Annotated in this window: 34 protein-coding genes, 1 tRNA gene and 2 pseudogenes; 22 read left to right on the forward strand and 15 right to left on the reverse strand. The window is 69.0% G+C overall.

Features of this window, described 5'->3' with window-relative positions; all coding sequences use genetic code 11:
* The first annotated feature begins 241 nt into the window (after positions 1-241).
* From GAS53_RS39060 to GAS53_RS39080, 5 genes are all read left to right on the forward strand, one after another.
* The gene (locus GAS53_RS39060) at positions 242-2,584 is read left to right on the forward strand and encodes an ATP-binding protein (protein ID WP_151482512.1); all 2,343 of its coding nucleotides are present in this window, start codon (positions 242-244) and stop codon (positions 2,582-2,584) included.
* 65 nt (positions 2,585-2,649) lie between these two features.
* Complete coding sequence (locus tag GAS53_RS39065; protein WP_151482513.1) at positions 2,650-3,084, forward strand: roadblock/LC7 domain-containing protein; 435 nt, start codon at positions 2,650-2,652, stop codon at positions 3,082-3,084.
* Between the two features lie 2 nt (positions 3,085-3,086).
* Positions 3,087-3,458 carry a DUF742 domain-containing protein gene (locus GAS53_RS39070; RefSeq protein WP_151482514.1) on the forward strand — a complete coding sequence of 124 codons (372 nt, stop codon included), beginning with the start codon at positions 3,087-3,089 and terminating at the stop codon, positions 3,456-3,458.
* Positions 3,436-4,035: a GTP-binding protein gene (locus GAS53_RS39075; protein WP_151482515.1), complete on the forward strand. Its 600-nt coding sequence runs from the start codon at positions 3,436-3,438 to the stop codon at positions 4,033-4,035. Before GAS53_RS39070 ends, GAS53_RS39075 begins: the two co-directional genes overlap by 23 nt.
* Positions 4,032-4,625: a GAF domain-containing protein gene (locus GAS53_RS39080; RefSeq protein ID WP_151482516.1), complete on the forward strand. Its 594-nt coding sequence runs from the start codon at positions 4,032-4,034 to the stop codon at positions 4,623-4,625. The genes GAS53_RS39075 and GAS53_RS39080 overlap by 4 nt, the downstream gene beginning before the upstream one ends.
* Positions 4,626-4,671: 46 nt before the next feature.
* Here GAS53_RS39080 and GAS53_RS39085 read toward each other — a convergent pair whose 3' ends face one another.
* Entirely contained in the window at positions 4,672-6,555 is a 1,884-nt protein-coding gene (locus GAS53_RS39085) for a DUF2264 domain-containing protein (protein ID WP_151482517.1), read from the reverse strand.
* A 309-nt stretch (positions 6,556-6,864) separates the two neighbouring features.
* Between GAS53_RS39085 and GAS53_RS39090 the strand changes: the two genes are divergently transcribed.
* From GAS53_RS39090 to GAS53_RS39125, 8 genes are all read left to right on the forward strand, one after another.
* Complete coding sequence (locus tag GAS53_RS39090; RefSeq protein WP_151482518.1) at positions 6,865-8,049, forward strand: Gfo/Idh/MocA family protein; 1,185 nt, start codon at positions 6,865-6,867, stop codon at positions 8,047-8,049.
* A gap of 240 nt (positions 8,050-8,289) precedes the next feature.
* Positions 8,290-9,318 carry an L-threonine 3-dehydrogenase gene (tdh, locus tag GAS53_RS39095; RefSeq protein ID WP_151482519.1) on the forward strand — a complete coding sequence of 343 codons (1,029 nt, stop codon included), beginning with the start codon at positions 8,290-8,292 and terminating at the stop codon, positions 9,316-9,318.
* Between the two features lie 76 nt (positions 9,319-9,394).
* Positions 9,395-10,588, forward strand: coding sequence for a glycine C-acetyltransferase (locus GAS53_RS39100; protein ID WP_151482520.1), 1,194 nt, complete (start codon positions 9,395-9,397; stop codon positions 10,586-10,588).
* A gap of 61 nt (positions 10,589-10,649) precedes the next feature.
* Positions 10,650-11,555: a LysR family transcriptional regulator gene (locus GAS53_RS39105; protein ID WP_151482521.1), complete on the forward strand. Its 906-nt coding sequence runs from the start codon at positions 10,650-10,652 to the stop codon at positions 11,553-11,555.
* Positions 11,556-11,633: 78 nt separating this feature from the next.
* Positions 11,634-12,230: a helix-turn-helix domain-containing protein gene (locus GAS53_RS39110; RefSeq protein ID WP_151482522.1), complete on the forward strand. Its 597-nt coding sequence runs from the start codon at positions 11,634-11,636 to the stop codon at positions 12,228-12,230.
* Positions 12,227-12,775, forward strand: coding sequence for a GNAT family N-acetyltransferase (locus tag GAS53_RS39115; protein WP_151482523.1), 549 nt, complete (start codon positions 12,227-12,229; stop codon positions 12,773-12,775). Before GAS53_RS39110 ends, GAS53_RS39115 begins: the two co-directional genes overlap by 4 nt.
* Before the next feature lie 30 nt (positions 12,776-12,805).
* Entirely contained in the window at positions 12,806-13,165 is a 360-nt protein-coding gene (locus tag GAS53_RS39120; protein ID WP_151482524.1) for an MmcQ/YjbR family DNA-binding protein, read from the forward strand.
* Between the two features lie 306 nt (positions 13,166-13,471).
* A complete protein-coding gene (locus GAS53_RS39125; RefSeq protein ID WP_151482525.1) occupies positions 13,472-14,752 on the forward strand; it encodes an MFS transporter in 1,281 nt (426 codons plus the stop codon).
* A 61-nt stretch (positions 14,753-14,813) separates the two neighbouring features.
* Here the strand turns inward: GAS53_RS39125 and GAS53_RS39130 are convergent, their stop codons facing one another.
* Positions 14,814-15,731 carry a transketolase family protein gene (locus GAS53_RS39130; RefSeq protein WP_151482526.1) on the reverse strand — a complete coding sequence of 306 codons (918 nt, stop codon included), beginning with the start codon at positions 15,729-15,731 and terminating at the stop codon, positions 14,814-14,816.
* Positions 15,732-15,776: 45 nt separating this feature from the next.
* Entirely contained in the window at positions 15,777-16,490 is a 714-nt protein-coding gene (locus GAS53_RS39135; RefSeq protein WP_151482527.1) for a thiamine pyrophosphate-dependent enzyme, read from the reverse strand.
* Positions 16,491-16,643: 153 nt separating this feature from the next.
* On the opposite strand from GAS53_RS39135, the gene GAS53_RS39140 reads away from it, so the two are divergent.
* The 4 genes from GAS53_RS39140 (at position 16,644) to GAS53_RS39150 (ending at position 18,087) form a co-directional block, all read left to right on the forward strand.
* A tRNA-Pro gene (locus tag GAS53_RS39140) sits at positions 16,644-16,717 on the forward strand.
* A 359-nt stretch (positions 16,718-17,076) separates the two neighbouring features.
* Positions 17,077-17,574 carry a tyrosine-type recombinase/integrase gene (locus GAS53_RS57800; RefSeq protein WP_263974209.1) on the forward strand — a complete coding sequence of 166 codons (498 nt, stop codon included), beginning with the start codon at positions 17,077-17,079 and terminating at the stop codon, positions 17,572-17,574.
* A complete protein-coding gene (locus tag GAS53_RS57805) occupies positions 17,568-17,792 on the forward strand; it encodes a tyrosine-type recombinase/integrase (protein ID WP_263974210.1) in 225 nt (74 codons plus the stop codon). Before GAS53_RS57800 ends, GAS53_RS57805 begins: the two co-directional genes overlap by 7 nt.
* Positions 17,785-18,087 carry a hypothetical protein gene (locus tag GAS53_RS39150; RefSeq protein ID WP_225859378.1) on the forward strand — a complete coding sequence of 101 codons (303 nt, stop codon included), beginning with the start codon at positions 17,785-17,787 and terminating at the stop codon, positions 18,085-18,087. Before GAS53_RS57805 ends, GAS53_RS39150 begins: the two co-directional genes overlap by 8 nt.
* 657 nt (positions 18,088-18,744) lie before the next feature.
* Here the strand turns inward: GAS53_RS39150 and GAS53_RS39155 are convergent.
* The 6 genes from GAS53_RS39155 to GAS53_RS39180 form a co-directional block, all read right to left on the reverse strand.
* The gene (locus GAS53_RS39155) at positions 18,745-18,939 is read right to left on the reverse strand and encodes a hypothetical protein (protein WP_151482528.1); all 195 of its coding nucleotides are present in this window, start codon (positions 18,937-18,939) and stop codon (positions 18,745-18,747) included.
* 23 nt (positions 18,940-18,962) lie between these two features.
* Positions 18,963-22,190 carry a glycoside hydrolase family 38 N-terminal domain-containing protein gene (locus GAS53_RS39160; RefSeq protein ID WP_151482529.1) on the reverse strand — a complete coding sequence of 1,076 codons (3,228 nt, stop codon included), beginning with the start codon at positions 22,188-22,190 and terminating at the stop codon, positions 18,963-18,965.
* 106 nt (positions 22,191-22,296) lie between these two features.
* Positions 22,297-23,490 carry a glycoside hydrolase family 76 protein gene (locus tag GAS53_RS39165; RefSeq protein ID WP_151482530.1) on the reverse strand — a complete coding sequence of 398 codons (1,194 nt, stop codon included), beginning with the start codon at positions 23,488-23,490 and terminating at the stop codon, positions 22,297-22,299.
* A gap of 36 nt (positions 23,491-23,526) precedes the next feature.
* Positions 23,527-24,342: a carbohydrate ABC transporter permease gene (locus tag GAS53_RS39170; RefSeq protein WP_151482531.1), complete on the reverse strand. Its 816-nt coding sequence runs from the start codon at positions 24,340-24,342 to the stop codon at positions 23,527-23,529.
* A gap of 3 nt (positions 24,343-24,345) precedes the next feature.
* Positions 24,346-25,311: a carbohydrate ABC transporter permease gene (locus GAS53_RS39175; RefSeq protein ID WP_151482532.1), complete on the reverse strand. Its 966-nt coding sequence runs from the start codon at positions 25,309-25,311 to the stop codon at positions 24,346-24,348.
* Positions 25,308-26,555, reverse strand: a complete 1,248-nt coding sequence (locus tag GAS53_RS39180) for an ABC transporter substrate-binding protein (RefSeq protein WP_225859380.1) — start codon at positions 26,553-26,555, stop codon at positions 25,308-25,310. The genes GAS53_RS39175 and GAS53_RS39180 overlap by 4 nt, the downstream gene beginning before the upstream one ends.
* A 307-nt stretch (positions 26,556-26,862) precedes the next feature.
* On the opposite strand from GAS53_RS39180, the gene GAS53_RS39185 reads away from it, so the two are divergent.
* The 4 genes from GAS53_RS39185 (at position 26,863) to GAS53_RS57000 (ending at position 31,125) form a co-directional block, all read left to right on the forward strand.
* Entirely contained in the window at positions 26,863-28,584 is a 1,722-nt protein-coding gene (locus tag GAS53_RS39185; RefSeq protein WP_151482534.1) for a class I mannose-6-phosphate isomerase, read from the forward strand.
* Positions 28,581-29,516, forward strand: a complete 936-nt coding sequence (locus GAS53_RS39190) for an ROK family protein (protein ID WP_151482535.1) — start codon at positions 28,581-28,583, stop codon at positions 29,514-29,516. The genes GAS53_RS39185 and GAS53_RS39190 overlap by 4 nt, the downstream gene beginning before the upstream one ends.
* Positions 29,517-29,568: 52 nt before the next feature.
* Complete coding sequence (locus tag GAS53_RS39195; RefSeq protein ID WP_151482536.1) at positions 29,569-30,612, forward strand: LacI family DNA-binding transcriptional regulator; 1,044 nt, start codon at positions 29,569-29,571, stop codon at positions 30,610-30,612.
* A gap of 129 nt (positions 30,613-30,741) precedes the next feature.
* Positions 30,742-31,125 carry a glycoside hydrolase family 125 protein gene (locus GAS53_RS57000; protein WP_225859381.1) on the forward strand — a complete coding sequence of 128 codons (384 nt, stop codon included), beginning with the start codon at positions 30,742-30,744 and terminating at the stop codon, positions 31,123-31,125.
* Positions 31,126-31,176: 51 nt separating this feature from the next.
* Here GAS53_RS57000 and GAS53_RS39205 read toward each other — a convergent pair whose 3' ends face one another.
* The 6 genes and pseudogenes from GAS53_RS39205 to GAS53_RS39230 form a co-directional block, all read right to left on the reverse strand.
* Complete coding sequence (locus GAS53_RS39205; protein WP_151482537.1) at positions 31,177-32,679, reverse strand: glycoside hydrolase family 43 protein; 1,503 nt, start codon at positions 32,677-32,679, stop codon at positions 31,177-31,179.
* Positions 32,680-32,758: 79 nt separating this feature from the next.
* Positions 32,759-34,516: a lectin gene (locus tag GAS53_RS39210; protein ID WP_151482538.1), complete on the reverse strand. Its 1,758-nt coding sequence runs from the start codon at positions 34,514-34,516 to the stop codon at positions 32,759-32,761.
* Between the two features lie 17 nt (positions 34,517-34,533).
* Positions 34,534-37,401: a PQQ-dependent sugar dehydrogenase gene (locus tag GAS53_RS39215; protein WP_192583474.1), complete on the reverse strand. Its 2,868-nt coding sequence runs from the start codon at positions 37,399-37,401 to the stop codon at positions 34,534-34,536.
* 907 nt (positions 37,402-38,308) lie between these two features.
* A pseudogene (locus tag GAS53_RS39220) lies at positions 38,309-39,061 on the reverse strand (phosphotransferase); the annotation flags it as partial.
* Between the two features lie 52 nt (positions 39,062-39,113).
* Complete coding sequence (locus GAS53_RS39225; RefSeq protein WP_151482541.1) at positions 39,114-40,655, reverse strand: alanine/glycine:cation symporter family protein; 1,542 nt, start codon at positions 40,653-40,655, stop codon at positions 39,114-39,116.
* A 294-nt stretch (positions 40,656-40,949) separates the two neighbouring features.
* A pseudogene (locus GAS53_RS39230) lies at positions 40,950-41,150 on the reverse strand (DUF2017 family protein); the annotation flags it as partial.
* Between the two features lie 377 nt (positions 41,151-41,527).
* Here GAS53_RS39230 and GAS53_RS57005 point away from each other — a divergent pair.
* The coding region (locus GAS53_RS57005; protein ID WP_404829392.1) for an NfeD family protein at positions 41,528-41,681 on the forward strand (154 nt) is incomplete at its 3' end.

The raw sequence follows: 41,681 nt of genomic DNA on the forward strand, positions 1-41,681 counted from the left end.
ACGTGCGTGCGAGGGGCTTATCGGTCTGTCGTACGAACCCTCATACCAGAGCGGGACGTCGGCCGCCGGACTTTGTCAACTGCCCACCGCGCATGATGCGGTGGCGACTACTGTGAGTGGCCGCTGAGCGACACAGGGCCGAATTCGTCGGCCCTCTCGACCGGCGCAGCGATGGCGCATGCCCTAGTCGCAGACCCGCGGGAGCCCCACGCCCGACACCCCAGCCAGTACGAGGACGTCGATGTCTCACCTTCGCGCACCGGCCGCACGCGCAGACCGCCGCGAGGGCGGGCGCCACGGGCGACCGGTCGCCCACACCGCCCCCACGCTGCCCGAGACGCACATACGACCCCAGCTCCTCCGTCTCGCGATCCTGCCGCCCATCGCGGTGGCCCTCAGCGCCAGCGCCGCCGTGCTCTTCATCGTCCGCACCACCGCCGCACGGCCGGGCCCCACCCTGTGGATCGTGCTCGGCGGAGCCGTCGCGGTGGCCCTCTCGGGCATCGTGATCGCCGCCGTGGCCGCCAACCGGGCAGCCAGGTCCGTACGCGAGCGCATCGGCACGCTGCGCCGCACCAGCGCCCGCGGCCAGGCCGATCTGCGCACCCTCGTCGAGACCCTGCGCCGGGGCGACGGGCCGCCCGCGCGCCGCCCGCGCAGCCAACCCGCCCCGGACGCCGACGACTTCGACCTGCTCGCCGACGATCTGGCGCGCGCCCACGACGGCGCCGTCAGCGCGGTCGTCCAGGCCTCCCAGCTCTCCAGCCACGCGGGCAGCGAGCAGAAGGTCGAGGTCTTCGTCAATCTGGCCCGGCGGCTGCAGTCCCTCGTGCACCGCGAGATCTCGATCCTCGACGAGCTGGAGAACGAGATCGAGGACCCGGACCTGCTCAAGGGCCTCTTCCACGTCGACCACCTCGCCACCCGCATCCGGCGTCACGCCGAGAACCTCGCCGTGCTCGGCGGCGCCGTCTCGCGCCGGCAGTGGAGCAACCCGGTCTCCATGACCGAGGTGCTGCGCTCCGCCATCGCCGAGGTCGAGCAGTACTCGCGGGTCAAACTCGTACCCCCGGTCGACGGCACGGTGCGCGGGCACGCCGTCGCCGACGTGATCCATCTGCTGGCCGAACTCGTCGAGAACGCCACGGTGTTCTCGGCGCCGCACACCCAAGTGCTGCTGCGGGCCAACGTCGTGACCTCGGGGCTCGCCGTCGAGGTCGAGGATCGCGGGCTCGGTATGCCGCTGGCCGAGCAGCACAAGATGAACGCGCTGCTCGCCGATCCGGACCAGGTGAACGTGGCGAGTCTGTTGCAGGACGGCCGTATCGGGCTGTTCGTGGTCTCGCAGCTCGCGCGGCGGCACGGGATCGCGGTTCGGCTGCAGACCAATATCTACGGCGGCGTGCAGGCGGTGCTCGTTGTGCCGCAGGCGTTGCTCGGGGCCGAGGAGGAACAGCAGACACGGGCCGGGACGGGAACCGCGCGGTCGCGGAGTGGGGCGTCGGAAGGGGGTCCTTCGACGACGGGCGGAGCGTTGGGCCTGGGTGCCCCGGCCCGTGGGACGGCAGGGCAGGGCGCTCCGGGCCATGGGGCTGTGGCTCATGGGGTTCCGGCACATGGTGCTTCGGCACATGGCGCTCTGACACATGGTGTTCCGGGGAATGGGACTGCGGTTTCTCACGTCATGGCTGCACATGGCGGGCCTCTGCATGGCACGCCGCTGGACGCGACGCCAGGGCAGGACACTCCTGGGCATGGCACGCCGGCACATGGCACCCCGGCACATGGCACTCCCGCGCACGGCACGCCCCCGCAGGGGACCCCGGCACACGGCACCCCTGCACATGGCATGCCGGCGCAGGGGACCCCGGCTCGCGGGACGCCGATCCCCGGGCGGGGCGTCGTGCCGGGCGCCTCCATCGACGTACCGCATGTGCCGCGTCAGGAGAACACGGCGCATCCCTCCCGTGGCGCGAGGACCGCCGTGCCGGAGCGACCGCAGCGGGACAGCGCGCCGGTCGGGTGGTCGGTCGTGGACGGCGGTGGTCCGGTGCCGCTTCCGGTACGTGGTGCCGAGGTGCGGCCCAATCCGGCGGAGGCCGTGCCCGGCATCCGCCCCGACGATCGGCGGCTCGTCACGGAGAACACGACCAAGCCCCCGACCCCGCGCAACGGCACGGTGCGCGGCACCATGGGCAAGCCTCAACTGCCCAGACGGCGCGCCCAGGAACACATCGTGCCCGAGCTGCGCGACGGCCCCGCACCCCGGCAGGACACCGAGTTCCTCGTCGGTCACGACCCCGGTCTGATGGCGGCGTTCCAGCGCGGCATCGGGCTCGCCGAGGCCCAGTACAGGGACGCGGCACAGCGGGACGTCGGGCACCTGCGTTCGGCCCATATGGAGTCGGCCCACGTGGAGTCGGTCCACATGGAGTCGGTCCACATGGACGGAACGTCCGTGGACGAAGCGCACACAGCGCACCCCGCGCACGAACAACCCGAGGCGCACGCCGGGCGCGACACGGCGCCCGCGCCCGGTCATGACCTCACCGCCCGGCACGACGGGAGCACACCAGCCGGATGAACCACGCCACCCCCACCCACACTTCCGCTCCCGCAGACCTTCGTATTTCAAGGAGTCGATCCCCCATGGCGAGCGATGTGCCGACCGGCCATGCATCCGATCTCGACTGGCTGATGAGCGGCCTGGTGCAGCGCGTACCGCACACCAGAAGCGCGGTGCTGCTCTCCTGCGACGGCCTGGTGAAGTCCGTGCACGGCCTCGACCCCGACAGCGCCGACCACATGGCGGCCCTGGCCTCCGGGCTCTACTCCCTGGGGCGCAGCGCGGGCGTCCGCTTCGGGGACGGCGGTGACGTGCGCCAGGTCGTCGTCGAACTGGACTCCACGCTGCTGTTCGTGTCCACCGCGGGCTCCGGCACCTGCCTGGCCGTGCTCGCCGGACGCGACGCCGACGCGGCCGTGCTCGGCTACGAGATGGCGATGCTGGTCAAGAGCGTTCGCCCGTACCTGATGACCGCCCCGAGGCAGGCCACCGTCGAACCGTCGGCGATGAGGCCTTGAACGTGGCCGCGGCCGGCGACGGGCCTTGGCTCGATGATGCGGCCGGACGTCTTGTACGCCCCTACCAGGTCAGCAATGGCCGCACCCGGCCGAGTACCGCGCTCGACCTCCTGTCGCAGGTGATGGCCACCGGAGCCACCCCCCTTGGTTACCTCGGCCCCGAGCACACCCAGGCACTCGAACTGTGCCGGGACCCCGTCTCGGTCGCCGAGGTCGCCGCGCATCTGAAGCTGCCCGTGGCGGTGACGAAGGTGCTGCTGTCCGACCTCGTCGACTGCGGGGCGCTGTCCACGAAGCCCCCGACGTTCCACCACAACCCCACTGACCGGTCTCTTCTGGAGGCAGTGCTCGATGGACTACGACGACAGCTCTGACCCCTTTCCCACCGCGCTGAAGATCCTGGTGGCGGGAGGTTTCGGGGTAGGCAAGACCACCTTCGTCGGCGCGGTGAGCGAGATCGCGCCGCTCAGCACGGAGGAGCTCCTGACCACGGTCAGCGCCGCGACCGACAATCTCGACGGCATCGAGAACAAGGTCGAGACGACCGTCGCGATGGACTTCGGGCGCATCACCCTCGATCCGGAACACGTCCTGTACCTGTTCGGCACACCCGGGCAGGAACGCTTCTGGTTCATGTGGGACGAGCTCTGCGAAGGCGCGCTCGGCGCGGTCATCCTCGCCGACACCCGCCGACTGGAGGACTGCTTCGCCGCCGTCGACTTCTTCGAACAGCGAGGCCTGGGGTTCATCGTCGCCGTCAACGAATTCGACGGCGCCTTCCGCTACGACCCGGAAGAGGTGCGGTCTGCCATCGACCTCGACCCGGAGATCCCCGTCGTGTGCTGCGACGCCCGGATCTCCAGCTCGGGTGTCCAGACGCTGCTGACCCTCGTCCGGCACCTGCTCGCCCACGCGCCCTCCCACGCCCCCAGCCACGGAGCCCACACATGAGGTACGACCCGCCGCGTCCGGCCGGTCGGCTGCTGCTCACCCCCGAGGACAAGGAGGCCCCCGCCAGAACGCGGAGGTTGCGCGTGCTCGGTCTCGGAGAGCACGCCGAACCGGCCCTCGACGCCTTCGCCCACCGGCTCGCCGAGATCGCCGGAGCGCCGTACGCGATGGTCAACTTCATCGGCGAGGAGCGGCAGTTCTTCGCCGGCCTGCACACCCCGTACGGCGGTGTCCCGGCCGACCTGCCGACCGATGTCCGTACGGACCATGGGGAAACCGTAGAACACAGGATCGGCCGCTATATGGCCCGGGACTACGGCTTCTGCCCCCATGTGGTGGTCCGGCGCAAGGCGCTGGTCCTGGAGGACGTCCGCGACTACCCCCGCTTCGCCGGCAACCCGGTCGTCGACGAGTTCGGCATCCGCTCCTACCTCGGCGCTCCGCTCATCGACCGCACGGGCATCGCGCTCGGCACGGTGTGTGTCTCCGACATCGAGCCCCGGCCGTGGGGACGGGCGGGCCTGGACACCATCAAGGCGATGGCGGCGGAGCTGGTCGAGCAGATCGAGCTGCGGGAGGGCGGATTCTGATGCGAGTTCTGATGCGAGTCCCTCAGACCGACACGATGGGGGTCCGTCAGACCGAGACTGTGTCCCCTTCGGGGAACGTGATCCGGACCTCGTGCCCCTCGACCTCGCAGGACACCGACTCCCGCAACGCCTGGGGGTGCACGGAATCCCGCGTCAGCGCGAGCAGCGTGACGTACACACCGCTGCCGGCCGGACGGCCCGCCGCGCACCGCAGGTACGGCGTCGCCGAGTGGGGGCCGAAGGCGTTGGCCTCGACCTCGCGCGCGATGCCCGTGTCCTCGTCCCAGCCGTGCAGCGCGACCACCACGCTGGTCAGCCCGTTGTCGGTACGGGCCAGCGCCCAGCCGTGGCCCCGCTCCGCGCTGGGCCGGCTCTCGGCCGCGACCGCGTAACCGCCCTCCCGGACCGTCACGCCGGACGGCGCGAGTACCCGGTGCACCCGTATCTCCCAGGGGCCGCGCAGCACACTCGTCGTCTCGATCGGGAACTCCTCTTCGCTGCCGGGCAGTTGGGCGGCATAGCGGGAGGCCGCCGTTCGCCCGGAGCAGCTCAGCGGAACGATCCTGCGGCGGCGTGACGTGGTGCCGTCCGGGGCGACCAGCGCGATGTGCCCATCGATGGTCCGCTCCCAGGCGTGCGCTCCCGCCTCGGGGGCGGTCGCCGTGGAGTAGCCGAACTTCGCGTAGTGGGGGTCGTCCTCGGCGGGCCCGGACGGGGCGATGTGGTCGCTGCCGTGGTTGACCAGGCGGACGATGCCGTCGTGCTTCGTACCGTGCAGCAGCCAGCCCGGGGCCGGGAGCGCGGTGTACTGGTCCGACTCCTCGACGGGAAGCGGCAGTTCGCGTGCCGCCCACACCGGATGCTCCGGAGGCAGCAGCAGCCCGAGGAAGCCCATGCTCGCCCAGTACGGTGACGCGGGCCCCGAGTACGGCTGGGTCATCGGCAGGAACGTGCCGTACCAGCCGAGCGGCAGCAGCCCCCGCTCGTCCGGCACCCCGCGCTCCACGAAGTGCCGCACCGTGCCGGACGCCAGCCGCCGGGTGAGGCCCGGCGCCAGCGGCGTACAGCCGGTGAGGGCGCCCAGCCACACCGGGGCCGTGGTGGCGAAACGGTACGTCAGGGAGCGGCCGTGGTGGACCGGCGCGCCGTCCGCGGCGAAGAACCGCGGGTACACGGCGAGGAATTGGGCGAGCCGCTCCCGGTAGACCCGGCCGCGGCCGCCGCCCTCGCCACCGGTCATCCGGCACCACAGCAGCGGGTACAGGTGCATGGCCCAGCCGTTGTAGTAGTCGAAGTTCCGGCCCTCGCCGTCGCTGTACCAGCCGTCGCCGGCGTACCAGTCCTCGATGCGGTCGAGCCCGGCGTCGATGTCGTCCTGCCGGTAGGGCGCGCCGACCGAGGCCAGGAACTGCTCGGCCACCACCTGGTAGAGGCGGCAGTGGTTGTCCGGGGTGCGGCGGCCCACGAAGCCCCACAGCCAGTCCACGATCCGCTCGCGCACCTCGCCGTCCAGACGGTCCCAGATCCAGGGGCGGGTCTCGTGCAGGCCGACGGCGATCGAGGCAGCCTCCGCCATCTGCTGGGAGCAGTCGGTGAGTTCGGGCCAGGCCTCGCCGCTGTCCCGGTCGGTGCCCGTTGTCAGACCCCGCGCGTAGCGTTCAAGGAGACGGGGATCGACGTCGCCCCGCGCACCGGCGATCCGGAAGGAGGCCAGCAGAAATGACCGAGCGAACCCTTCGAGGCCGTCCGACACCACACCCGACCAGGAGGTCCGGCCGGGCAGCCGGTACTGCGCGAGGCCCGGCGTCGCGTACGGGACCAGGGCTTCCAACTGCCGGTCGGCGAGGGCCTCCCAGTGCGCCCGCGTCCAGCCGGTGCGCGGCGACAGGACGTGGTCGGTGGGTGGCAGGGCCAGGTGGGGTGCGGGCATGGCAGGGTTCCGACTCCTCGGTTGCCGGGTGCGATTCCAGGTTTCTTAGGAGGGATACGGCTGGTTGCCGCCGATAGATCAATTGAGCCGGATTCGTGCGCCGAGAAACCCGTTCGTTCGTACGTGGCGGGACGTGTGCGTACGCGCGGAGCCTGTTCGTACGTGCCGGGTCCTCGGCGCCCTCGCGATACCCGTCGCCCGATGGGAAGTTGACCCCGGCAGAGGTCAGCCCCGCCCCGGCTGCCCCTGGCGGAGTGCCAACGGCCCGGCCCCTGCTCGATTCCTCGTCACCGAACGGGAAGGCAGCTCATGACCGACCTGCGTCTCGGCGCCCTCGGCCACGGCCTGCGCGGCTCGCTCGCGCGCATCGCCCACCGGCCCGGCCAGGGCTCCCGCGTGACCGTCGTCGCCGACCACGACCCGGCGCTGCGGGACCGCGCCGCCGACCACATCCCCGGCGCCCGTACCGTCGACGACCACCGCAAGGTCATAGACGACCCGGACGTCGACGCAGTGCTCGTCCTCACTCCCGACCACACCCACGCCGACATCGCCTGCGAGGCCCTGCGCGCGGGCAAGGCCGTCTTCGTCGAGAAGCCCCTCGACATCACCATCGAGCGGTGCGATCTCATCCTGCGCACGGCCTTCGAGACGGGCACCCGGCTGTACGTCGGGCACAACATGCGCCACATGCCGGTGATCCGGCTGATGCGTGACCTCGTCCGGAGCGGCGACATAGGCACGGTCAAAACGGTGTGGGTACGGCACTTCGTCGGCTACGGAGGCGACTGGTACTTCAAGGACTGGCACGCCGAACGCCGTTACACCACAGGCCTGTTGCTGCAGAAAGGCGCCCACGACATCGACGTAATGCACTGGCTGGCGGGCGGATACACACGGCAGGTGCAGGCGTTCGGCGAGTTGATGGTGTACGGCGGCAGTCCGCACCGCCGGGCGCCGGGCGAGCCGAAGACCGACGACTGGTACACGGAGGACGGCCACTGGCCGCCGCACACCCAGCGGGCCCTTAACCCCGTCATCGACGTCGAGGACGTGTCGGTCGTCAACCTGCGCCTGGACAACGGGGTGTTGGCCGCCTACCAGCAGTGCCACTTCACCCCCGACTACTGGCGCAACTACACCGTCATCGGCGACGCCGGCCGCCTGGAGAACTTCGGGGACGGGCCCGGCGGAGTGGTGAAGGTGTGGAACGCCCGCCGCTCCGGATACCGCGCCGAGGCCGACGCCGAGTATCCGGTGCCGGACGTGGCGCAGGACGCCGAGCACGGGGGCGCGGATCCGCTGCTGATCGACGAGTTCGTGCGGTTCGTACGGGAGGGAGGGCGCACCGACACGTCTCCGGTGGCCGCGCGGATGGCGGTGGCGGCGGGGTTCCGGGCCACCGAGTCGCTGCGTGGCGGAGGCGTTCCGTTCGAGGTGCCGCCGCTGGACGCGGAGCTGGTCGCGTACTTCGAGAGGGGGCAGACACGCTGACGGTTCTGGGAGAGCGGAGCGGGGTGTGAAGGAAAGCTGCGGCGGAGCTTAAGAAAACCTCGATGGACCGGGGCTGCGCCGTAGGGCAGATTGCTCTGCGTCGGCAGAGGGCGCCGCAGCCGCTGAGAGGCGCTCCCGCATGGCCCACCCGCCATGCCCTGCCACGACGCCACCCCTCACCCCGGGCCGGGGCTTCCTTCGGTATGCCCTGGCCCGGGACCCTCGTACCCGGGAGCCCTGTTGAAGGCGCTGGTCAAGGAGAAGGCGGAGCCTGGGCTCCGGCTCATGGACGTACCGGAGCCGGTCGTCGGCCCCGGCGATGTGCTGATCAAGGTCCTCAGGACCGGGATCTGCGGCACCGACCTGCACATCCGCAACTGGGACGGCTGGGCGCAGCAGGCGATCAGGACCCCGCTCGTGGTCGGCCACGAGTTCGTCGGCGAGGTCGTCGAAACGGGCCGTGACGCCGGCGACATCGCCGTGGGCGACCGGGTCAGCGGCGAGGGCCACCTCGTCTGCGGAAAGTGCCGCAACTGCCAGGCCGGACGGCGTCACCTCTGCCGCGCCACGGTGGGGCTCGGCGTCGGCCGCGACGGCGCGTTCGCCGAGTACGTCGCCCTGCCCGCGTCCAACGTGTGGGTGCACCGCGTTCCCGTCGACCTCGACGTCGCCGCGATCTTCGACCCGTTCGGCAACGCGGTCCACACGGCACTCTCGTTCCCGCTGGTCGGCGAGGACGTACTGATCACCGGTGCGGGCCCGATCGGTCTGATGGCCGCCGCCGTCGCCAAGCACGCCGGCGCCCGGCACGTGGTGGTGACGGACGTCAGCGAGGACCGCCTGGAACTGGCCCGCAAGGTCGGCGTCAGCCTCGCGCTCAATGTCGCCGAGTCGACCATCGCCGAGGGGCAGCGGGCGCTCGGCCTGCGCGAGGGATTCGACGTCGGCCTGGAGATGTCCGGCAACCCCGTCGCGATGCGCGACATGCTCGCCAACATGACGCACGGCGGAAAGATCGCCATGCTCGGCCTGCCGTCCGACGAGTTCGCCGTCGACTGGTCCCGGATCGTCACCTCCATGATCACGATCAAGGGCATCTACGGCCGTGAGATGTTCGAGACCTGGTACGCGATGTCGGTCCTCCTCGAAGGCGGCCTCGACCTCGCGCCCGTGATCACCGGCCGTTACGACCACCGCGACTACGAGGCGGCGTTCGCCGACGCGGCGAGCGGCCGCGGCGGAAAAGTGATCCTCGACTGGAATGCGTAAGCCCCCTGGGCTGCGTATGCCCCTCAGCGCTCAAGCACCCCTCCCGTACTGCGTGAGCACCTTCTAGGAGCCCTTCATGTTCGACTCCGTACGCGACGACCTCCGCACCACCCTCGACGAGATCCGCGCCGCCGGACTGCACAAGCCCGAGCGGGTCATCGGCACCCCGCAGTCCGCGACGGTGAGCGTCACCGCGGGCGGCCGCCCCGGCGAGGTCCTCAACTTCTGCGCGAACAACTACCTCGGCCTCGCCGACCACCCCGAGGTCATCGCCGCCGCGCACGACGCCCTCGACCGCTGGGGCTACGGCATGGCCTCCGTGCGCTTCATCTGCGGTACGCAGGAGGTGCACAAGGAGCTGGAACAGCGCCTGTCCGCGTTCCTCGGCCAGGAGGACACGATCCTCTACTCCTCCTGCTTCGACGCCAACGGCGGAGTCTTCGAGACCCTCCTCGGCGAGGAGGACGCGGTGATCTCCGACGCCCTCAACCACGCTTCGATCATCGACGGCATCCGCCTCTCGAAGGCCCGCCGATTCCGCTACGCCAACCGCGATCTCGCGGACCTGGAGCGGCAGTTGAAGGAGGCGGCGGGTGCCCGCCGCAGGCTGATCGTCACCGACGGCGTCTTCTCCATGGACGGATACGTGGCCCCGCTGCGCGAGATCTGCGACCTCGCCGACCGCTACGACGCGATGGTCATGGTCGACGACTCGCACGCCGTCGGCTTCGTCGGCCCCGGCGGCCGCGGCACCCCCGAACTGCACGGCGTCATGGACCGCGTCGACATCATCACCGGCACGCTCGGCAAGGCGCTCGGCGGTGCGTCCGGCGGTTACGTCGCCGCCCGTGCCGAGATCGTCGCGCTGCTGCGCCAGCGCTCGCGCCCGTACCTTTTCTCGAACACCCTCGCCCCGGTGATCGCCGCCGCCTCGCTCAAGGTCCTGGACCTGCTGGAGTCGGCGGGCGACCTGCGCGAGCGGCTCGCCGCGAACACCGCGCTGTTCCGCTCCCGGATGACCGAGGAGGGCTTCGACATCCTTCCGGGAGACCACTCGATCGCCCCCGTCATGATCGGTGACGCGACCGTCGCAGGCCGCATGGCTGAGCTGCTCCTGGAGCGCGGCGTGTACGTGATCGGCTTCTCCTACCCGGTGGTCCCGCAGGGCCAGGCCCGGATCCGCGTCCAGCTGTCCGCCGCGCACTCGACCGAGGACGTGAACCGGGCCGTGGACGCCTTCGTGGCGGCCCGTGCGGAGCTGGAGGCCTGAGCACGCGGTGAAGCCGTAGCCCTGAGCAGGACGAAGGCGAACCTTTGAGAGAATCGGTCACATGATCGAAGCGCGGCGGCTCCACATCCTCCGTGCGGTGGCGGACCACCGTACGGTGACAGCCGCGGCCGCCGCGCTCTACCTCACGCCCTCCGCGGTCTCCCAGCAGCTGACGGCCCTGGAACAGGAGACGGGCCACCGGCTGGTCGAGCGCGGTGCCCGGGGCGTACGGCTGACTCCCGCCGGCGAGATCCTGCTCAGCCACACCAACGCGGTACTCGCCCAGCTGGAACGGGCCGAGGCCGAGCTCGCCGCATACAGCTCGGGCTCGGCAGGCACGGTCACCGTCGCCTCCTTCGCGACCGGCATCGGCCTGGTCGTCGCCCCCGCCGTGGCCCGGCTCGCCCGGACGGCGCCCGGCATCCGCATCCGGGTCCAGGACGCCGAGGGCGACGCCAGCCTGCCGATGGTGCTCGACCGGCAGGTCGACGTGGCGGTCGCCGTCGAGTATCGGGGCGCCCCGGACGCGGACGACCCCCGCCTCGCGCACATCCCGCTGTACGCCGAACCGTTCGATGCCGTCGTCCCGGTGACCCATCGCCTCGCCGACCGTACGGAGGTGCCGCTCGCCGAGCTGGCCAAGGACCCGTGGATCGGCCCGTACCCCGGAAACCCCTGCCACGACGTGGTGGTCCTGGCCTGCGAGCATGCCGGATTCCAGCCCCGGCTCGAGCACTCCTCGGACGACTTCCGCGCGGTCGTCGCGCTCGCGTCGGCCGACGCGGGGGTCGCTCTGGTGCCGCGCTCGGCCCTGCGCGGCATGGATCTCGCGGGCGTGGTCGTACGCCCCGTCGACGGCGTCGCGCCCACGCGCCGGGTCTTCGCTGCCGTACGCCGAGGCGCCGAGGGGCACCCGCTGATCCGGCCGGTGCTGGAGGCGCTGGGGGAGGCTGCGCCGGTGACGTGAAGTCTCACGCTAGGCACGTCTCGCCTTCGGCACGTCCCGGCTCCCAGTGCGTCTCTGATTTGGGATAGCATCCCGGATATGAAACGCGATGGAGACGCTGACCCGGATGGCACCGGACCGGACCCCGTCGATACCCGGCTCGGCGCGCGGCTGGCCGAACTGCGGGCCGAACGGGGATGGTCCCTGGGCGAGTTGGCGGAGCGCAGCGGAGTGAGCCGCTCGACCCTCTCCCGGGCCGAGCGTGCGGAGATCAGCCCCACGGCCTCGCTCCTGAACCGCCTGTGCGCTGTATACGGCCGCACCATGTCGCAGCTGCTCAGCGAGGTCGAGGCGGAGCCCGCCCTGCTGGTACGGGTCGCCGAACAGGCCGTATGGGAGGACAGGACCTCCGGATTCGTACGCCGGTCGGTGTCCCCGCCGCACGCCGGACTGCGCGGCGAACTCGTCGAGGGACAGCTCGCGGCCGGCGCCGACATCGCCTACGACCGGCCTCCCGTGCCCGGCCTCGAACAGCACATCTGGGTGCTCGACGGACGGCTGGAGGTCACCGCCCAGGACGCCGAGCACCGGCTCGACACGGGTGACTGTCTGCGGTTGCGGGTGTGGGGGTCGACGCGGTTCCGATGCCCCGGCCCGCAGGACGCGCGCTACGCGCTGGTGGTGGTGCTGCCATGACTGTCATACGACTGACGGCCGATCAACTCCTCGAATTCATCGAGGAGTTGGCCGATCTGCTGACAGACACCGTCAATGGGGGAGCGTCGGTCGGATTTCTCAGCCCGCTCGACCGCGACGCCGCCGTCGGCTGGTGGCGGGGTCGGGCGGCCGCGCTCTCGGAGGGTGGCCTCGCGGTGTGGGTCGCGTACGCGGAGGGCCGGATCGTCGGCACCGTGAGTCTGGCTTTCCCGGACAAGCCCAACAGCCGTCACCGCGCCGAGGTGGTGAAGCTGATGGTGCACAGGGAGGGGCGAGGACGGGGCCTAGGGCGTGCGCTGCTCGCCACGGCCGAACACGCGGCCGCCGAGGCGGGCGTGACTCTGCTCAACCTCGACACCGAGACGGACAGCCCGGCCGAGTCCCTCTACCGGTCGGCGGGTTGGACGCGGGCAGGCGTCATCCCCGACTACGCGAGGACGCCTTCGGGTGTGCTGCGGCCGACGACGATCTTCTACAAGTACGTGGCGGTGGGCGAGGCTTCGGAACCGGCTCTCAGCAGGTGATTGTCAGTGGGACTGGCTACGGTTCGTTCTATGCAGGATGCCGAAGACGTACGCCGAATCTGTCTCTCTCTGCCGGACACGACGGAGAAGATCGCCTGGAGCATGCCCACCTTTCGCGTCGCGGGGAAGATGTTCGCCACGCTGCCCGAGGACGAGACCTCCATCGCTGTCCGCTGCCCGAAGGAGGAGCGCGACGAACTGGTCCTGGCGGAGCCCGAGAAGTTCTGGATCGCCGACCATGAGGCGGGTTTCGCCTGGGTCCGCGTGCGGCTCGCGGTGATCGAGGACGGGGACGAGCTGCGTGACATCCTCGCGGACTCCTGGCGGCAGGCGGCTCCGACCCGACTGCTGGAGTCCTACCCGGAGTTGGGGCTTCCGGCAGCCGACTGAGGGGCGTTGTCAGTGCCGGGTGACATGATCCGAATGCGGGTGGGGAGCGCGGTGCGGGAGGGTGCCGTGGTCCTGTTGGGGATTGCTGAAGGATCTTCGAGAGGCCGGTAGGGGAGGGGTGGGGCCGGGATGTCCGGGGAGTCGTCGCGCGGGGTGCCGCCGTCGGAGGAGGGGGCGGGTGCGGGGGCCGCTGGCCGCCACCGAGGTGCTGCCGGCGGTGCCAGTGCCAGTACCAGTGGTCTGGGCGCCGGTGCCGGTCGTCCCGGGGTGGACGGCGAAGCCGGTGATGGTGGTGATGGCGGTGGCATGAGCGCCGGGGCCGGTTCCCGACGGGTCTGGTCGCGTGACTTCGGGCTGTTCTTCGCCGCGCGGGCCGTCGCCAAGCTGGGCGACACGATGTTGCCGGTGGCGCTGGCGGCGGGACTGCTGCAGCACGGTTACGGGGTGGGGGCGGTAGGCCTGGCCATGGCCGCGTCAGCCGCCTGCTTCGCGGGCCTGGTGATCTTCGGCGGGGTCTTCGCCGACCGGTTCAATACCCGTCTGCTGATGATCGGTGCCGATGTGGTGCGGCTCGGCACCCAGTCCGTGGCCGCCGTGTTGTTCTTCAGCGGCCATGTGGTGCTCTGGCAGATCTGCGTGATCGGCGCGGTCAACGGCGCGGCGGCCGCGATCTTCCAGCCCGGCGTCGCCAGTACGGTGCCTCGACTCGCCACCGACGTCCAGGCGGCGAACGGCGCGATACGGGTCGCTGAGTCCACGGCCCAGCTCGCAGGCCCCGCGCTCGCCGGCCTGCTGGTCGCCTTCGCCTCACCCGGCGGCGTCTTCGCGGCCCACGCGGCGACGTACGCCCTGAGCGCCCTGTGCCTCCTCCTGCTCCGACTGCCTCCGGTCCATCCCGACAGCCGGGCCCGCAGCAACGGCTTCGGGGCCGATCTCGCCCAGGGCTGGCGGGAGTTCAGATCCAGGACATGGCTGTGGAGCGTCATCGCCATCTGGTGCGTCTGGATGATCGCCGTGTCGGGCCCGGTCGTCCCGCTGGTCGCGACTGAGGCCATCCAAGAGCACGGCCCGCGCGCCTACGGCCTGATCAACTCCGCCCTCGGCGCGGGCACCGTCATAGGCGGCCTGATCGCACTGCGGCTGCGCCCCCGCCGCATGCTCCGCGCGGGTTCGCTCGCACTCTTCGCCTTCGCCTGCTTCCCGGCAGCCGTCGGAGCGGGCTTCGGCGTGGCGGCGATGGCGGCCGGTTCGGCGATAGCGGGCGCAGGCATGTCCTTCTGGGGCGTCATGTGGGCGACCAGCGTGCAGACCCAGGTCCCGCCCGATGTCCTCAACCGCATCCACGCCTACGACGTCGCCGGCTCCCTCGCGATGATGCCGGTCGGCCAGGCTCTCGCCGGCCCGGCCGCGGCGGCCCTGGGCGCGGACCACGTCCTCCTCGCGGCGGGCGTCATGACGCTCGTCGTGGCGACGGCGCTGCTGTCGGTGCCGGCGATACGGGGGCTGGTGCGGGCCGACGCACCCGCGTCGCTGCCGCACGGGACGGCGGGGACACGTCGGCCGACGCGCGCCGGAGGAAAGAGCTGAAGCTCAGGTCAAGGAGCCCGAAGAGCCCTCTGCCTCGCCGGTCCGAAGGCGCGACGACGACTCACACCCGCACCCGTGCCCGCTGTCCCAGGAACTCACCGATCCGCGCCCTCAACGCCCCCGCGTCCAGGCCGTGCGCGGTCACGTGCTCCTCGATCAGGCCATAACGGCGCAGTTCGCGGCGGCCGACACCCAGGCCGAGTACGCGATGGGGGAGGTCCGCGAGGGCGTCGTTCGCGACGGCCGTCGACGTGCCTGCCAGATACGGCTCGACGAGGACGACATCGGTACCGGCCGCCTCCGTGGCCCGGCGCAGGGCGGCCGAGTCGAAGGGGCGCACGGTCGTCGCGTACAGCACGGTGACGCCGAGCCCCTCGGTGGCATCGAGCACCTCGTCGAGCATCGGCCCGACCGCCACGACCACACCGGCCCGCCCCTCGCGGACGGTGAGGAACCGTGTGCCGTCGACGGCGAGGGCCTCGGCGTTGGACTGCTCGGACAGGCGTACGTACACCTTGTCGTCGCCGGCCGCGACGGCGTGCCGCAGCAGGGTCTCGGCCTCGTCCGGGTGGCCCGGGACGTGCACGGTCCAGCCGTCGAGCGTGTCGAGCAGGGCGACATCGCCGGGTGCCATGTGGGTGTAGCCGCCCGCGGGCCAGTCGAACGACGCGGAGGCGCTGACCAGCACCGCGCCCACGTCCTGGTGCCCGAGGTCGAGCTTGACCTGCTCGAAGGGCCGCTCGACCAGGAAGCTGGCGAAGGTGTGCACCACGGGCCGCAGCCCGGTCAGCGCCAGACCCGCGCCCGCCCCGATGAGTAGTTGCTCGCGGATGCCGACGTTGATCACGCGGTCCGGATGCCGGTGCTGGGCCTCTTCGAAACCGGCCAGACCGATCTCGGCGAGGACGACCGCGACGCGCGGATCCTCCTCGAGCAGCCGCGACACGACGGGGGCGAAGCGGTCACGCATGGTGTCCATGTGGATAAACCCTTCGGGAGATGGGAGAGAGTGGACTGACGCGCCTCAGGCGTCCTTCGGCTCGACCCGGGCGACGACCACACGCGGACGCCCCGGATGAGGCGCGGTGAACGCGGCGTACAGGGCCTCGTGGTCCCGCCCGTCGACGGTCTCGGCGGACCAGCCGGCGGCCTCGAATCGCGCGGCGATCCCTCCGGGCAGCGCGTAACTGGCGGAGGAGTTGTCGATCACGACGGTGTGCAGTCGGTCCAGGCCGGCGGGACCGGCGTACGCGATCGCCTCGTGGTTGCTGCCCTCGTCCAGTTCGGCGTCGCCGACCAGCACCCACACGCGGGGGTCGTACAACCCCTGGGCTTGCAGCCCCAGCGCAGTCCCGACCGCGATCGGCAGCCCGTGTCCGAGCGACCCGCTGCCGATCTCTGCGCCCGGCACGAGCACGCGATCCGGATGGTGGCCGAGCGGCGAGTCGTACGAGCCGAATTCCGGCAGCCAGTCCACCGGTACGAAGCCCTTGGCGGCGAGCACCGCGTAGTACGCCATCGGCCCGTGCCCCTTGGACAGCAGGAACCGGTCCCGCGCCGGATCGTCCGCCCGCTCCGGCGTGACCCGCAGCACCCGGTCGTAGAGCACCCAGAGCGCGTCGAGCGTGGACGTCGCCGCCGGCCCGTGCTTCTCGTCCCCGCTCATCAGCCCCATCAGGCCCGGCAGGTCCGCATACCCGTCATACTCGTTTCGGCGTTTCACCGCTTCTGTCGTCATGTCAACGATCGTGCAACCTCAATCAAACTTGAGGTCAAGCGATGGTCGTCGAGGTGTATCACCGGGACAAAACGAGTGCGCGACCACCGACCCGAGTGCGGTATTGTTTCCGTGCACGTTCAGCCAGGGGAAACCCCAGGTCACAACGGGCATCGGGACGTGGCGCAGCTTGGTAGCGCACTTGACTGGGGGTCAAGGGGTCGCAGGTTCAAATCCTGTCGTCCCGACAGTGTGAAGGGTCTTCGCAGGTAAGCACCTGCGGGGACCCTTTTCGTATGGGTCGTTTCCGGTCTTCGAGGTTGAGCACGCCGCTCATAGGCGCCTTTACTCGGAGGTTTGCGAGGATGCCGCTGCCGGACCCGGACAAGATCACTGCAGGGCTGTCGACGACCTGGTCGTGCTTCCTGCTCGACTGGGACCGCTCACTGCGGTCGGGGAACGATCCGGGGACCGCCCAGTACAACTATCTGCTGGTGGCGGCCCAGTTGGGCCGCTACCTGGGGGAGTACTCGCCGGATCCGGAGGGCGATGACGCGGCCGAGGATCCGGTGGAGGTCACGCGGGCGCATGTGGAGGCGTTCCAGGCGTGGATGATCGAGACGCGGTCGGCGTCGACCGCGCTGAACAAGCACAGGCGCTGCAGCAGTTCTTCAAGTGGCTGCTGCTGGACGAGGGCGAGATCGACCGGTCGCCGATGGAACGGGTCCGGCAGCCGAAGATGCCGCAGAAACTGATTCCGGTCATCCGTGATGAGGAGACCTCGAAGGTCCTCGGCACCTGCCGGGGCAAGCAGTTCGTTCAGCTGCGGGACGAGGCGATCATGCGCCTGTACTGCAACACCGGAGCTCGCCTGTCCGAGGTCGGCAACCTGATGCTCGACGACATCGACATAAACACCGAGTCCGTCCACTACCACGGCAAGGGCAGCAAAGACCGGCGCGTGCGGTTCGGGCCGAAGACCGCGCGGGCCGTCAGCCGCTATCTGCGGGCCCGCGCCGAGCACAAGGCGGCCGACCTGCCGGATCTTGGCCGGCCGAGCGGGGGATGCGGCCGCTGGCCCCGAACGGCATCAAGATCATGCTGAAGCGGCGGGGCCTTGCCGCCGGGCTGGTCAAACTGCACGCGCACCTGTGGCGGCACACCTTCGCCCACGAGTGGAAGCGCGCCGGCGCCGATACCGGCGACCTGATGCTGCTGCTCGGCTGGACGTCACAGGAGATGCCGCGCCGCTACGGCGCCAGCGCCGCCGCCGAACGGGCCCAGGAAGCCCACCAGCGGATCGGGGTCGGCGACCATGTCTGAGCCCCGAATGACGCCGACGCGGCCGGGCACGGTGCGTGAGCAGCGGCTGGCCTTCCGTGCCGTCACCGTGATCGCCGGAGCCCTGGTGGGCCTGGCCTTCCTCTTCGGCTTCGGCAACGTATGGACGTTGGCCCTGCGGCTGGGGGTGTCCGCCTGGGTGGCCCCGCTTGTCGCGCCTGCCGTGGACCTGTCCGTCCTGGCACTGCTGCTGGCGATCCGCTACCTCGCCCTCTACGGCGCCCCGCCGCGGCCTTGCGCCCGGCCCGCAGGCTGCTGCTCCTGTCCAGGCTGCTAACGCTCGCCCTGAACGTCACGGAACCGCTGCTCGTCGGCGCGTACGGGCGGGCGGCCTTCGACGCGGTCGGCCCGCTGCTGCTGATCTGCCTGCCGGTCGGCTGTTTCAGGCTCATCGCCGCCAACCAAGGCATGTGGAGGGCACGGCGAGCGTGATCAAGCGGCCAACTGTGACGCTCAGGTGCGACACGAGGTCGCTCCACATAAGTAAGGACAGCCAGGTGGAGGAGGTACCGATCGGCTGAATTTCAGGCCAGTGTCCAGGCGCGCCCTCGCGCTCACATGCGTCGCTGGTAACGGCGGGGTGTGAAGCTGAGCGTTCAAGCCCATGGGGTCCTCGGCCATCAAGGAGCCACAGGCGAATCGCCTCTGCGGGTGAAGTGTTGGGCGGATACGCGTGGTGAGCGAACTCGACGCGGTAAGCGATCGCGAGGCCTCGTCGAGGCGATCGTCGAGGCCGCAGACACCGACCCAGGTCTCAGCTGCCGCACGGCTCCGCCTCTGGGTGCTGAGCCGGCGGTGTCGCCTCGAACTGCTGTCACCGTGACCCTTTCCCGGCACGGCAACTCCCGCCTCCCCCTTCGCATCTCGGCTTCGGCGATGTCATCGGCATCAGCGTCAGGCCTTGGCGGACCGCACGGCGGGCCGTGACGGGGAGTCACGCGAGGCTGGACCTGCGTCGGTGAGGGATCAGGACTGCGTTGCGGCGGTGGCGCCGTGACTCTGGAAGGTTGGCGCGAGTCAGGGACTGGTCGCGGGCATCCACATAGTGGTCGGCGTCGATGATGAAGACGTGCACGTCAGAGTTGCCGTAGGCGGGTTGGACAGCGATGGTGGCAGACCAGAAAGGCATGGTGGGGGCTCCTGTCCGGTGCTTCAGCTGCTCTGTTGCTGTGGAGTTGGCGGTTTGGAGTTGCGATCTTCCGACGTGCCGACTGCCGTTTGGCGCAACTGGAGGGTGACTGCTGCCGTTCCGAAGGCCGGCACATCGACCGAGATGACGCCGTCCGGTTCCGGGGTGAGTTCGCTGGGGACCAGGCCGAGGTAGTTCGTGCGGAAAGCCTGGGTGAAGGGGAACGGGATGCTCAGAGGGCAGGTGACCGGGACATCGGCGTTGGACTGCAGGCGGATCATGAGGCTTCCTTCGCTCGGCACGGTCAGGCCCACGAGACGTACACGATGATCCTCCACGGTCAGGAACTGCGTCTGCGCCGGCGGCTCCGGCTGAGCCTCGGCACGGGCGCGGACCGCTACGAGCGGGTGGCTGGTGACGGCCGCGGTGCGCATGGCCAACTGCTCGCCGAGCCCGCCGGAGGCATGTGCGGCACTGGAAATTCCCTCGGCGGCGGCGAAGCCGACGCTGTAGCGAAAGACGTGATCAAAGGCCTGCTGAGCGGGGAAATTCGTGTCCCAGATGTTGTTGTGCACCCAGGAGAAAACGGTGGCCGGTTCCTCTTGCGGCAACGACTGCGGATAGGGAACGTAAGGGATCGCGATCCCGCCGAGCTGGACGAGGGGCGCGTCGGCCGTGGCCAGGGCGGCGTGGTGGAGGCCGTCGCTCAGACTGATCCAGCGCCGGATAGCTCGCATGTGGGTGGCGGACCCTGGCACGGTCGCAAGTCCGGTACCCGTGACACCGCCTGTCGCTTCCATGCGTACGGCGGGATCGTCCAGGGCAAAGGGGAACGCGAAGAACGCACTCTCCTTGGTCAGCGTCGCGGTTTTGTCGATGCGGTTTTCTATGTCGATGCGAGCCGCGTCGTGGGGGAGGTGCACCGTCACGCGGAGTCGGCGCGTGCCGGCCGGGGTGCATTCATAGACCAGCGTGTGGCCGGTGGCGTCGGCGCGGCGTTCGACGAGTGCTGCGGGCGGTGCCGTGTGGCGCGAGGCGAGCAGGTGCATCGAGTCGTCGGCGACGGTCTTGCTGGATTGGTGATTGAACGCCCCGGCGGTGGCGTACTCGTCGTACACGTAGCCGTTGAAGCCGATGACGGCGTCCTGCCGGACGAGTTCACGCCCGGTGTGTTTGTCGAGGATGGAGCCGATGCAGGCCTGACGCAGATCAACCGTGACGCGCAGGTGATCGTTCTCCAGGACGGTCGGATCCGCGGGCAGTTCGGTGCTGTCACCGTTTTCCGTGGCGGAAGTGGCACCGGGGAGGATGTCCAGGCGCACGGCTCCGCAGGCCGGCACGTCAGTGAGGGGCACGTGCAGGAACCGGCCGGCTGCCCGGTGGCGGTCGTTGCTCTGGGCTTCCTCGGTAAAGGGCAGGGACGTGCCGGTACGGGCATCGAGAACCTGCACTGCCTCGCTCAGGGCCACGGTGCTCTCGGGCAGGAACAGCCGTGCCGTCTCCGTGCGTGGCCAGCTGCAGGTGTTCACGACGTAGTAGCAAGCCAGAGCGCCTGCGGAGGGTGCGAAGGCTTCGCCGAGCAGCGCGGCGGCGGAGTCCAGCAGGGTCTCCGCGTCGTCGTGGGCGCGCAGGGCCTGGGAGTACTTCCAGTGCCACTGCTTTTCGCCGGAGCCGTGTCCGTGATCGCCGTGGGTCCAGGGGTCACCGGCGCCCCAGGTGTGTTCGTTGAACAGGGAAGCCGAACGGTAGACGGCCGGCGCGGTCTCGGTGACGACCGGGCTGCCGGGCACGCCCATCAACTGAGCGTAACCAGCCACGGTTTGCGCCTCGGTGAGGGCGGCCTGGCCGCGGCGCGTGGCCGCGAGCGGGACGGCCCCCGCACCGACCCCGTCGACCCACCAGTCGCTCCAGTCGCCCTGGTGGGTCTCCAGCCGGTCCCCGACACGCTTTTCGGCGTCCTCGAAGAAGTCCTGGTTCCGGGAGGCCCGCAGCTGCGGGAACGCCCACTGCTCGTTCCAGCGGCGCACAGTGTCGGAGATGATCCGCCGGGGTGGGCCATTGTCCGCGAACTTGCCCAGCACACGCAGGTGCAGCACGTCCCAGGGGTAGGGATCGGATGTGACTCCGTGATCGAGAATGGGGAAGCCCGGGATCCCGCGGCCTTCGTGGGGGTAGGGGAACTCGGCCAGCGCGCTGAGGTAGGCGGGCAGGAGGTCGTCGACGTGGTGGTAGGACTCGTCGAAACCCAGAATCGATCCCTCCATGTACGCCAGTCCGTGCGGTGTGTCCGTGCGCCAGACCAGGAGGCTGTTGCCGCTGGGTGCCTGCCAGCGGAAGAGCCGTGGCAGGTGTTCCCCGCCGACGAGGTGCGGTACGGCGCGCCCGGCCCAGTTGTGCGCCACGGAGAGGTAGCGGATGCCGTTGCCCGCCAAGACGTCGGGCAGGCCGACCACTTGGCCGGGCACGTCGGTCTGCATGGCTGTGCGGATGTCGATGCCGTGCCGGTCGCGCAGGTCCAGCACGGGGCGGACGAGTTCGTGCAGTTCGTCGGTGGAGCAGGTCTCCGTATGGAGGTTGAACGGCATCGCCGTGAGTTCGATGCGGCCTTCGCGCACCCGGTCGAGGAAGCTGTCGACCTGGCGGCGAGGGCGGTTGGACTGCCAGTCCTGGAAGGAGTGGAAGCCCTCAACGGCCCACCGGAACCGGGCGGGTTCTGGCCAGTCGTCGGTGTCGTGGCACAGCTCGAGCAGCGAGTCGAGGTACGCCCGGTGCTCGGCCATCACCCGCCCCTGGGGGTCGGTGTAGCCGATGTCGAGGTGGGAGTGCTGCACCAGGTGGAGCGTCCAGTGACGCTGCGGTCGCGCCTCGAAGTCGAACCGGGTGCCTTCTTCCAGGTCGGGCAGCTCGATCAGCAGGGGTGTCGGTGCGTCTACCTCCGGCACCAGGATGCGGGTGTCGGAGCCGGGACCGGGGAGGATTTCGCAGGTGACCGGGGTGCCCCCGCTCGTGGTGACCCGGGCCCGCGTGACGCGCGGCAGGGCGTCGTGCGAGCCCGCGCCGCGGCGGCGCAGACGCAGTCGGATGGACTGGAGCAGTCCACCCTTCCCGTCGCGGCGCAGCAGGGGCTCGCCCGACAGCTGCATCTTCAGGTCGCCGATGCCGGCGCTGGTGGTGACCACGCGGTCACGCAGGATGTCGCGCGCGATGTCGGAGTCCCACCAGGAAGGCCGGGTCAATGGTGCCTTGGGCATGGTGCGTTGGTGTCCTTTTGGGTTGAGGGATTTGGGTTGAGGGACGATGTGCGGGCCAAGGCGCGGTGTCACGAGGGGGGCAGTCAGCCGACTGCGGATGGTGGTCTCAGCGTGTGGTGCGGGCCAGAGTGGCGAAGATCTGGATCATGGCGGACTGTTCGAGGGTTTCGGCCGGAATCTTGGGGTCGTAGTCGCCGCCGCCCGACGGTTGGAAGTGGAACAGCCCGGTCGCGGCGTTTCGGTTGGTGGCGTACGTGCTGTCCGCGTAGGTGCTCATGGCCTGCCGGTAGGCGGGGTTGGGGCGTACGGCGTTCAGGGCGAGCAGGTCCTTGAAGTAGAAGGCATTGAAGATGGCCGGCTGATCGTGCAGGCGGCTGCCCTGGGTCCAGTACGCCAGGGAGCCGCGGGCGTCCTCGACGGCCTTGTTCAGGTAGTCGGCGTTGCCGGTGCCGCGGTAGAGGGCGGTAGCCGTGCCGATCATGGAGCCTGAGTTGTAGGTCCACAGGGTCGGGTTCGTGCTGCCGTCGTCGCCGCGGTCATTGGCGTACAGTCCCGGTTCCTTCCGCATGCACGAGTACACCCAGCCGTACCACTGCTTGGCCTTGTCGAGGTAGGTGCGCTTGTGGGTGTGCACGTAGAGCCTGGCGGCGAGCTGGGCGGACAGGGCCGTGACATTGGTGGCGCGGACGTTGTTGTTGGGGGAGTCGAACCAGTCCATGCCGCCGGGGCAGGGCTTGGCGGGGTCGCCGTCCCAGGCGCGTGTGACGATGGGCACGACCTGCTCGGCCCGGTTCAGGAACTTGGTGTCGCCGGTGCTCTCATACTGGTCGAGTTGGCTCAGCGCGACCACGGCGTTGTCGTCGTAGTACACGTCACCGCCCGTTCCCAAGGGGGCCGGCAGATAGGACTGGTAGCCCGGCCGGTCGCCCGGCGCGAAGTACAACTCGACGGTGTCGAAGCGCTCGGCAGCGTCCGGGCGGTAGGCCGGGCCGGTGCCCGGGAGTTGCTGCATGTCCACGGTTGCTGCGGCGGCCTCGCGCAGCGGCCAAAGGTAGGAGTGCTCCCGGTCTGTAGGCTGCCGGGGCGTGCGTTCCAGGTACAGGCCGTGGTTGTCGGCGCCCTCGTACAGGTGAGTCTGCAGGGCGTCGTAGGCGTTGGTGGCACGGTCGGCCCACACGGCGGAGGACACGGGGTGAGGGCGTGCGGGAGGAGTGGGCTGGGCGTGCGCGGGGACGGCACTCCACAGCAGGCTTGCGCAGGCGGTGGTCACGGTGGCATGGCGGAGCAGTGATCTCAGCATGGTTGCCCTTCGTGGCTGGAAGGAAGCGTGCAGGGGTCAGCGGTGGATCTTGAGGCTGCTGATGAAGAAGCGCTGGGCGGAGAAGAACAGCACCAGGGTCGGTAGGGAGACGAGGAGGGCACCGGCCAGCACGACCGGGGGCCCGACGTTGGAGTAGTTGCCCTGCAGATCGGCGAGCGCGGCCATGATGGGCCGGATGTTGCGGCTCGTGGTGAGCGTGATGCCGAACATCAGGTCGTTCCAGACGGCCACGAACTGGAACACGAACACGGCGATCATGGCGGATTTGCTCAGCGGGACGTGGATCTGCCAGAACAGCCGCCACCAGGAAGCACCGTCCACACGCGCGGCTTCCACGACTTCCCGCGGCAGTGTGAGGGCGTAGTTGCGCATGACAAAGAACGCGAAGGGAATCGCGATGGCCGTGTAGATCAGAACGAGCCCGATCTGGGTGTCGTAGAGGGAAGTCTCCGCGTAGGAGAGAAACAGCGGCCGGATGAAGACCTGCAGGGGCAGCAGCGTGCCTGAGTAGATCACCCAGAACCACAGCACCTGCCGCTTCATGGGCATGATGATGGTGGCGAAGGCGGCGCACGTAGCCACCCCGACAGCGGCCAGCGCGCTGACAACGGCGTACAGCAGACTGTTGCCGAGCGCCGGGCCGAGTTGGGCCTTGTCCCAGGCCTGGGACATGTTGTCGAACAGTCCGAAACTCTCTGGCAGCCAGTGCGGACTGCCCGAGTAACTCTCGGCTGGAACCAGTGCGTTGACCACAAGGAGCCATGTCGGAACCAGCCACAGCACGGCGAGCACCACGACGGTGCCATTGCGCAGACCTCGGCCCAGAGACATTGGTTATTCGCCTTTCACGTCGAGCTGACGACGCAGATAGAGCCAGGAAGCCGCCAGCACGATCACGGTGAGAACGACTGCGATCGCCGCTCCCGCACCAGGCCGCAGTTCCAGGAAGGTCTCGTTGTACATGGACACCGCCAGGGTCTCCGTGGCACGTCCGGGGCCCCCTTGGGTGAGCACCCAGATCAGGTCGAACGACTTGAGGCCGTTGACGAGACTCATGCCGATCACGATGATCGAGACAGGCCGGAGCTGAGGCAGGACGATGTGGCGGAACTGCTGCCAGCTCCCCGCGCCGTCCAGGGCACCGGCCTCCAAGGTCTCCGGCGGGATGGACTGCAGGCCGACCAGAAAGAGGATGACTGCCACGCCGGTGGCCTGCCAGGCGTTGGCGAGGATCATCACGACGGTGTTGCCCGGCCAGGTCAGCAGCCATCCCTGGGCGAGTGAGTCCAGATTCAGCGTGGTCAGGACCTGGTTGACGGCGCCGTCGGTCGTGAGCATGAAGTTCCAGACCACTGCCACCGCAGAACCCGAGAGCGCATAGGGAAGCACTACGCACAGCCGTGCCAGACGCGACCAGCGCGTGGCGTTGGTCATGCAGGCGATGGCAAGTCCGAGCACGAAGGGGAGCAGGACTGTGCCCACCACCCACATCAGAGTGTTCTGAATCGAGCGGGACAACGCCGGGTCGGAAGCGAACAGTGAGTAGTTGTCGAACCAGCTGAACGACGAGGTCCGGGTGTCGCTGAAGAAGCTTCGGTAGACGGTCCAGACGAACGGGGCGAGCAGGAAGGCGGTGACCAGGAGTACAGCCGGAGCCATGAACGTCCCGGCCGTCAGGCGCTCACGCCTCTTGCGCCACGTGTGCGTCATGGGCGAAGGCGGTGCACTGCCGGGTGAGGGCACTATGGGGAGCCCGCCGCCGGTGGCGGAAGTGCGTCGGTCGGTCGAGGAAGTGCTCATGCTTCGTCACGCCTCCAGGCGGCCCATTCGTCTTGTGCACGCTCCTGCATCCGGCGCAGCGTGGTGGCCGGGGAGGTCTGCCCGGCCATGAAGCCGCCCAGGTCGTTGGTGTTGCCCTGGATGAGGCTCGGGGGGCTGGCTTCCCAGTACCTGATCAGCGGGAGCCGGCGCTCCCGGGCGATGTCCCGCTGTAGCTCTGCCACGACGGGGTTACTCGAACGCACCGTCGGGTTGGCCGAGCTGTCCTGCAGGAAATCGCTCCACACCCGCTGAACCGACGGGTCGAGCCAGGCTCCGACATTCTTCATGGCCGCGGCGTGCGAGGAAGCGCGGGCGGGCACCGCGAAGACGCCTGACTCGGTGATCACGCTCTTGGGGACAGAGGGCCGCACCGTGGGAAGAATGAAGGCACCGTAGTCGGCGCCCGGTTTCATGCCGACGGCGCTCATTCCCTGCGCCTGCCATGTGCCGTGCAGGAACATGCCCACCGTGCCGGCCTTCAGCGCGCCGGGGCCGCGGGCTTGGTCGAAGTCGGGCGATGTCATCCAGCCCTTGCGCATGAAGTCGTGCCAGATGTCCATCGCTTGGCGCGCTGCGTCGTCGAGATAGGAAGCCTCGCCTGCCACCAGCTTCTGGTAGAAACGCGGGTCGACCTTGGTGACCAGCTCCTGGAACCACTCGATCGCGGGCCAGCCCCCGACCTGACTGGCCAAGAACGGCGTGATCTTGTTCCGCTTGAGAACCTCCGCACAGTGCAGCAGTTCAGCCCAGCTGGACGGGGCGGACAGCCCCAACTTCCTGAACACAGGCTTGCTGTAGAACAGCACGTAGTACGACTCGTACAGCGGGACGCCGTAGACCTTCCCGTGGTACGACATCGTCTCCCGGGTCGCGTCGCGCACCCACCCCTTGGCCGCGTACTGTCCCCAGACGCTCGACAGGTCTGTGAGTCCGCCTGCGCGGGCCAGACGCTTGAGCTGATAGCCCGAGGCCCACTTGACCATGTCGGAGGCCTTCGAGGTCTGCAGGGTCATCTGCACGACCTGCTGATACGACGTCACCGAGGGATTCGACAGCGGCCGCAACGCATACCCGGTGATCTTCTCCAGTTCGCGCCCCGCCGAGCGATACCCCTCGTCCCAAGTGGCGTTGTCGTTGGAGATGCTCGTCGTCCCTGGCTGCGGGGAAGTGCTTGCTCCGCGAGCGCAGCCCTCTACCGCGAGAGCGACCGCACCTGCGGTCATCCCGGCGAGGAAGCGACGCCGAACAAGCGGCGCGGCTGCGCGGCGGGGCGTGCTCGATGCTGTCATTGATCACCTTCACCGAACGGGCCACCTGGTATGGCCGGATGTGACCCTGGAAGTTAACGACAACACTCCAGTGGTAGCAAGGGTTCGTCGCCATGCGATGTTGCCGCCATAGCGCTTATTTGGAATAACAGCAGGTCAAACACGGTTGAGATGAAAAGGAAACTCGAAGGAAGGAGTTGGACCGCTCCAGCCACCCACTGTTATCGTTAACTATCACGCCGGAGCCTAGCGAGGAGAAGAAGTGCATTCCGCCTCTCGTTCGTACGACCCCCACCCCAGCTACGACCCTGTCGACGGGCAAGTGATCGCAGGCTGGCCGACTGCCGTCGCCACGCTGCCGTCCGGCCCGCTCGTACTGGCGGTGGAGGGTCCTTCCGCGCTGGATTGGGGTGCGCTGGCCGACGGCCTGACGATGGCCCTGCGCTCCGCGGGGCGTGAGGTGGAGTTGCTGGACGTGCGCAGCCGTTATGCGCCGTCAGCTGCCGAGCGGATCACCGCTCGGCCCGTCCCTGCCGACGACCCGTTCTTCACCCCGCTGTCCCAGGCGCAGGTCGCAGACCTGTTCGACTCCATTCAACGGGCTGAGAGGCCCCTGAACGACGGCGTGTTGGTGGTGTTCGGGCCGGGCGCGGCGCTGTTCGGGTCGGACGTGCTGTGGTACGCGGACCTGCCGAAACGGCACGCCGAGGCTGCCGTGGCACACGGGCATCTGCCGGTGGGCGTCAACCTGGGCCGCTTCGACGAGCCTGGTGATCTGGTGCGGCTGTTCTACACCGACTGGCCCCTCCTGGACCGGCACCGCGACGCGTATGCGGGACAGGTCGAGCGGTGGATCGACATGCAGGACACGGCATCGCCCGCCTCGCTGGACGGTACCGCGCTGCGCAGCACCCTGGCTCACCTGGCCCGCGGGCCGGTGCGCACCCGCCCGTACTTCAACTCCACCCCGTGGGGAGGCCAGTGGGCGGCAAGTGAACTGGGCTTCACCCCGCAGGCCGGCAACACCGCTCTCGGCTACGAGCTGATCGCTCCCGAGGCGGGAGTCCTTGTCGGCGAAGAGAGCGGGGCGCAGGTCGAGATCCCCTTCCAACTGCTGTGCGTCCTGCACCCGACGGACATGCTCGGCCAGGAGGTGCACCGCCGGTTCGGCACATCCTTCCCGATCAGGTTCGACTACCTCGACACGATGCAGGGCGGCAATCTGTCCTTGCACTGCCACCCGCAGGAGCAGTACATGCGGGAGGTGTTCGGCTGGCCATACACGCAGCACGAGACCTACTACGTCACGGACAGCGAGGCGGGCGCCCAGGTGCTGCTCGGTCTCACCGAGCGTGCGGACCTCGACGCCATGCGCCGCCAGGTGGAGGACGCCATCACCAACGGCACCCCGCTGCCCGTCGAGGACCACATCCAGACCCATCCGGCCACGGTGGGCCAGCTGTTCATGATCCCCGCCGGCACCCCGCACGCCTCCGGCGCGGGCAATCTGGTGCTGGAGGTGAGTGCGACGCCGTATCTGTACTCCCTGCGCTTCTACGACTGGCTCCGCAAGGACGCCACCGGTGCATCCCGGCCCTTGCCTTTCGAACACGGATTCGCCAATCTGGACAGCGCCCGGCGAGGGGAGGACGTGACGAAAGACCTGATCCAGCAGCCTCGTACGCTGCGCGCGGGCGAGGGCTGGCGAGAGGAAGTCATCGGCACCCTGCCAGAGATGTTCTACGCAGTGCACCGCTTGGTCGTAGCCCCGGCCGCCGGCATCGTCGACGACACAGCCGGCCGCTTCCACATTCTTAACCTCGCCTCAGGCCAGGGCGCCGTCATTGAGACCAGCGACGGACGCACCCACTTCCTGGCCTTCGCCGAGACCATCACCGTGCCCGCCGCGGTCGGCTCCTACCGCATCCGTTCTGTGGGCAACGACGAGGTGCACCTCGTGAAGGCTCTGGTGGTTGAGCCGTGACCAGTGCCGTCGCCGAGCGGACCCATGCGCCGATCCCCGTTCTCGACATCGGCGGGACGCACGTCACCGCTGCCCTCGTCGACCCTGCAGCCAACTGCCCCATCTCGTCCTCAGTGATCCGCAGACCCTTGGGCTCGCACGCCCCGGCCGACGGCATCCTCGACGCCATCGCCCTGGCCGCCCTGGAACTGCCTGCAGGGCACCGGCTGTGCTGGGGCGTGGCCATGCCGGGCCCCTTCGACTACGACACCGGGATAGGCCGGTTCACAGGTATCGGGAAGTTCGAGTCACTGTCCGGCGTCGATGTCGGGGCCGGTCTGCGGCAGCGGCTGGTCCACCGGGCCGAGCGACTGTGCTTCCTCAACGATGCCGACGCCTTCGCCCTCGGCGAATATCGCGCCGGCGCTGCCGCTGGTCACGAGCGTGCGGTGTGCCTGACGCTGGGCACGGGCGTGGGCTCGTCATTCTTGCGCAAGGGCCTACCCGTACACGACGGCCCTCAGGTGCCTCCCGGCGGACACGTGCACCGTCTGACCGTGCACCACGTCCCGCTGGAGGATCTGGTCTCGCGCCGTGCCATCCGCGCGCATTACGCCCGCCTCGAGACCCTCCCGGACGATCGCGTCCTCCCGGACGTCCACGAGATTGCCGCGCTGGCCAGGGAGGGCAATACCGCAGCTGCGGAGGCTTTCCGCTACGCTTTCGACACCCTGGGTCAGGCCCTGGCTCCGTGGATCGCCCGTTTCCAGGCCACCGCAGTGGTCATCGGCGGGTCCATGGCCCAGTCGTGGGACTTGATCCACCCTGCGCTCTCGAAAGGGCTGGCTCAGGCCGCCGAGCCCGCTCCGCGCGTCCTGGCGGCCAGGCAGCCTGCGGAGGCGCCGCTGATCGGGGCCGCCCACTGGGCACAGGGCGTACAGAGTGCTCCATGAGGGCCGACCGCAGGTCCGGGACGCCGCCGCAGGCAGTGGAAGGAGAAGGAGCATGACTGGTCGCCGAGGCGGCGGGCCGACCATGCATGACGTCGGGAGACTCGCGCAGGTCAGTGCCATGACCGTCTCGCGGGTGCTCAAGAACGATCCCGGCGTGTCCGAAGCCACGCGCGAACGCGTCTTCGCCGCGGTGGACCGGCTTGGCTACCGCCGCAACGAGACCGCGCGCAGCCTGCGGCTCGGCGGCACTGGGATGATCGGTCTGGTCGTCACCAACCTCGCCAACCCGTTCTACTCGCGTCTCGCGCTCGGAGTCCAGGAAGTCGCCACCGAACACGGCTTGCGGATGATGCTCAGCAACACCGCCGAGCAAGTTGAGCGGGAGCCCGGCCTGATCGATGGCCTCATCGACCACCAGGTCGAAGGGTTGATCGTCGTCCCCGCCGGAAGCCGGCAGCAGCACTTGGCCAGCGCCATGCGCCACGTCCCCGTCGTCCTCGCCGCACGGCCGCCGGCTGGACTCGACACCGACTGCGTGCTGGTCGAGGACTTTCACGGTGCCCGCGAGGCCACCGCGTGCCTGCTGGCTGAAGGGCACACCCGCATCGCGTTCCTCGGCAATCCGCCGGCTCTGTATACGGGGGCTGAACGGCTGCGTGGGTTCTGGGCAGCACACGAGGAGGCCGGCGTCGAGCCCGACAACGCCCTCATTTGCCAAGGCCTCGTCGACGCCGCGACGGCCGAGCGAGCGGCCCTCGGAATCCTCAACCGGCCCGACGGCCCTACAGCGCTGTTCTGCACGAACAACCGCATCAGCCAAGGCGCGATCCGAGCCCTCTACAAAGCTGGGATCACACTTCCCCTGGCAGGCTTCGACGACTTCGAGCTCTCCGACGTCCTTGGCCTCCCACTGACACTTGTCTCGTACGACGCCGACGAGATCGGCCGGCAGGCCGCACGCCTGCTGATCGACCGCCTGAGTCACCGGGACGGCGAACCGCCCGCCTCCCGCCGCATCACTGTCCCGACCCGCGTCATTCGCTACGGCCCGCACTCCGGCGACCGCCCCCGCGGTGCACTGCCGCCCAGCGTGTAACGACCGCTTGAGCACTTGCCCTTGACCGGCCGCTGGCTCGCACGGCGGGCAACTGACGCGGTTTCCCCACCCCCACCCCCCATCCAGTGCTGCCCGAGCCTGCGGTCGCCCGATGGCACCGCCTTCGTAGTGACCGGCGGCATCCCCGCCATGTGGCTGCCTGACTCGACGACCCGGATGATGCCCGACCTGGCGCTCATGCGAGACAACCCTCCTCTGCAGGACCTCATAATCGCCGTGCTGAGACACCAGTTCCAGCAGATCGAGCGCAACCCGTACGCCAATGGCTTGCAGAGTCTCTTTCCGGGTGACAGCGATTCTGTTCGTTTCGTCATCGTCCGGACCGTGCTCCCGGCCGTCGTCACGCGCACGCTCCTGGTAGCGCAGGGGCGCCGCTCCCACCCCTCGTTTGAAGGCGGTGCTGACGGCGCTGTCCGAGGAGCCGAGGTTCTTCGCCAACACGCCGACGTGCTCGTCTCCCTAATGGGACTTCGACTTGATGGCCTGCGGTGACGTTATGCGGTGGTGGGGCCCGCCACCGCTCCGGACTACGAGCCCAGTACGTCACCGGGCGGGCCCGATGGCCACGTTGTCGAAGGAGGCGGCGGATTCGAAGACCCGGACGCCGTTCGCGCCGCTGCGGTAGGTGCCGTCGCTGACGGAAATCTTGGGCGTCGTCATATCGTCGACGAACACGTCGATTGACGAGCCGACGGCGGTGACGCGGATCCGGTGCGTCGAGCCCGGTGCGACGGATGTCCGGGCGGTCCCCAGTTCGGTCCAGGAGTCGTTCGCCCGGCCGAGGACCACCTTGCCGCTCGGGCTGATGCCCGCGTAATAGCCCGAGTAGCTGTCCCAGCCGACCGAGGGCCTGCTCACCCGGAACATAAGCCCAGCGTCCCCGTGCCCCGAGGTCACCGTGACGTCGGCGTCGTACGTGAAGTCCGCGAAGTTGGTGTCGAGGAGGGACTTGCCGCCCAGGTCGCGGCCCACCCGGTACCGCCCGTCACCGACCGACCAGGTCCCGCCGTACGTCTTCCAGCCCAGCGCGTTGCCGTCGGCGAAGTTGTCCTTCACCTGCATCGCGATGCGCCGGATCGTGCCATCGGGATTGAAGTACATGCGGTCATAGGCAAGTTGTCGGTGGTTGCCGTCGCTCTCGCTGAGCGGACGGCGGTGGTAGAAGATGTACCAGGTGTCGGTGCCCGGCACGTTGACGACAGAGTTGTGACCCGAACCCTTGGCGACCGCCGGGTCCTGGGCGAGTACCTTGTCGATCCTCTGGAAGGGCCCGGTCGGCGAGTCGGACATGGCGTACGACACCGAGTAGTCGGGGCCGGTCCAGCCGCCCTCCGACCACATCAGGTAGTACTTGCCATTCCGTTTGAACATGTAGGAGCCCTCGGTGTAGTTGTCCGGCGTGATCTCCTTGTAGGTCGATCCGTCCTCGAAGGTGCCCAGGCTGGTCATGTCCGGGTTGAGCTTGACGACGTTGGAGTGGTGCCAGCCTCCGTAGTACATGTACGCCTGGCCGTCGTCGTCGATGAACACGTCCTGGTCGATCGGCTGGGCCCCGTTGTGGAACTGCGAGATCAGCGGCTTGCCGAGGGCGTCCTTGTAGGGCCCTTCGGGGCGGTCGGCGACGGCCACGCCAATGCCGCCGAGCTGGGAGTCGTTCTGGATGTCGTTCGCGGCGAAGTACAGGTAGTACTTGGCGCCGCGTTGGACCGGCGCCGGCGCCCACACCGCGTACTTGGCCCAGGAGACGTTCGCCGTCGTCAGGACATTGCTGTGCTTGGTCCAGTGGATCAGATCGGTCGAGGAGAACGTGTCGAGGTAGGTCTGCTCGGCGTAGGGCTTCGACGCCGTGGGGAAGACCCAGTACTTGCCGTCGTAGATCTCGATGTCGGGGTCCGCGTACCAGCCGTCGACGAAGGGGTTGCCGGCCTCGGCGGTCGAGTGCTCGGGCACCGCCACGGCGGTGTGGGGCGAGAGCATCGCCAGGAGACCGCCGACGAGCAACGCGGCCAAGGACCTGGCGACGAACCCGGTGGATCTGGCAGGCATGAGAACCTCCGTAGGGGGATCGGGGCTGACAGCCCCCGCTCACCCGGGGCAAGCGGGGGCGGCCGTCACGGCCCGGCCGTTACGGCAGGGTCCACTTCTGGTTGGGTCCGGTGTGGCAGGTCCACAGGTGGACCGGGGTCCCGTCGTTCCAGGTGCCACCGGACGCGTCCAGGCACTTCCCGGACTGGGGGTTACGCACCGTGCCGTCGGCCTGGGCCGCCCACTTCTGCGCACCGGTGTTGTTGCAGGTCCACAGCTGGATCTTGGTACCGTCGGCGCTCGCGCCCCCCGAGACATCAAGGCACTTCCCGAGCGCCTGGAAGGTGCCGTCCTCGGCGACGGTCCAGCGCTGCGCGGCGGTGCTGTTGCACGTGTACACCTGGATCTTCGTGCCGTCGGCGGTGCCCGCGTTGTCCACGTCCAGGCACTTCCCGTTGACGCCCCTCACCTCACCGGAACGCGGGCCGGGCGAGGTCCCGGCCTGCTTGATCCGGACGTTGCGGAAAGCCACCTCGTCGCCGTCGCCGTGGTTCTGGATGCCGATGTGACCCTGCTTCAGGCTGCGCGCCGGGTCGGTGTTGGTGAAGTCGTTGATCTTCCGGCCGTTGAGGAAGATCTCCAGTCGCTCCCCGGTGACTCGGATCTCGTAGGTGTTCCACTCGCCGGGTGGGTTCAGCGCGGCGTCCCGGGCGGGGATGTCGGCGGACTGGAACCCGTAGACGGCTCCGGTGGTGCGGTCGGTGGTGTCGGTGGCGTCGATCTGGATCTCGTGGCCGTTGTTCACCGCCGACCACGGGTCGTCGGAGGCCGGGAAACCCACGAGGACACCGGAGTTGTCGTCGCCGCTTGCCTTCCAGTCCAGTTTGAGGGAGTAGTCGCCGGTGAACTCGCGGGCGTTGTACCAGAGCATGCCCAGCCCGCCCTGCGAGGTGAGGGTGCCGTCGGCCAGGGTGAAGCTGCCGGGGCCCGCCTGCTTCCAGCCGGTCGTGCTGGTGCCGTCGAACAGGGACGTGTAGCCGGTCTCCGGGCGGCAGTCGGCCTGGGTGGTGCCGGCAGCCCAGCGGATGCCGCCGAGCAGGTGCCGACGGAAGGTCGGGTCGGCGTAGGACTCCTCGGTGTGGCCGCCGCCCGTGTAGAAGGCTCGGCCACCGGCGTAGTTCTTGCACCAGGCGATCGGGTGGTCGCCGGCCATGGTGCCGCCGGAGTAGCTGGACTCGTCCAGTGAGGCCAGTACGTGGGCGGTGCTGCGGGGGTTGGTGCGGTAGTTGTACCACTCGTCGGTGCGCTGCCAGGCGCTGCCCAGGTGCGCGGTGGCGTCGTGCGCCCGGTCCTCGACCTTGACTGTGGCGGGCTGGATGGCGGGGTGGGACTGGAAGTAGGCGCCGGCCAGCCCCTCGTAGAAGGGCCAGTCGTACTCGGTGTCGGCGGCGGCGTGGATGCCGACGTACCCGCCGCCCGAGCCGAGGTACTGCTCGAAGGCCGTCTGCTGGGCGTTGCCGAGTACGTCGCCGGTGGTCGACAGGAAGACGACGGCCCGGTACTTGGCCAGGTTGGCCGTGGTGAAGGTCTGCGGGTCCTCGGTCGCGTCGACGGTGAAGTTGTTCGCCGCGCCGAGGTCGCGCAGTGCCGTGATGCCCTCGTCGATCGAGGAGTGGCGGAAGCCCGCCGTCCGGGAGAAGACGAGGACCTGGTACGCCGGGTCGGCCGCCGCCGGTGCCGCGTCGCGCGAGGCGGTGGGGGTGGCCGGTGCTGCGTCCGGCGCGGCCGCGGCCTGGGGGGCCATGCAGAACGCGGCGCCGGCGAACAGGCCGATGAGCGCTTTGAGCGGGGTACGCATCGTGCGTCGCCTCCTTGTCACGGCAGGGTCCACTTCTGGTTGGGTCCGGTGTGGCAGGTCCACAGGTGGACCGGGGTACCGTCGTTCCAGGTGTCGCCGGAGGCGTCGAGGCATTTGCCGGACTGGGGGTTGCGGACGGTGCCGTCGGCTTGGGCTGCCCACCTCTGCGCGCCGGTGGTATTGCAGGTCCACAGCTGGATCTTGGTGCCGTCGGCGGTTGCGCCCTGGGCGACGTCGAGGCACTTGCCCAGTGCCTTGAGGGTGCCGTCGTCGGCGACGGTCCAGCGCTGTGCGGCGCTGCTGTTGCATGTGTACAGCTGGATCTTGGTGCCGTCGGCGGTGCCCGCGTTGTCGATGTCCAGGCACTTCCCGTTGACGCCCTTCACCTCACCGGTGCGGTCGCTGCCGGTGGCGGTCGTGAAGGAGAACTCGTCCACGTCGAACAGTGCGCCGCTGCCGCCCTTGAAGACGATGTAGAGGGTGGTCGACCCGGTCGGCTGGTTGACCAGCGACGCCGTGACGTCCTGGAAGGTCTCCCAGTCGCCGGTGACCGGCGCGGTGGCCGTGCCGAGCAGGGTGCCGGTAGGGGAGCCGGTGCGTACCTCGATGGTGCCGCCGGCGCCTGCCGAGGAGACGCGTGCGGTGAAGGTGCGGGCGTTGTCGAGGCTGTACGGCTTGAATGAGATCCAGTCGCCGTCGTGGATTTCGCCGACCGTCTTGCCGCCGTGCGCGGGCGCGTGGTTGACGACCTGCACGCCGGACGAGTCGCCGTAGTGCTCGGCCTGCCGGTGGCTGGGCTGGACGATGTGCTGATCGTGCGTGGTGAGCGCGGGTTGGCCGTTCGCGCCCTTGTCGGTGTACTCGGCATCGAGGACGCCGAATATGTTGGCGTTGGGGTCGTGTTCGCCGTCCGCCAGCGTCTGCAGGGTGCCGGTGCAGCCGGTGGCCGAGGTCTGCGGGTGCCCGTGGCTGTCGTGGCCGACGATGAAGTTGACCTTCACCTTGGAGCAGTCGATCGCGCCGTCCTCCGGGTCGGTGACCGTCACCTTGAACGGGATGGCGGCGCCGAAGTCGTAGATCCGACCGTCGGCGGGCGTGTCGATCCGCACCGTCGGGGCGGTGTTGCCGACGGTGATCTGCACGGAGGCGGTGGCCGACTTGCCGGTGGGGTCGGTGACCTTCAGCGTGGCCGTGTACTGGCCGTTGGCCGTGTAGGTGTGGGACGGATCGGCCGCGGTGGAGGTGGCGCCGTCGCCGAAGGTCCACTGGTAGGCGAGGGTGCCCCCTTCGGGGTCGGAGCTGCCGGCCGCGGAGAAGGAGACGGCCAGGGGCGCCTTGCCGGAGGTGACGTTCGCCTTGGCCTGGGCCACCGGGGCGCGCCCGCCGGTCACATGCTCGATGCGGTACAGGGCGGAGTTGGCGTCGCCGTTGAAGTAGCCGGTGCCGTAGTCGAGAACGTAGAGGGCGCCATCCGGGCCGAAGGCCATGTCCATCACCTGGGTGCCGCTCCAGGGGAAGGCGTTGATGGACTGCACGGTGCCATCGCCGGCGGCCTCGATGCGCTTGATCCAGCGGCGGCCGAACTCGCCGGCGAAGAAGTCGCCGTCGTACTCCTGCGGGAACTTCACGTCCGAGGTGGAGGCCGCGTCGTAGCGGTAGACGGGGCCGCCCATGGGGGATTCGGAGCCGTTGCCGAACTCCGGTACGGAGTTGCCGTCGTAGGGGATCCAGGCGGGCTGGGCGGGCGGCAGGTCGGTGAGGCCGGTGTTACGCGGCGAAGTGTTTCTCGGCGCGGCGCAGTTGAACCTTGAGCCCGAGGCGCCGGTCGCGAAGTCGAAATCGACGTAAGCGTCGTTCTTGCCGGTGCAGTACGGCCAGCCAAAGTTGCCGGCCTTGGTGATCCGGTTGAACTCGACCTGTCCGGCGGGGCCGCGGGAGGCGCTGGCGGTGCCCGAGTCGGGGCCGTAGTCACCGACGTAGACGATGCCCGTGGCTCTGTCGACACTCATCCGGAACGGGTTGCGGAAGCCCATCGCGTAAATCTCGGGCCGGGTCTGCGCGGTGCCGGACGGGAAGAGATTCCCGGACGGGATCGTGTACGAACCGTCGGCGTTGACCTTGATGCGCAGGATCTTGCCGCGTAGATCGTTGGTGTTGCCGGAGGAACGCTGGGCGTCGTACGCGGGGTTGCGCGAGGCACGTTCGTCGATCGGCGTGTAGCCGTCCGAGGCGAAGGGGTTGGTGTCGTCGCCTGTCGACAGGTACAGGTTGCCCGCCGCGTCGAAGTCGATGTCTCCGCCGACGTGGCAGCACAGGCCGCGAGAGGCGGGCACGTCGAGGATCTTCTTCTCGCTGGCCAGGTCCAGGGTGTTGTCGTTCTTCAGAACGAACCTGGACAGCCGGTTGACCCCGTCGAAGGGGGTGAAGTCGGATGACGCCCCGTCGGCCGGGGCGTCGCCGGCCGGAGTGTTCAACTTCGGGGCGTAGTACAGGTAGACGAAACGGTTGGAAGAGAAGCCGGGATCAGCCGCGACGCCTTGGAGGCCCTCCTCGTCGTGGCTGTAGACGTCGAGCCTGCCCGCCACGGCTGTGGTGCCGGCCGCGTCGGTGCGGTGCAGCGTGCCGTCCCGCGAAGTATGCAGCACCGAGCGGTCCGGCAGGACCGCCATGGTCATGGGTTCGCCGGTCTCGGCCACGCCCTTGGCAAGGGTGACCTGTTGAAAGTCCTCGGCCGCCGCCGCGGCGCGGGCTTCGCCGCCGGGGGAGGCCGGGGCAACGGCGGGAGCCGCGGCGGCGGGGCTCAGTGGGAGCGCCAGGCCCACGGCACACGCCACGGCCGTGAGCAGCGTACGGACACGTCTGTGTCCGAGCAGTCTCGTGCGCACAGAGTTCTCCAGGAGAAGTGGGGGTGGCGGCAGGTCGCGGAGGGCCTGCCAGTGGGGGGTGAACGGGCGCGCGCCGTCGCGCCGTCAAGACAGAAGCCCATGGGCTCTGTTGGAGCTCTGACTGCTTCAGTTCCGGGAAGTTAGCGGGCTTGGTCCGCAGCCGTAACCCCTTTCACACAAGATCTCGGAACTTTTTCCCCGCGAGAGACAAAGTGCGTAAGCTGCCCTGCGCGCCCGCACAAGCCCATCCCAAGGGCTGCTATCGAGGCTGGACGCCGTGGGACTTGGCAATGTCAAGGAGTACAGGGCCCCGGCGGTGTGCCATGCCCTCTCGGTACCCCAGGCTCAGACCGCGTTCGGCAGCGCTGACGAGGAACGGGCGGGCAGCCCTGGCCCGCCGCCGTGCGCCGGGTATCGCCGCGCGACGTGACGGTCGTCGTCCCGTCGCCGCACTCGTGGGCGCACCTGTGACGGCGCTGGTCGGGGCGCAGTTCGTGGATCTGCCCTATGAATTGCTCACATCCGGACGCTCCCGGGCGGGCAAGAACGGCTGGCTAGCCCGCGGCGAGAACTGCTCCCCGCGCCCGCGGGGATGGTTGTCGGTGTGCGACAGTTGACCTGCAATTTTAGTGGTGATCTAGGTTTGCGGTGTCCGTGAGGGCCGACGTGAGACTCCCACTCAGTCTCTCTGCTGGCCGGTGAACGCAAGATCTTTGCGAAGTGCGTAGGCCATTCAACTGTGCTGCATCGTCCGGGCCGGGACTTGCAGGCCGGCGCGCTCCCAGCTTGCTCGCGCCGTTGGCTGCACCGGGCACCGCCGGAATGGGTACTTGTCGGTGCCGTGCCAGGTGCTGGCGTCCTCAACGGCTCGCGTCAGTCGGGCCGGTTGCTCAACGGGGCCACACGGACGGTCTGCCGCGCCGTCCGGCAGCAGACCCACGGCAGTGAGGTCGCAGGCCGGATCGCCCGCGCAGAGGTCGCCGAAGTCGATCACGCCGCAGAAGGTGCCGTCAACAGTGCCGCAGAAGGTGCCGTCAGCAGTGGAGACGTTGGCCAGGTGCAGGTCGCCGTGGAGCCACAGGGCCGGGCCCGCCCAGCCAGGCGCGGCGACGGCGTCCTCCCACATGGCAAGGACGGCGTCCGGGTTGGGGATCGGCCCCAGCTCGGTGGCCGAGGCGAGTTGCTCAGCGAACTGCTCGGCGCGCTCGGCCAGCCGGCCCCCATAGTTATGTTCTTCGCGGCGACGGGCGATGGGCGCCCCGTCGGGAGCGGGCCGATGAAGAGCCGTCAGGAAGGCGGCCAAACTGTCGGCCGCGTCCGCAGTGCGCGTGGCGGGGGCGCGGTCGGCAGGCGCACCCGGCATCCAGGTGGTGACGATCCAGGGCCGAGGAAGCCGCTCGGAGGGCTCCCCGAGGCGCTGCGGGACGGGGACCTGCAGCGGGAAGTGCGGGGTGACCGCGGGCAGCCAGGCGTGCTCCTTGCGCGGCAGCGCATCAGCAGACTGCGTCGCCCAGGGCAGCCGGACGGCGAGGTCATCGCCGAGCCGCCACAGCTGGTTGTCACAGCCACGCGCACCTAGCGCGCGTGCGTGACGATCTGGTCGACGAGGGTCTTGGTGATGGTCAGCATGTCGGTCAGGATAAATGAAGGCCCGCCTCATACCGAGGGGTGGTATAAGGCGGGCCCATATGCTGAAACGGCCGGTGCGGGGGTCAGACGACCTTGGCGGTCTCGCGCTCGTCCTCGGGGTCCGCGCCGCCCACGGTGGCCCGCGCGGCCCGGCCCCGGACGAAGTCCAGGAAGGAGTCGAGCTCGCGCTTGACGACGGGGGCCAGCAGGTAGAGGCCGATGATGTTGAACACCGACAGCATGAAGAGTGCCGAGTCGGCCAGGCTGATCAGTGAGTCGAGGGAGAGCAGCGAGCCCAGGACGACGAACACACTCCAGGTGACCTTGAAGACGTTCTCGCTGGTCCTGCTCTTGCCGAAGAGGTACGACCATGCCTTGAGGCCGTAGTAGCCCCAGGTCAGGATCGTGGAGAACGCGAACAGCAGCACCGCGACGGTCAGCAGGTCAGGGAACCAGGGCAGTACGGTCCCGAAGGCGTCGGAGGTGATGGTGACGCCGCCGATGCTCTCGCCCTCGCGGGCCTCGGCCCAGCTGTCCGGGTTGGCGATGATGATGGTCAGCGCGGTCATGGTACAGATGACGACTGTGTCGATGAACGGCTCGAGCAGGGCGACCAGGCCCTCGCTCGCGGGGTGTTTGGTCTTGACCGCGGAGTGGGCGATCGGGGCGGAGCCCAGACCGGCCTCGTTGGAGAAGGCGGCACGCTGGAAGCCGACGATCAGGGCGCCGATCACACCGCCCGTGACGCCGTCGGCCTCGAACGCGCCCTTGAAGATGGTCTCGATCGCGTCGGGCACCGCGGTGACGTTCGTCAGGATGACGACCAGGCAGGCCACGATGTACATGCCGGCCATCGCCGGGACGAGCCGGCTGGTGACCGAGGCGATGGAGCGGATGCCGCCGAGCAGCACGAGGCCGACGAGCAGAGCGACGACCACACCGAAGAGGATGGCACCGGCGGAGGAGGCCATGAAGCCGTCCTCGCCGCCGACGGTCGAGGCGATCTGCGCGTAGCTCTGGTTGGCCTGGAGCAGGTTGCCGCCGAACAGGCCGAAGAAGAGGATCATGATGGAGGCGAGGACGGCGAGCACCTTGCCGAGCCTGGCGCCGCCCTTGCCGAAGCGCTCGGCGAGGCCCTTGGGCAGGTAGTGCATCGGACCGCCGGAGACGGTGCCGTCCTCGTGCTCTTCCCGGTACCTGACACCGAGGGTGACCTCGACGAACTTGGTCGCCATACCGAGCAGACCGCAGAGGATCATCCAGAAGGTGGCGCCGGCGCCACCGATGGAGACGGCGACTGCGACACCGGCGATGTTGCCGAGGCCGACGGTGCCGGAGACGGCGGCGGTCAGCGCCTGGAAGTGGTTGACCTCACCGGGTGAACCCTCTTCGTCGTACTTGCCGCGCACCACCTTGGTGGCGAGGAAGAATTTGCGTACCTGGATGAGCCCGAACCAGGTGGTGAAGATCAGACCCGCGACGACGAGCCAGGCGACGATGAGCGGGAGTTCGGTGTCGCCGACGGGGACCGCGTAGAAGACGACCTCGCCGACTTTCTCAGCGACAGGTTCGAAGAAATCACTGACGGCGTCGTCAATGTCTTGCGTGATGGAGTCGAGCGACATCTGACTACCTCAAGGCGCAGGGGGACTGGCGGCATGGTGCGGCGATGTGGGGGTGCTGGGTCATGTGCTCCGGCGGGTGGGCCGGTTCTCCCAGCACGGCTGGGGTGCCGCATTGGAGTTGGGAAGTCTTACCACGGCCTTTGCCATGCCTTGGGTGACTCGGATCACGCAAAAACGCCCCCGGGGCACAAAACCCCAGGGGCGGTGATGCGATCGTTATCCGGATTTGAGCGTCCGCTGAGACAGCGCAGCCTGAAAACGGCTTGACAGATCAGTAGACAAAGGAGCGGACGGTCATGACCGCGCGGGGTCCTCAGGGCACGGCATGAGCGTTTCGACGAACGTCTCCTGGAGCCCGCCCAGCCAGAGATGCGCCATCACCATCGGCTGGCGCGGATCCTCGTCCGGCAGCCGGTAGAGGAGGTCGGTGTCCTCCTCGTCGACGACGTCGAGCCGGGAGCCGATCGCGAGCCGCCAGTCGTTGAGGGCGCCTAGCCTGGACGCCCCCCCACCTGCGGACATCCCTCAGGCGAGAGGTGATCTTCCTCGGCGACTGACTTTCTGCGCATCAGCGGTAGTTTCGCCGGCCAGAGGCGGTACCGACCCTGGCCCGCGAAATCACGGAATGCAACTGGTGCCCCGGCGGGTGACACAAACATGGGAACAGGCGAAGTCAAATGAGCGATCTTCTCCGTGTGGGTAAAACTAGTGTGAAGGTGGTCGAAGGTGGTCGCTTACGGTGCGTTGCGCTAGTACGCCCCCGCTCGTTCGGCGAGGTTTCCTTATCCCAGGGGTACCGCGGCTGTCCCGCATCGGGGTCCAATGGTGAAAGTCAAGCTCTTCGCACCCGCGCCGGTCAGAAGAGGCACGCAATGGATCTATGGCTGATCTGGTTGATCATCGCAGCTGTGTTGGCTGTGGCGGAGATCTTCACGCTTACTGCTGCGCTCGGAATGCTGAGCGCGGCCGCGTTGGTCACGGCGGGGTCCGCCGCGGTCGGGCTGCCACTGCCGTTGCAGTTCTTGG

The sequence above is a fragment of the Streptomyces albicerus genome (assembly GCF_008905045.1).
Taxonomy (GTDB): domain Bacteria; phylum Actinomycetota; class Actinomycetes; order Streptomycetales; family Streptomycetaceae; genus Streptomyces; species Streptomyces albicerus.

Bases quoted from the DNA above. Each gene is read 5' to 3' on its own strand.
- GAS53_RS39205 (WP_151482537.1), bottom strand. From the start codon at position 32,679: ATGCCTGCCAGATCCACCGGGTTCGTCGCCAGGTCCTTGGCCGCGTTG.
- GAS53_RS39075 (WP_151482515.1), top strand. From the start codon at position 3,436: ATGGACTACGACGACAGCTCTGACCCCTTTCCCACCGCGCTGAAGATC.
- GAS53_RS39195 (WP_151482536.1), top strand. From the start codon at position 29,569: ATGACTGGTCGCCGAGGCGGCGGGCCGACCATGCATGACGTCGGGAGA.
- GAS53_RS39135 (WP_151482527.1), bottom strand. From the start codon at position 16,490: ATGACGACAGAAGCGGTGAAACGCCGAAACGAGTATGACGGGTATGCG.
- GAS53_RS39105 (WP_151482521.1), top strand. From the start codon at position 10,650: ATGATCGAAGCGCGGCGGCTCCACATCCTCCGTGCGGTGGCGGACCAC.
- GAS53_RS39115 (WP_151482523.1), top strand. From the start codon at position 12,227: ATGACTGTCATACGACTGACGGCCGATCAACTCCTCGAATTCATCGAG.
- GAS53_RS39180 (WP_225859380.1), bottom strand. From the start codon at position 26,555: ATGACCGCAGGTGCGGTCGCTCTCGCGGTAGAGGGCTGCGCTCGCGGA.
- GAS53_RS39100 (WP_151482520.1), top strand. From the start codon at position 9,395: ATGTTCGACTCCGTACGCGACGACCTCCGCACCACCCTCGACGAGATC.
- GAS53_RS39120 (WP_151482524.1), top strand. From the start codon at position 12,806: ATGCAGGATGCCGAAGACGTACGCCGAATCTGTCTCTCTCTGCCGGAC.
- GAS53_RS39130 (WP_151482526.1), bottom strand. From the start codon at position 15,731: ATGGACACCATGCGTGACCGCTTCGCCCCCGTCGTGTCGCGGCTGCTC.
- GAS53_RS39125 (WP_151482525.1), top strand. From the start codon at position 13,472: ATGAGCGCCGGGGCCGGTTCCCGACGGGTCTGGTCGCGTGACTTCGGG.
- GAS53_RS57805 (WP_263974210.1), top strand. From the start codon at position 17,568: ATGCTGAAGCGGCGGGGCCTTGCCGCCGGGCTGGTCAAACTGCACGCG.
- GAS53_RS39175 (WP_151482532.1), bottom strand. From the start codon at position 25,311: ATGAGCACTTCCTCGACCGACCGACGCACTTCCGCCACCGGCGGCGGG.
- GAS53_RS39210 (WP_151482538.1), bottom strand. From the start codon at position 34,516: ATGCGTACCCCGCTCAAAGCGCTCATCGGCCTGTTCGCCGGCGCCGCG.
- GAS53_RS39060 (WP_151482512.1), top strand. From the start codon at position 242: ATGTCTCACCTTCGCGCACCGGCCGCACGCGCAGACCGCCGCGAGGGC.
- GAS53_RS39160 (WP_151482529.1), bottom strand. From the start codon at position 22,190: ATGCCCAAGGCACCATTGACCCGGCCTTCCTGGTGGGACTCCGACATC.
- GAS53_RS39090 (WP_151482518.1), top strand. From the start codon at position 6,865: ATGACCGACCTGCGTCTCGGCGCCCTCGGCCACGGCCTGCGCGGCTCG.
- GAS53_RS39225 (WP_151482541.1), bottom strand. From the start codon at position 40,655: ATGTCGCTCGACTCCATCACGCAAGACATTGACGACGCCGTCAGTGAT.
- GAS53_RS39170 (WP_151482531.1), bottom strand. From the start codon at position 24,342: ATGTCTCTGGGCCGAGGTCTGCGCAATGGCACCGTCGTGGTGCTCGCC.
- GAS53_RS39080 (WP_151482516.1), top strand. From the start codon at position 4,032: ATGAGGTACGACCCGCCGCGTCCGGCCGGTCGGCTGCTGCTCACCCCC.
- GAS53_RS39110 (WP_151482522.1), top strand. From the start codon at position 11,634: ATGAAACGCGATGGAGACGCTGACCCGGATGGCACCGGACCGGACCCC.
- GAS53_RS39155 (WP_151482528.1), bottom strand. From the start codon at position 18,939: ATGCCTTTCTGGTCTGCCACCATCGCTGTCCAACCCGCCTACGGCAAC.
- GAS53_RS39150 (WP_225859378.1), top strand. From the start codon at position 17,785: ATGTCTGAGCCCCGAATGACGCCGACGCGGCCGGGCACGGTGCGTGAG.
- GAS53_RS39065 (WP_151482513.1), top strand. From the start codon at position 2,650: ATGGCGAGCGATGTGCCGACCGGCCATGCATCCGATCTCGACTGGCTG.
- GAS53_RS39165 (WP_151482530.1), bottom strand. From the start codon at position 23,490: ATGCTGAGATCACTGCTCCGCCATGCCACCGTGACCACCGCCTGCGCA.
- GAS53_RS39085 (WP_151482517.1), bottom strand. From the start codon at position 6,555: ATGCCCGCACCCCACCTGGCCCTGCCACCCACCGACCACGTCCTGTCG.